We start from the raw sequence: 57191 nt of genomic DNA on the forward strand, positions 1-57191 counted from the left end.
GCGACGGTTCAGCGGCATGGTCGCGGTGGTGGGGCATTGATGCGACGGCGTGGTGAAAATCACATCCGCGTCGCTCGGGATCGCATCGGGCGGCAGCCCATCGGCGTCAACATCCACTGGGGCCAGACGGCAACGCGACTGGGTCAGGATATCGCGCAGCGCGTGGTAACAGGGGTTTTCAATCGCCGCGACCCGGCGTTGTGTCAGCAGCACCTGCGCGGTCAGCCACAGCGCATTCTGCGCCCCCAGCGTCACCAGAATTTCCGAGGGCCGCGCGATGATCCCGCGCCGGGGCAGGGTGTGGCGCGCGATGAACTCGATCAGCTGCGGGTCGTCCTGATCATAGTAATCCGTGGTCAGCGCGGTGAAATCCTTCTGCCCCAGGGCCTGAAGTGCGCAAAGCCGCCAGTTGGCGTGATCAAACAGCGTCGGATCAGCCTGACCATAGATGAAAGGATAGCGGAACCGCGCCCAGTCCTGTGGCTTTTCCGGGGTGACGCCGCCGGTAAACCGCTGCCCGATGGCGCGCGACCAATCCACACCGTCATTGCGCGGCACCGGCGGGCGCTCGGGCGGCGGTTCGGGGGCGTTGTCGGACACATAATACCCCGACCGCCCGCGCGCGCTCAGATAATCATTCGCCAGCAGCTCGGTATAGGCCAGCGTCACGGTGATCCGGCTGACCCCCAGATGCACCGCCAACTTGCGCGAGGAGGGCAGCTTTTCACCCCGCCGAAACCGGCCCGACAGAATCCCATGCGCGATCATCTGCTGGATCTGCGCCTGCAACGTGCCCTGAGCTTCAGGATTGAGAAAGAAGGTTTCCACCGAAATCGCCATGGTGGGCAGGCTAGCGTGGTCTTATGGGCGGCGCAAACTGGTATTATCAAGCCGGGCGCGTGGGGGCAGGCGCCCCGCCCCCACCTGTTTCGCTTAGGCCAGGGTCAGCGCCAGCCCGGCAATCGCGGTGCCGCCGCCCAGAATGCGCAGCGTCAGCCCGGCGTTCCGCACCAACAGCCCGATCCCGATGCCCAAGCCATGCAGCCCCGCCGTCGCCAGCGCAAAGCCGGTGCCAAAGGCGGCAGCATCCGCACCGCCCAATTCAGCCCCGTGCGCATAGCCGTGGAATAGCGCAAAAAGCGCCACCACCCCGGTGGCCAGCCACGCATCGGGCCGTACGGCCATCGCCACCAGCAAACCAAGCGCCACCGAAGAGGCCAGGATCATCGGCTCGACCATCGGCAACACCACCCCAGTCAGCGACAGCGCAAACCCCGCCAGCATCGTACCGACAAAGCCCGCAGGCACCGACCAGACCGCGCGCCCGCCGATCTGTGCCGCCCAAAGCCCGACAACCAGCATGGCCAGAATATGATCCGCCCCGAACAGCGGATGCGACAACCCCGCCGCCACCGAGCCATGCGCGCCCGGATCAAGATGGGCCAGCGCGGGGCTGGCGGCGAAAATTGCAAAGATGGTGAATATAGGTTTCATGTGGTCCCTCTTTTGGTCAACCTCAGCGCCCCGAACTGGGTCACGCCGCATCGCAGAGAACCACGCGCCGCCCCCTCGCGCAACGCAAAAGGCGCACCACGGGGGCGCGCCTTTTTCTTCGTGGAAACTTGTGGCCCTAGCCGAACACTTTGGTCAGTGCGTTATCGACCGAGGTGAGGATCTGGTCGATATCATCCTTGGTCGCAATCAACGCCGGCGAGAAGCACAGCGTGTTGTTATAGCCGGGAACCGAGCGGTTGGTGGCGCCAATGATCACGCCCTGCGCGTTGCAATCGCCAACCACAGCCTGCACCAGCTTTTCCGCCGCCGGGGTTTTGCTGACACGATCCGACACCAGCTCGGCCCCAAGGAACAATCCCTTGCCGCGCACATCGCCGATCACCGCATGTTTGTCCTGCAACCCGGCCAGCTGATCAAGCATATACTCGCCCATCGCCGTGGTGTTTTCCAACAGCGCCTCATCCTCGATGATGCGCATGTTTTCCAACGCCGCTGCCGGGCCTGCGGTACAGCCGCCAAAGGTGGAAATATCGCGGAAATAGTTCAGCGGATCCTCGGCGTTGTCCTTGAACATGTTGAACACCTCTTCGGTGGTCACGCACACCGCGATGGCGGCATAGCCCGAGGCCACGCCCTTGGCCATCGTCACGAAATCCGGCTGGATGCCGTAGTGCTGATAGCCGAACCAAGTGCCGGTACGGCCCACGCCACACACAACCTCGTCGATATGCAGCAGGATATCATATTTCTTGCAGATCTCCTGCACCCGCTGCCAGTATCCCAAGGGCGGCGTGATCACGCCACCGCCCGCGGTGACCGGCTCAAGGCACAGACCGCCCACGGTATCGGGACCTTCGCGCAGGATCACCTCTTCGATGGCGTCGGCGGCGCGCTGGCCATACGCCTCGCCGGACAGATCGCCCCAGCCCTGATCGGCGGCGCGGTATTCAAGGCAATGCGGCACGCGGATGAAATCCGGCGCCAGCGGGCCGTATTGCATGTTCCGTTCGTCCTGACCGCCCGCCGACAAACAGCCGATCGTGGTGCCGTGGTAATCACGGTCGCGGTACAGGATCTTGGTTTTCTTGCCGCCATAGCGTTTGTGCGCGATCTGGCGCACCATCTTGAACGCCTTCTCGTTCGCCTCGGACCCCGAGTTGCAATAATAGGCGCGGCTGAGGCCCGGCATCTTCGACAGCAGCTTTTCCGAAAACAGCGCGCCGGGGATCGATCCGGCGGACCCTGCGAAATAGTTCAGCTTGATCAGCTGGTCGCGCACCGCATTGGCAATGCTTTCGCGGCCATAGCCGACGTTGACGGTCCAGACCCCGCCGGACACCGCATCAAGATGCTCTTTGCCATGCTGATCCCAGACCCGCATGCCCTTGCCCTCGACGATGATCCGCGGATCCGTCGTCTCATAGGGTTTGTGCTGGCTCAGGTGGTGCCAGACATGGGCGCGGTCCGCGTCCACGACTGCTTGAATATCATTGTCGAATTTGCCGTCCATCATGATGACGCTCCGTCTTGCGGTTTCCGCTGTGGAATATTGGGGTTTTGAAACGCGAAAAGCACGTGCCGGGGGCACGGGCCTGATACAGTATATCACACTTGAAATGCGCAGAAGAAATAGGGCCAGAATTGCTGTTACAATAGGGCCAGTTTTCTGGTGCCCGTTCGCGTAATATTTATGCGATCGGGATAGTGCGCTGAATTCCAATGAAAATTCACCGCCGCACCCCGCGCAAGGAGCGGCCTGACGATGGATGCGCGGCGGGCAAGCCTAGAAAATCATTGAAGGGAATCAGCTTTTCCGCTCGGATTGTGGGCACGAGGCGATGCTGCTGATGTGGCATCCCCGACAAAACAAAAGAATCGCGAGGATAAATCGCGTCAAAATCGCGCCAAAGATGCGTGACACCGAATTTACCCGTCCAACAGCGGGTCACACCTACGGGAGCTATGAATGACACTTAAATTCAAGATGATGTCCGCCGCCGCAACCCTTGCCTTGCTGGCCGGTGCGGGCGCGGCCCGCGCCGCAGACGAGATCACCGTCGGCTATTTTCTGGAATGGCCGATGCCGTTTCAATACGCCAAGGTGATGGAAACCTATGACAGCGAAATGGGCGTCAAGGTCAACTGGCGCGCGTTCGACACCGGCACCGCCATGAGCGCGGCCATGGCAAGCGGCGACGTGCAGCTGTCGGTCAGCCAGGGCGTGCCGCCCTTCGTGGTCGCCACCAGCGCCGGGCAGGACCTGCAGATCGTCGATGTGGCCGTGTCCTATTCCGACAATGACAACTGCGTCGTCGCCAGCGCGCTGGAGATCGACAAGAACAGCGCGAAAGAGCTGGAAGGCAAGAAGGTGGCGGTGCCACTGGGCACCTCGGCGCACTATGGCTTTCTCAAGCAGATGAGCCACTTTGGCGTTGATATCGGCAAGATGGAGGTCGTGAACATGGCCCCGCCCGAAGGCGCCGCTGCAATTGCGCAGGGCGCTGTCGACATGTTCTGCGGCTGGGGCGGATCGCTGCGCCGCGCCAAAGAGCACGGCAATGTGCTGCTGACCGGCACCGAGAAGGAAGAGCTGGGCATTCTGGTGTTCGACGCCACCTCCGCCCCGGCGTCGTACGTGGCCGAGCACCCCGATCTGGTGGCGAGCTTCCTTAAAGTGACGGCGGATGCCAACGCGATGTGGGCCGCAGGCGACATGAAGGATGAAATGCTGGCGGTGATCGCCAAGGACAGCGGTATGGATCTGGATGCGACCGCGGCCACGATCTCGACCTTCGTGTTCCCGACTGTGGAAGAGCAGCTGGGCCCGAAATGGCTGGGCGGTGGGGCGCAGCACTTCATGAAGGGCGTCGCCAACGTGTTTGTCGAGGCGGGCAGCATCGACGCGGCGCTGGACAGCTATGACAGCACCGTCAACACCGGGCCTTTGACGGCAGCCAGCGGCATGTAAGCGGAAGGGCGGGGCGCTGGCCCCGCCGATCCTGACCGGCACGGTGGGATCTGCCTTGTGCGGCTGTGGTGGCAGCGGCGCGGGCGGATGCCTCCGGCGGGGATATTTTGAAAATGTGAATGCGGGGCGCGGCTCTGCCGAGTGAGGGCGTGTATGTCGGAACTCTCGATACAGAATTTGTCGATGCGGTTTGATTTGCCGAACGGCAGTTCGGTTCAGGCGCTGAAGGATGTCAGTCTGGATCTGAAAAGCGGCGAGCTGATGAGCGTGCTGGGGCCATCGGGCTGTGGCAAGACCACGCTTCTGAATATCGTGGCCGGGTTTCTGGCGCCCACGGAAGGCCGGATCGTGCTGAACGGGCATGAGGTCAAGGGCCCGGCGGCGGAGCGCGGCATGGTGTTTCAGCAAGGCGCGTTGTTCGAGTGGATGAGCGTGCGCGACAATGTCGGGTTTGGCCCGACGATGAAGGGCATGGCCCGCGCCGAGAAGCGGCAGGTCGTTGATCACCTTCTGGATGTGACCGGGTTGGGCGCGTTCAAGGAAAAGGCGGTGTACGAGCTGTCGGGCGGGATGCAGCAGCGCGTGGCGCTGGCGCGCTGTCTGGCCAATGACCCGGATGTGATCTTGATGGACGAGCCGCTGGGCGCGCTGGATGCGCTGACCCGCGAGAAGATGCAGGGGCTGGTTCTGAAGCTGTGGAAAGAGACCGGAAAGACGATCATTCTGATCACCCATTCGGTTGAAGAGGCGTTGTTGCTGGGCGAGCGGTTGGTGGTGATGGCACCGCGTCCGGGGCGGGTTCACCGCGAATATAGACTGCCGTTTGCCGATATCGGCGTCGATCAGGATCTGCGCGAGGTGAAGAAGCTGGCGGAATTTGGCGACAGGCGTGAGGAAATCCTGAGCATGATCTGGGACATGGAAGAAGAGATCATGGGCCGCACCGAAGGAGCAGGCGCATGATTCCGTTTCTGATCTATGTGGCGATCTTTCTGTTGTCCTTCGCCGTGGTGCGCGGCGGGCTGAGGCGGTATTTCACGCGGCGGGATTTCACCTCGCTCAAGACCGTGACCTTTGGCGACGAAAGCGCCGTGCGCCCCGACCGGGCGGCCAGCGTGATTTCGGTTCTGACGATTTTCCTGCTGTGGGGTGCGTTCACCGGCAGCAAGTGGGTGCCGGTGCATGCGCCGGGGCCGTTCTTGGGCGACACCTCGTTCACCTATACGGCCGAGGCGGCGGACGGTAGCCGCGACGATGCGGTGGTGCATGCGCGGGTGTTCCGGCTGGGCGAGACGGTCGAGGCACCTGTGGTGGCGCCGGGCGCGGGGTTTGCCAAGGATGATGTGGTCACGGTGGCGGCCTGGCGGTCGGCGCTGATCCGGGCCGATGCCAACGATACACTGACACGCAAGGACGGGGCCAGGGTCGTGGCCATCGACGGTCAGCCGATTGCCCCCGGTGGCGCGGTGATCACCGATGCGGGCCGGGTGGCGATGACGCCCAAGGGCACGCTGAATTATGCCCCTCCCAAAGGTATGCAGATGGAGCCGATCTGGCTGCCCCCGCCCGAGGCCGTGGTATCCCGCGTCGGCGAGATCGCGCGCGAGGGCTATCAGAACTTCACCCTGTGGCAGCATCTGGGCTGGTCGCTTTACCGGGTGGTCGCGGGATTTCTGCTGGGCGCGCTGGTCGGTATTCCGCTGGGCTATGCCATGGGGCTCAGCGATTGGTTCCGCGGCTGGTTTGACCCGATCGTCGAATTCATGCGCCCGGTGCCACCGCTGGCGCTGATCCCGCTGGTGATCATCTGGGCCGGGATCGGTGAAAGCGGCAAGATCATCCTGCTGTTTCTGGCGGCGCTTTGGATCATGACAATCGCGGCGCGGGCCGGGGTGTCGGGCGTGCGAATTTCCAAGGTGCACGCGGCCTATTCGCTGGGGGCCAGCAAGTGGCAGGTGCTGCGGTATGTGATCGTGCCCAACAGCCTGCCCGAGATTTTCACCGGGGCGCGGGTGGCGATGGGCGTCTGCTGGGGCACCGTTGTGGCGGCTGAACTGGTCGCCGCCGAGAAAGGCGCAGGCATGATGATCATGGTCGCCAGCCGGTTCCAGCTGACCGATATCGTAATCATGGGGATCATCCTGATCGGGATCATCGGCTATGGCATCGATATCCTGATGCGGATGGGGGAAAAATGGCTGGTGCCGTGGAAGGGCAAGGGCTAGGCCCACATGCGCTGACCGATCGGCAAAGGAAAACGCCCCAATGGGGCGTTTTCGCATTTCGGGGGCAGGGCGCGGCGCAAGGGCGCGCGCTGATCACTCCCGTGTCAGGGTCGCATCGCCCGCGCGCATCGGGCCGGTGGCGCGGTCAAACCGCAGATAGGCAATGGCGCGCCCGCCCGCTTGGGTGAATAGCGTGCCCGCCTCTTTCTCGCCTGCCATGATCGGCGTGCCGACCGGCGCGCTGCCGGTGATCGCTACCGTGGTCAGCCCCTTGCGCAGCTCGGTCTTGTGCTTCATCCGCGCGGTGACTTCCTGCCCGACATAGCAGCCCTTGCGGAAATCAACGCCGTGCAGCCGCTCGAACCCGGCCTCAAGGATGAAACTGTCTGGCGTCAGCTCGATACCGGTTTCGGGGATGCACTGCGCCACGCGGATCGCATCCCAATCGCTGCCGTCATCGCCGCCCTCGGCGCCATACAGCCGCCAGCCAAGCGATGGATGGCGCGGATCGGCAAACGCCCCCTCAGGCGCCGGGCCAGTGCCACGCCTGACCGCAAGCGGCACCGGCTCGATCTGCACATCGGCGCGCAGCTTGTACATGGCCAACCGCTGCGCCAGCATCGGCGCAAGGCTGCTGTCCACATCCAGCAAGATCGCGTCCCCTTGCGGCACCAGAAAGAAATCGGCCATGTATTTGCCCTGCGGCGTCAGCAGTGCGGTATAAACCACGCCATGATCCAGCCCATCCACATTGTTGCTGACCAGACCCTGAAGGAAGTGCCGGGCATCCGCCCCGGTAATACGAAATATACTGCGGCTCATTTCTGTCTCCCGTCCTGCGCGTGACTGTAATATAGCGCGGGGCAGGCAGAGCAACAGGGGACAGACATGCGCGCGGCTTTATCGGTGATCATTCCCACCCTCAATGCGGCCCCCGGCCTGCCTTCCTGCCTTGCCGCCCTGATGGAGGGGCTCGAGGCTGGCCTGATCCGCGAGCTGATCATCTCCGACGGCGGCTCGACCGACGCAACCCTTCAGATCGCCGAGGAGGTGGGCGCGCAGATCATCACCGGCCCGCCGTCGCGTGGCGGCCAGATCAAGCGCGGCATCGCTGCGGCGCAGGGCGACTGGCTGCTGGTGCTGCATGCCGATACCCTGCTGTCGCCGGGCTGGTCGAAACTGGCGCTGGCGCATCTGAACAGCCCACAAGCGGCCTGTTTCCGGCTCGGCTTCGATGCCGCCGGGCTTGCCCCCCGCATGGTCGCCGGATGGGCCAACCTGCGCACCCGCGCCTTCGGGCTGCCCTATGGCGATCAGGGCCTGCTGATCCCGCGCGCCCTGCACGACCGCATCGGCGGCTACCGCGATATCGCGCTGATGGAGGATGTGGCGATCGCCCGCGCCCTGCGCGGACAGATCACCGTGCTGCCGGTCACTGCCCGAACAAGCGCCGCGCGATACGCCCAAGCAGGTTGGGTGCGGCGGGGCTGTCGGAACCTGTGGACCCTGACCCGCTTCCTGTGCGGGGCCGACCCAGACGCGCTTGCGCAAGCTTATCGGCGCTAGGGCCATCGCTGCGGAACTGCAACTGATGCAGCTCGGCGTAAATTCCGCCGCGCGCCAGCAATTCGTCATGCGTGCCCTCATCGACCACGCGGCCCCGATCCATCACCACGATCTTGTCGGCATTGCGCACGGTCGACAACCGATGCGCGATCACCAACGTGGTGCGGCCCTTGGACAGCTTGTCCAGCGCGTCCTGAACCACTTGCTCTGATTGCGCGTCCAGCGCGCTGGTCGCCTCGTCCAGCAACAGAATCGGCGTGTTGCGCAGCAAGGCGCGCGCAATCGCCACGCGCTGCCGCTGCCCGCCCGACAGGGATGAGCCACGCGGGCCCACCGGCGTCTCAAGCCCGCGTGACAGCTTGGGCAGGAAATCAGCGACATGCGCCGCCTCCAGCACCGACTTCAGCTGCGCTTCGCTGACATCTGTCCGCCCCAGCAGGATATTCTCGCGCAGGCTTTCGTCGAACAGGGCCGCATCCTGCGACACGACCGAAAACAGCCCGCGCAGATCGACCAGCGACATCTCACGCGCCTCGATCCCGCCAATCAGAACCTTGCCGGACTGTGGATCAACAAGGCGCGTCAACAGGTTGAAAATCGTGGACTTTCCTGCGCCCGAGGCCCCGACCAAGGCCGTGGTTTTCCCCGCAGGCGCGGTCAGCGTCGCACCGCTCAACACGGTCGTGTCGCCATAGGACAGCTGCACATCGCTCAGCCGCACTTCGGGCGTGCCCAGCGGCGCAGGCTTGGGCCGCGCGGGCGAGGTCAGCAACGGCTGGGTATCCAGCAATTCCTTGATCCGCTCGATCGCGGCGGCGGCGTTTTGCCAGACACCCGTGACCGAGCCAAGCCGCCGCAGCGGCTCGAACGCAAAGCCGATGGCGGTGAAAAAGGTCATGAACTGGCCGATGGTTTTTTCGCCCGCGATGATCTCGGCGCCGCCAAACACCAGCACCCCCAGAAACCCCACCCCGGCCATGATGTCGATCAGTCCCGGAATCGCGGCGGCGCCCAGCTTGGCACGCACCTCGGCGCGGACCAGATCATTGGTCAGCGCGCGATAGCGGTCAGATTGATATTGTTCCAGCCGGTTCAGCTTGACCGGCACGATGCCGTGAAACACCTCGTCCAGCCGCGTCGCCAGACGTGCGCCCAGATCACGGGCCTCACGCGCGCGGCGGCGCACGAATTTCTGCACCACAGCCGAGGGCAGAACCATGATCGGTGTGCCGATACAGGCCACCAGCGTCCATTGCCAGTCAACGCTGATCGCCACCCCCATCAGGATCAGCAGCGAAATCGCGTCGCGCCCGGCACCGGTGATCACCGCGTTCCAGACCTGCCCGACCGATTCCACATCGGCCTGCACCCTCTGGATCAGAAACCCCGGCGGGTGGGTCTGGTGAAAACTGCCGTCCAGCCGCATCAGATGGTCCAGCATCCCGGTGCGCATATCCGCAGCCGAGCGTTGCGAGATCAGCGACAGCAGCGCCTTTTGCCCAACGCTGGCCACAGCGCGAATGACAAAGATTGCCATAATCGCACCACCAACCCACCAGATCGCGGTTTTTTGGCCCTCAATAAACACCTGATCGAACATCGGCCGCATGATCCAGCTGAGCGCGCCCAGCATCGACCCTTCCAGCGCCATGAAGAACAGCGCCGCCAGCAGCAGCCACAGATGCTTGCTCAGGTAATTCGACCACAGCCAGCCCATCAGCCGGGTGCTGGGGACCTCGCGCGTGCTCATGCGGGGATCTTCCGGCCGTTGTCGAACCCGGCCTGCAAGGCTTCTGGGTCGTATTCGGTGGTCACCCATTGCTCGAACCCGACCGGGTCGCGGGCGTTGCGCGCGGCATAGACATCCAGCATGTAATCCAGCACGCCGGTCTTCGACCATTTCAGATGCAGGTATTTCACCGACAGCATCTTGCGCGCCTCTTCGACCGGCTGGCCTTCGATGACCATCAGGTACATCGCGCTGGCCAACCCGGCACGGTCGGCCCCGGATTTGCAATGCATCATGAAGGGGCGATCGATGGTGCGGAACGCCTCGATCACCTGCAACAGGTTCTCGCGCGGGGCCGCTTTGCGCGCGTGCAGCGGGATATTGACCATCGTCATCCCCAGCGCATCACAGCTTTCCTTCTCGAACAGATACCGCGCGTGGCGCGCCGTGCCGCGCAGGTTCAAAACCGATTTGATTCCCATCGCGGCATAGTCTTCCAGCCGCTCATGCGTCGGATGGTTTGACCGGTACACCCCCGGCGCGATCTGGAAAAAGTTCGTCCAGTGGATCCGCAAAATCGCGTGATCCAGCCAGTTGTAATGTCGCATCGCGCGCTTGCGGTCCTCGGGCTTGGAAATATCGTAATCCGAGGCAAGGCGCAGGTCGCGTTCCCACTGTTTCAGCTTTTCAAGAGGGTTCATCAGCGTCCTATGCCTGTTGTTCGCGCGTCTTGTAGTGTTTTGCCCAAGCTGAGGCAAGTTTCTGCACATTTCACGCAGGGTCACAACAACCAGCATTTGAAGCGACAGCCATTCAACCCTATGTGGTGTTGATCGGACGGAAATTCCACAGGGCATGCAGGCAAGTTGAGTATGAGTGATATCGCAATCGAAACGCTGGGAAAAACCCGGCTGCGCCTGTTTCATGCCCGCGTTGACGGCAGGGCCTGTAAAATCGCCATGGGCGCCTGGGCGGTCTATCTGCCGGGGCTTCAGATGAAACTGATGCATTCGGTGCATGGCGACGTGCATTGCATTTATCACAAAGCCCCCAAGCGCGAACACGTTCTGGCCGGGAAGCCGGTCAAGAACAAAGTCCCGGCCGAGGAATGGAAAGCCGCCTTTACCAAACCCGTCACCCGCCGCGTCGCAGAAAACTACATCTGCCTGCAACGCCTCTATGCTGCCGGGATCGGACCCGAACCGCAGGGTCTGGTGATTGTGCCGCAATACCGCTCGTGGTTTTCACGCGGGCCGGGCTATACCGCCGGCTACCGCGTCGCCAACCTTTATTCCTACCCGCCCAAAGCCCCCACGACCGAGGATCAGCTGCGCGCCGCAGGCATCGTTCCGGACCGCTCGCTGGCCACGATCCGTGAACAGATCAACGGCTATGTCAGCGACTTGAACTCGGTCAACGGCGCCATGCCCGAAAACGCCGAAGCCGAAGTCGCAGCCCTGACCGCGCACCTTGATCGGGCGATGGCCCATGCTCGTGCGGCATAGCAGCCAATTCGCCGCCCCCGGCGATTGACCTTGCCCGCCCGATGGATAGTGTCACCAGAAGATCACTCCTGGAGAACCTGCATGAACCTGTCCAACGGTCGCCCCTATCTGGCCATTCCCGGCCCCTCCGTCATGCCCGACGACGTGCTGCGCGCCATGCACCGCGCCGCGCCCAATATTTACGAGGGCGCGCTGGTCGAGATGACCCAGAGCATCATCCCCGATCTGCGGCGGGTGGCGCGCACGGCGCATCATGTGGCGATCTATATCTGCAACGGCCACGGCACGTGGGAGGCCGCCCTGTCAAACGTGATCGCCCCCGGCGACCGGGTGCTGGTGCCCTCGACCGGGCGGTTCGGCCACGGCTGGGCCGATATGGCCACGGGGTTGGGGGCCGATGTGCAACTGCTCGATTTCGGTCGCAGCGCCCCGTTTGACCTGACCCGGATCGAACAGGCGCTGCGCGCCGACCCCGAACACCGGATCAAGGCGGTTCTGGCCAGCCATGTCGATACCTCCAGCGGTGTTCTGAATGATATCAAGGGCCTGCGTGCCGCTCTTGACGCCGCCGGGCATCCGGCGCTGTTGATGGCGGATTGTATCGCCTCGATGGGCTGCGACCGGTTCGAGATGGACGCATGGGGCGTCGATATCGCCATCACCGCCAGCCAGAAGGGCCTGATGACGCCGCCGGGGCTGGGCTTTGTGTTCTTTAATGATCGCGCCGCCGCCGTGCGTGCCACCATGGCGCGCGTCAGCCGCTATTGGGATTGGGTGCCACGCGCCGCGCCCGAACAGCCCTATCAGTATTTCGGCGGGACCGCGCCGACGCATCACCTTTATGGCCTGCGCGCCGCACTTGATATGATCCACGCCGAAGGCATCGAAAATATCTGGGCCCGGCATGACGTGCTGGCCCGCGCGATCTGGGCCGCGTGCGAGGTCTGGGGGCAGGGCGGTCCGCTCACCCTCAACGTTGCCGACCCCGCGCACCGCAGCCGCGCCGTGACCGCGCTGCGGCTGGGCCTGCCTTACGGCGCCCAGCTGCGCAAGTGGGTCGAGGTGAACGCCGGCGTGACGCTTGGCATCGGGTTGGGCATGTCCGAACCCGGCGATCCCGACGGCAAAGGGTTTTTCCGCATCGCCCATATGGGGCATCTGAATGTGCATATGGTCATGGGCATGCTGGGGGCGATTCAGGCCGCCTTTGTGGCGCAATCCATTCCACATGGCGCTGGGGCGATGGATGCGGCGGCGGCGGTGATCGCGGCAGGCTCACACGCCTGATTTCTGCACCTGCGATATGCATGCTTTGTGCATGTCGTGTGCATCGGATGTGCAGCGCGGTTTGTGTCGATTTCGCTGCGCTGCCGCGCATTCGGTTGGCGGGCGGCCAGCGGGCGCGCAGGGACTAGCCCTTGCGCGCGTCCGCCAGCGCCAGCGGCAGCAGTTCGGCCAGTAATTTTTGCTCCTGCGCCCGGCCACAGCTGATGCGGATGCAGCGGTTTTGCGGGGCCACAAAAGGCATCCGCACAAACAGCCCCCGCGCCACAAGTCCATCCAGAACCGCCTTGGCAAACACCCCGTCACGGCCACAATCCACCGCCACGAAATTGGTCGATGACGGCACCACGCTCAGCCCGTTGTCCGCCGCGATCCGACCGATCTCGTCGCGGGCTTCGGCAACCTTTGTGCGGGTCTGTGCCAGCCAGTCCTGATCCTTCAGCGCTGCCAAAGCGCCGATCTGTGCGGCGCGGTTCATGCCGAAATGGTTGCGGATCTTGTTGAAGCTGGTGATCAGCTCCTCGGCCCCCAACGCATATCCCACACGCGCCCCGGCCAGACCGTAAGCTTTTGAAAAGGTGCGCATTCTGATCACGCGCGGGTCTTCGATCTCGACCGGCGCAGCAGTGCTTTCTGGCGCCAGTTCGACATAGGCCTCGTCCAGCACCAGCAGCGTGCCCTCGGGCAGGTGCTCAAGCGCTGCCATGATCGCGGCACCGCTGTGGCATGTGCCCATCGGGTTGTCGGGGTTGGCCAGATACACCAGCTTGGCATCGACCTCGGCGGCCTTGGCAAACAGCGCCTTGGGGTCCTCGTGGTCGCCCGCGTAAGGCACCTTGTGCAGCACGCCGCCAAAGCCCGCGACGTGGTAGTTGAAGGTCGGATATGCCCCGTCCGAGGTCACAACCGCATCGCCCCGGTCCACCAGCATTCGCACCAGATAGCACAGCAACCCGTCGATGCCTTCGCCGACCACGATATTGCCCATCCCGACGCCATGAAACGCCGCCAAAGCCTCCCGCAGGTCGTAACTTTCGGGGTCGCCATACATCCACAAATCAGCGCTCGCCGCCTGAATTGCTGCAATCGCAAAAGGCGATGCCCCAAAAATATTCTCATTCGCCCCCACCCGCCCCAAGAAGGGCGCGCCGCGGCTGCGTTCCTGCGCTTCGGGGCCGACAAACGGCACGGTTGCGGGCAGGGTTTGGGTCAGGTCTGTGTATCTGGGTCCAGTCATTCCGCCACATAATCGCAACTGCGGCAGGCGGGCAAGCGGTTGAAATGCCTGACAGTGTGCTTATATGCGAATAACTCGCAATAATGAGGGCCGTGCAATGCCCAACCTGTCTCGCCGCAGCTTTCTGGCCGCCAGCCTTGCTGCCACAACGGTACGCAGCCTGCCTGCTCTGGCCACACGCACCGGCGGCGGGCGGCGTATTCTAACGCTGGTCTATGATAAATCTCTGGGAATGATGCGTGCCGTGGACCGGCTGGTGCCCTAGGGGCGTTTGTGCCCTCACGTCGCGCTGGCTTTTACGCGGTTTTTGCGGTGAACTCTGCCCAACCAGAGGAGGACCCCCATGAGCCGCGTATCCGTTGAGATCGAGAACCATATCGCCCGCGTCACCTTGACCCGCGCTGATAAGATGAATGCCGTTGATCAGGAAATGGCCGAGGCGATCGTCGCCGCTGGAGAAGGTCTGATTGGCAATGCCGATGTCCGCGCGGTTGTGCTGTCGGCAGAAGGCAACGGGTTTTGTGCCGGGCTGGACCTGTCGAATTTCGCCAAATTTGCGGCCGGTAATCCCGAAGATCTGGTGATGCCGCGCAGCCATGGCTCCTCGAACCTGTTTCAGCAGGTGGCGATGGTCTGGCGCAAGGTGCCGGTGCCGGTGATTGCGGCGCTGCACGGCGTGGCCTTCGGGGCTGGGTTTCAACTGGCTCTGGGGGCGGATATCCGCATCGCGCACCCCGAAACCAAGCTGGCGGTGATGGAGATGAAATGGGGTCTTGTGCCCGATATGGGTGGGATGGCCCTGCTGCCTGCTCTGACGCGCTCGGATGTGATCCGGCGGATGACCTATACCGCCGATCCGGTGCTGGCGCCGCAGGCGCTGGAGTGGGGGCTGATCACCGAGCTGTCCGACGATCCGCTGGACGCGGCGCTTACGTTGGCCGCTCGGATCGCGGGCAAAAGCCCTTCGGCAATGCGGGCGGCCAAGCGGTTGATCGAGGTGGCCGAAAGCGGCGCGGACGAGGCTGTTGTTCTGCTTGAAGAAAGCCGCGAGCAAGCGGCGCTGATCGGCAAGGCTGATCAGATGGAAGTGATTGCTGCGAACATGCAAAAACGCGCCCCGGTCTTCAAAGGCTAACCTGTTCGCCCTCGGTTTGCCCCGGGGGCATCACTTAAGAAACGTGCGCCTTGCGTCGCGGGCGATTGCGTACGTCAGGTCCGGATCGGCGATATGGCCATCAATTCCCTTCCCTTTTCAGGGTCGGAATTGTCGCGATAAGCCGCGCGCGGCCTCAAGTGCAGCTTTCGAGATGAACTTTTGAGCGGTGAGGTTTTCTGCACACTGCGCGAAGCTCAGGTTCTGATCGAAAGACGGAGGTGGTACTATAACACGGTTGGGCCGCGTAGCGCTCCGGGCTTATCGTCCGCCAGCGCCAGAAAGTATCGTCCCGACTGGGGCCGTCTTTGTTCAAGGTCGCCCGAGGCGCAATTGCTGTGCTACCCAAAGTGCCCCCGCTCGGGGCTAGATTTTCCGCGTATTGAAGCTGTGGACTGTGAGGTGCGGATCGTGACACATTCCTGCAACATCGCATGCGCCGAACGTGCAGCATGTCCTCTTGCCCCCAAGCGCCACAGCGCCCGTCCGACCGCGCCTGCCGGGTGTGTGTCTTTTAGATTGTATTCATCGTCTAAGGCGCTGACTATTAATTATAAAAGCCATTCATCTGGCAAGTTCTCTGCTGAAGATCAACGCTAAACTCGGATTTCGAATTAGCAGATGGTGAACCGCCTGAAGAGTGTAAGCCACAGTCGGGCATCGCCCCTTTCACCGCCCTACAAAGCCAGAACCGTCAGGTTCTGGCCCCCCCGCCCGCCGCAGGCGAGGGGGATCTTTGATCACCCCAGTTCGGCCAGCCGTGCGAGTGCGGCGTTGAGGGTGGTTTCCTCTTCTTCGCGCGCGGTCAGGTTTTCGCGGGCTTCGGCGACGACCTCTTCGGGGGCGCTGGCGACGAATTTTGGGTTGTTGACGCGACCTTTTAGGCCTTGGATTTCCTTTGCCAGCTTCATCAGCGTCTTTTCCAGACGGGCTTTTTCCTCGGCCACGTCGATGATGTCGGCCAGCGGCAGGCCAAAGCTGCCACCCTCGACCGGGATGGTCACGGTGCCCTTGGGGAACGTGGCCACTTCGGTCAGGCTGTCGATGCGCGCGAGGCGTTTGATCATCACCTCGTTGCGATCCCAAGCCGCACGGCCAGCCGCGTCCAGATCGGACAGCAGCATCGGGATATGCAGGCCCGCGGGCACGTGCATCTGGGCACGGGCCGAGCGGACGCTTTCGATCAGAGCCACAACCCAGTTCATTTCCTTGTCGGCATTTTCGTCAACAAGATCAGCGGCTTGATAGGTCGGCCAGTCGGCGTGGATCAGCATCTTCGACCGCTCACCAGTGTTGGCCCACAGCTCTTCTGTGATGAAGGGCATGATCGGGTGCAGCAGGATCAGACACTGGTCCAGAACCCACCCCATCACCACGCGGGTTTCGTGTTTGGTGGCCTCGTCGCCGTCCATCAACAGGGGCTTGGACAGCTCGACATACCAGTCGCAGACCTTGCCCCAGACAAAGCCATAAAGCGCGCTGGCGGCATCGTTGAAGCGGAAGGCATCAAGGGCGGCGTCGACCTCTTCACGTACTTTGGCGACCTCTCCGATGATCCATTTATTGACCGTCTGAGTGGCGTCGGTAGGACGTCGGTTTTGCGTCGGTATTACGTCGGTATCATATACGCCGTTCATTTCGGCAAACCGGCAGGCGTTCCAGATCTTGGTGCTGAAGTTGCGATAGCCCGCGATACGCTGGGTATCGAGCTTGAGCGCGCCACCGAGCGAGGCCATGGCGGCATTGGTAAAGCGCAGCGCGTCGGCGCCGTATTCGTCGATGATGTCGAGCGGGTCCACCACGTTGCCGGTGGATTTCGACATCTTCTTGCCCTTGGCGTCGCGCACCAGCCCATGCAGATAGACGGTATGGAACGGGATCTGATCGACCACGGACAGCTGCATCATCATCATCCGGGCGACCCAGAAGAACAGGATATCCGTGCCGGTGATCAGCACATCGGTGGGGAAGTATTTTTCCAGCTCTGGCGTCTGATCCGGCCAGCCCAGGGTGCCAATCGGCCAAAGGCCGGAGGAGAACCAGGTATCAAGCACATCAGGGTCGCGCCAGACCGGATAGACCAGCTTGGTCGGGTCGGTATCAATGGCATATTGCGCCAGACAGGCGGCCAGCGTTTCCATGGCGGCCTGTTTGTCGGCCACCTCGACGATGGTGGCGTGGCTGATCGGGGTCGGGGTATCTGCCAGCTCGTCACGGAAGGCATCCTGCACGCCATCGAAGTTGGCGGCACAGTGGTGCACGTCGCCCCAGTGCAGCATTCCGCCTGCGTTCAGAAGGCGGCCCAGTTCGACCACGTCCAGATCACCATCGCCTTCGTCATCGACGAAGTCGGGGGCGGACAGGTCAAGCCCGTACCAGACCGGAATCTGGTGGCCCCACCAAAGCTGACGCGAGATGCACCAGGGTTCGATGTTTTCCAGCCAGTGGAAATACACTTTCTCGTCCCGCTCGGGCAAGATTTTGGTGTCGCCGTTGCGTACGGCCTCGAGCGCGGGATCGACGATCTTGGTGGTATCGACGAACCACTGATCGGTTAGCATCGGTTCGATCACGACCTTGGAGCGGTCGCCGAAGGGCTGCATGATCGGTTTGTTTTCGACGAAGGGGATTTCGATCGTGGTCTCTTCGCCGGTTTCGGCGTCGGTGGTGGTCTGGGGGATCATCACGGCCAGACCTTCGGCGGTGATGTCGGCGATGACCTTTTTGCGCGCCTCGAACCGGTCGAGGCCGCGATACTCTTCGGGGACCAGATTGATCGGCGTGGCATCGGCGGGGGCAGGGGCACCCTTGGCGATGGCCTGTGCCTGTTCGGCGGCCTCGGCGTAGGGCAGGCCGTCGCTGCGCATCTGGCCCTTGGTGTCCATCAGCGCATAAAGCGGGATGCCGTTGCGGGTGGCGACGCCGTAGTCGTTGAAGTCATGCGCGCCGGTGATTTTCACCGCGCCCGAGCCGAAATTCTTATCGGGGTATTCGTCGGTGATGATCGGGATCAGGCGGCGGTGTTCCTTGGGACCCACCGGGATTTCACACAGCTTGCCGACGATCGGCGCATAGCGTTCATCCGAGGTGTGCACCGCAACCGCGCCGTCGCCCAGCATGGTTTCGGGCCGGGTGGTGGCGATCGAGATATAGTCGCGCTCTTCGCTGAGCGTGACGTTGCCGTCTTCGTCTTTCTCGACATAGGTATAGGTCTCGCCGCCCGCGAGCGGGTATTTGAAGTGCCACATATGGCCGGCGGTCTCGATATTTTCGACCTCGAGGTCCGAGATGGCGGTTTCAAAATGCGGGTCCCAGTTGACCAGGCGCTTGCCGCGATAGATCAGGCCCCTGTTGTACATATCCACGAAGACGCGTGTTACGGCCTGCTGGAAATGCTCGTCCATGGTGAAGGCGTTGCGCGACCAGTCGCACGACGCGCCGAGGCGCTTGAGCTGATTGACGATGGTGCCGCCGGATTCCTCTTTCCATTCCCAGACCTTGTCGAGGAACGCCTCGCGGCCCAGTTCGCGGCGCGAAGGCTGTTGGGTTTCGGCCAATTTGCGTTCCACGACCATCTGTGTGGCGATGCCTGCGTGGTCCTGACCGGGCTGCCAGAGCGTGTCAAAGCCGCGCATCCGGTGCCAGCGCACCAGAATATCCTGCAAGGTGTTGTTGAAGGCGTGGCCCATGTGCAGGCTGCCGGTGACGTTCGGCGGCGGGATCATGATGCAGAAGGTCTCAGGACGGCTGGCATTGGCGCCTGCGGTGAAACAGCCGGCCTTTTCCCAGGCCTGATAGAGGCGGCTTTCAGCCTCGGCCGCGTTGAAGGTCTTTTCCATCGCCATGGCGTGTCTTCTCCGGTGCGCTTTGAGTTGGCAAAGCTCTAGCGAATGGGGCGCCTGAGGGAAAGGTGGCAGGCGACAAAAATGCGGCGTTGACGGTGGGAAGCGGTGGAACAGGGCGCGGTTCTGGGGCAATCTGGCGGTAACAGGCCAAAAGGGCGGAAACGATGCAGGACGTGCAGGCTTACGGATTTGACGGCAAAGGTGGGGCCGTGGCGCTGCCGTGTGATGGCGTGCCCCTCGAGCAGATGGTGGCGCAATTGGTGGCGCCGCAGGGCGGTTTCGTCTGGGTCAACCTGAACCGCAACACCGATGCGGGCCGGGCGTGGCTGGAACAATCCGGCCTGAACGCCCTGGCGATGGAGGCGCTGACGGCGGACGAAACCCGGCCGCGCTGCACCGTACATGGCGAAACCGTGCTGATGATCCTGCGCGGCGTGAACCTCAATCCCGGCGCCGAGCCCGAGGATATGGTGTCAGTCCGACTGTTCATGCAGGCGCAGGCGGTGGTCTCGGTGCAGCTGCGCCCCCTGACCGCGCTGGACGACGTGATCGAGCCGATCGCGCGCGGGCAAGGCCCGGCGACACCGGGCGAATTGCTGACGCGGCTGGCCCTGCGGCTGGCGGACCGGGCAGAACCGGTGGTCGCCGCCTTGAACGAACGGATCGACGATCTGGAAGATCGCGAGCCGGGGCAGTCAGGCGCCGGAATGCGCGGCGAGCTGGCCGATATCCGCCGCATCTCGATCCTGTTGCGGCGCTACATGTTCCCGCAGCGCGACGCCCTCAGTACGCTCGAGATCGAGGAACAGGACTGGCTGACCCAACACGACCGCGCCCGGTTGCGCGAAGCCACCGAACGGGTGACCCGTCTGGCCGAAGAACTCGACGCGATTCGCGACCGGGCACAGGTGGTGCACGATCAGGTCATGGACCTGCGCGCCGAAGTGATGAACAAACAGATGCTGGTGCTGTCTGTCGTGGCGGCGATTTTCCTGCCGCTCGGGCTTCTGACCGGGCTGCTGGGCATCAACGTGGGCGGCATACCGGGGACCAATACACCCTGGGCTTTCTGGGCGGTCTGTGCCCTGCTTCTGGTGATCTGCACCTTTCAGATGTGGCTGTTCCGCCGCATGGGGCTCTTGGGCCGCTCAGGCTGACCTGCTTCTCGCGCCTCCGGCTTCTTTCCGATAAAAATACTCCGGGGTTTGGGGCAGCGCCCCAATCTGCCCGCAGGGCTGAACCTGTGCGCCGCAGGCGCTCTTTTGGATCAGGCCACCGTTCTGTGTAACGCCCAATTTATCCGCGCCAACGCCCCGGCGGTCAGGCCAGCACTGGACAGTCGCGCGCGGTAAGCTAGTCTTGCTTTAACGGGACGCGAGAGAGGCCAGAAATGGAAAAATTCGGGAAAAGCCAGTCGGTCAGCCGGGTGGAGGACGTGCGGTTTCTGACCGGGCATGGGCGATATGTCGATGATGTGACCCCAAAGGGCGCGCTGTTTGCGTTTGTGTTCCGGTCGCCGGTGGCGCACGCGGTTATCACCACGCTGGATGTCGAGGACGCGCGCGCGTCTGACGGCGTTCATCTGGTGCTGACGGATGCCGATCTGGTGCAGGCGGGAATTACCGCGGGCATGGCGGGGGTTGTGGTCAAAAATCGCGACGGGTCTGATGCTGCCGCCCCGCATCGCCCGGTTCTGGCGCAAGGCAAATTGCGCCATGTTGGCGAACCTGTGGCGCTGATCGTGGCGGAAACACTGGATCAGGCGCGTGATGCGGCTGAACTGATCGAGCTGGATTATGACGATCTGCCTGCCAAGTTGGATCTTTTTACTGGCGGCGAGGCCGTGCATGCCGAGGCGACGGACAATCGCGCCTTTGACTGGGCCTTGGGTGACGAGGCTGCCTGTCAGGCGGCGTTTGACGCCGCCGCACATGTGGTGCGGCTGGAGGTCGACGACAACCGCATCATCGTCAACGCGATGGAGCCGCGCGGCTGTTTCGCCGAGGTCGAGGACGGGCGGCTGCATCTGTCGTTTGGCGGGCAGGGGGTTTGGACCCCCAAGGCGCAGCTGGCGCGCGTGCTTAATCTGGACCCTTCGCAGGTGCGGGTGACCAACCCCGACGTCGGCGGTGGCTTTGGCATGAAGGCGCCGCCCTATCCGGAATATTTCACCGTCGCCCATGCGGCGATGGTTCTGGGCCGTCCGGTGCGCTGGATGAGCGAGCGGACCGAGGCGATGCTGAGCGATCATCATGGTCGCGATCTGGTCAGCGAAGCGGCGTTGGCGTTCGATGCCGATCACAAAATCATCGGTTACCGGGTGGATACGCGCTGTAATCTGGGCGCATACAACAGCCAGTTTGGTCAGATCATTCAGACCAATCTGTTCGCGCGGGTCTTGATGGGCACTTACGATGTTCAGGCGACCTATCTGCATGTCGAAGGGTTTTACACCAACACCACGCAGGTTGACGCCTATCGCGGTGCCGGCCGACCCGAGGCGATTTATCTGCTAGAGAGGATGATGGATACGGCGGCGCGGCAGTTGGGGGTGGACCCTTGGGCGCTGCGGCGGCGCAATTTCATTGCGGTGGATCAGTTCCCATACAGCGCCGCAACCGGCGAAACCTATGACGTGGGCGATTTCAGCCGGGTGCTGGATCATGCCGAGCAGGCGGCGGACCGGGCGGGGTTTGCCGCGCGCAAGGCCGAGAGCGCGGCGCGCGGAAAATTGCGCGGGATGGGGTTGAGTTACTATATCGAAAGCATTCTGGGCGACCCTTCGGAAGGTGCGAAGGTGGAGTTCAACGCGGATGGCACGGTGGTGATCTATGTCGGCACCCAATCGAACGGGCAGGGCCACGAGACGGTCTATGCCAAGTTTCTGTCGGATCAGACCGGGATACCGGCGGCGATGATTTCTGTGGTGCAGGGTGACAGCGACCTGATTGCACAGGGCGGTGGCACTGGCGGATCACGCTCGGTCACGACGCAAAGCCATGCGACGCTGGCGACGGTCGCGCGGATGATTGCCGCCTTCACGCCCTATCTGGCGGAAAAGATGGGCGTGGCCGAGGATCAGGTCAGTTTCGATGACGAGACGTTCCGCGCGCCGGGGTCGAACCTGACGCCGACGCTGCTGGAGGCGGCGGCGATGGCGCGGGCCGACGGGCGCACCGATCTTTTGGTACACGAGGCGCGGGCGACGCTGCCTGCGCGCTCGTTCCCCAATGGCGCGCATGTCTGCGAGGTCGAAGTGGACCCCGAGACCGGTCTGACCGAGGTTGCGCGTTATACCGTGGTGGATGATTTTGGAAATCTGATCAACCCGTTGCTGGCTGAAGGTCAGGTGCATGGCGGAGTGGCTCAGGGGCTTGGGCAGGTCTTGTACGAGCATGTTGGTTACGACGAGGATGGGCAGCTTCTGACCGCAAGCTTCATGGATTATGCCATGCCGCGGGCGGCGGACATGCCGATGATCAAGTTCGAAACCGAGGTTGTGCCGTCAACCGCCAACCCGATGGGGATGAAGGGCTGCGGCGAAGCGGGCACGGTCGGCGCGATGGCGGCGGGCGCCAATGCGGTGCTGGATGCGCTGTGGGATCGGGGGGTCCGGCGGGCCGATATGCCGCTGACCCCGCTGAAGGTATGGGAATTGTTGAACGATGGGGCTGCGGCGGCTTAGCAGACGGCTTTTCGATTGGCTGCGTCCCGGCCTGCGGTCTGGGCGCAGCCCGGTCACGCGCCAGCGTGGGCCGCTGACCCATGTGATCATTCTGGATGGCACCATGTCGACGTTGACACCGGGGGAGGAGACCAACGCCGGTCTGTCCTATCGGTTGCTGTCGGAATTGGGGGCGCAGGTATCACTGTATTACGAGGCCGGGGTGCAGTGGCAGGACTGGCGCAGCACGCCGGATGTGATGATGGGGCGCGGGATCAACCGTCAGATCCGGCGGGCATACGGGTATCTGGCAAGTCGGTACCGGCCCGGCGACCGGGTGTTTTTGCTGGGCTATTCGCGCGGGGCCTATGCGGTGCGGTCGCTGGCGGGGGTGGTCGATCAGGTCGGGCTGCTGCGCGCGGAGCATGCGACAGAGCGCAACATCCAACTGGCCTATCGCCATTATCAAAGCCCGGCGGGCAGTGCGGTGGCCGAGGTCTTTCGCACAATCCATTGCCATGCGCGGTTCGAGATCGAGATGGTCGGGGCGTGGGATACGGTCAAGGCGCTGGGGGTGCGGTTGCCGTTCCTGTGGAAGTGGTCCGAGGTCCATCACGCTTTTCATTCGCATCAGCTTGGCCCCTCGGTGAAGCACGGGTTTCACGCGCTGGCGCGGGATGAAACCCGGCAGGTGTTTGAACCGGTGCTATGGGAATGTCCCAATGGCGACAACGACCCGCAGGACGATCAGACTGCGGTGGCCAGACGGGTGGAACAGGTGTGGTTCCGCGGCACCCATGGGGATATCGGCGGGCAGTTGGGCGGGTTTGATGCCGCGCGGCCACTGGCGAATATCTCGTTGGTGTGGATGCTGGAGCGGATCGAAAGCTGTGGTTTGCAGTTGCCGGAGGGCTGGCGCATGCGGTTTCCCACGGATCCCGGTGCGCCATCGGTCGGCACGTGGAGCAGTTGGGGCAAGCTGTTTTTGCTGCGCAAGCGCCGGGTGATCGGGCGCGACCCGTCAGAGCGGTTGCATGAAACAGCGGTGGAGCCGACGGTGGCGTCGGTGCCGGGGTGGGCCGCTCATCTGCGGGGATGAACGGGCCCTGATCAGGCCACTTTCATCACGATGCAAGTGGTGGAGCCGGTGGCATAAAGGCGTCCATCCTCGACTCCACGGATTTCACCCACGGCCACGCCGGTTGAACGACCGACATGCTGCGCGATGCCGATGGCTTCGACTTGCATCCCCACGGGGATCGAACGCAGGATGTTGATCTTGTATTCCAGCGTCGTATAGGCGGAGCCGACGGGCAGTTTGCTCATCACGGCGCAGGCCATGCAGCTGTCGAGCAGCGTGCCGTACCAACCGCCGTGCACCGTGCCCATCGGGTTGCAGTATTCAAATAGCGGCGCGCCGGAAAAGACGACGCGGCCGTCTTCGACCTCGGTGAGGGTGTAATTCATATGGTCCGATATCGGCGGACCGGCTGCGTCGCCGTTCAGCATCCGCTTCATCGCTTCCAGCCCGCTACGGCTGGTCATTTCTTCCTTGCTTGGCAGATCCGCGAAGGATTTTGCCACTTTGCGTTCGGTCATGCGCGTGTTCTCCTGTCCTGAGACCAGAGTGGCGCGCGCTTGACAGGGGCACAAGGCCGAATTGAATTACGCGACGTTTTCCAGTTGCGCGCGCGGGGTGACGCCCAGAGCGTGGCACACATCGCGGGTCAGTTCGGGGCGGTTGAGCGTGTAGAAATGCAAAGAGTCCACGCCACCATCAAGAAGTTCGCTGCACAGTTCGGTGCACAGCGCGGTGGCCAGCAGATCTTCGCGCCCGTCGCGGGCGGCTTTTTCAAATGCGTCATCGACCCATGCGGGCACAGAGGTGCCGCAGCGTTTGGCGAAATTGCGCGCACCTTTCCAGTTTTCGATTGGCAGGATGCCGGGAATGATCGGCGCGGTGATCCCGGCCTTGGCGCAGGCATCGCGGAAGCGGAAGAAGGTTTCGGCCTCGAAGAAGAACTGCGTCAGGGCCTCGGTGGCGCCGGCGTCGATCTTGCGCTTGAGGTATTCGACATCGGCGGTGGCGGTGGGCGCTTCGGGGTGGGCCTCGGGGTAAGCACCGACGCGGATTTTGAATTTGCCGGTGTCGGCCAGCGCTTCGATCAGCTCGACCGAGTGGGCGAAGCCGTCGGGGTGGGGCGTGAAGCCTGCGGTGCCTTTGGGCGGGTCGCCGCGCAGGGCGACGATTTCGGTGACGCCCGCAGCGGCAAAGCTGTCAGCGATGGCCAGGGTTTCGGCACGGGTGGCATCGACGCAGGTCAGGTGCGCGGCGACATTCAGGCCGGAATTTTTATGCAGCGTCGCCACCGCGTCGCGGGTCAGGTCGCGGGTGGTGCCACCTGCGCCGTAGGTCACGGAGACAAAGCGCGGGCTGAGCGGGGCAAGCACCTGCACCGTGTCCCAAAGGCGAAACGAGGCTTCAAGGTTTTGCGGCGGGAAGAATTCGAAAGATATGGCGGGCGTGGTCATCGGAGGTATCCTGTCACTGGTTGCCCCCTTGTCGCTAAAAACGCTTTGTGAGACAACTTCATAATTCTCAAGGTCAACATGAGGTTTGCTAACATATGCATATCGAGATCCGGCATTTGCGCACGATCAAGGCGATTCACGAGGCAGGCGGGTTGGCGCGCGCCGCGGATCAGCTGAACATCACACAATCAGCGCTGAGCCATCAGGTCAAGCATTTGGAAGAGCAGACCGGGGTCGAGCTGTTTGTACGGCGGTCGAAGCCGTTGAAGCTGTCGGCGGCGGGAATGCGGCTGTTGCGGGCGGCCGAGCGGATTTTGCCGGAGATGGCCGCGCTGGAGGAGCAATTCCACGGGCTGGTGTCGGGCAAGACCGGGCGGTTGCATATCGCGATCGAGTGTCACGCCTGTTTTGAGTGGCTTTTCCCAGTGCTTGAGCAGTTTCGCAAAGCCTGGCCGGATGTGGATGTGGATATCCGCCCCGGTCTGGCGTTTGATGCGCTGCCTGCGCTGATGAAGGAAGAGGTCGATCTGGTGGTATCGTCCGACCCGGAGGAGCTGCCGGGGGTGGAATTTGTACCGCTGTTTGATTACTCGCCGGTGTTTGTCGCCTCCAGCCAGCATCCGTTGGCGCAGAAAGAGTATATCGAGGCCGAAGATTTTCGCGGCGAGACGTTGATCACCTATCCGGTGGATCGGGCGCGGCTGGATGTGTTCAGCCAGTTGCTGACGCCTGCGAAGGTCGAACCGGGCGCGGTGCGGCAGGTCGAGCTGACGGCGGTGATTTTGCTGCTGGTGGCCTCGAACCGGGGGGTGGCGGTGCTGCCTGATTGGGTGGTGCGCGAGGTCAAGTATTCCTCGGATTACGTGACGCGGCCGATTACGCAGCAAGGCCTGACCCGGCGGCTGTATGCGGCGGTGCGGGCAGATGATGTGACGCGGCCCTATTTTGCCAATTTCATCCGCTTGGCGCGCACTGAGCCTGTCAAGCTTCAGCGGGGGTGAAGCATCGCGCTTTTTTCACCTTAATTTTGAGCGGAAATCAGATAAAACTTTATGTGAAGGCGTAATGCCACCTTAAAATAGGATGGGCAATTATGCCGACATATTCGTTGTGGATGCTGGACAAGGCCGATGTGACCGTCAGTGGCGGTGGCAGTCTTGATGGCGTGACGCAGGGCACCGGGGCGCAACTGGACGGGCTGACGATCACGCTGAACGCGCCAAATTGGCACGAAACCCGAGTTTACGACGATGATCGCTTTTTCGACGACAATGACGGCAATCAACGGCTGAGCGGAACGCAGACGATCAACGGTGTGAGCTACTCTGGTGGCACCAGCGTCGAGGCGGAATATACGGTCGTGTTGCGCGATCCTGCGACGGGCCAGACCTATACCGCGATTGCGTATAACGTCGTGAACTCGTCGCCGGGGTTTGGCACGATCGAGGGGCTGTCCTTTGTGGGCGGGCCACTGGATTGGCCGCCGGTCGGGGTCGCGCTTGATGTCATATCAACCTCGGAAGGGCCGGGAAATCGGGACACCGCTTATTCTGACTATGTGATTCCCTGCTTTGCCCCGTGCGTGCGGATTTTGACGGATCGTGGCGAGGTGCGGGTCGAGGACCTGCGCACAGGCGACGGGATCGTGACGATGGATGCCGGGGTGCAGCCGCTGAGCCTGTTGGCGCAGACCCGCCTGACCGCAGAGGAATTGCACGCCGCACCGCATCTGGCACCGATTCGTATCCGCAAGGGCGCGTTCGGGGAAAGCCTGCCGAACCGCGATACAAAGATCTCGCCGCAGCACCGATTTTTGATGCGCAGCGCCAAGGCTGCACTTCTGTTCGGCGACGAAGAGGTGCTGGTGCCTGCGAACGCCTTTCTTGGGCGGCGGGGAATCGAAACGCCGAAAATCCGGGACGTTACTTACTTTCATCTGCTGCTGGCGGATCACCACGTGATCTATGCCAACGGTGCGGCAACGGAAAGCCTGCTGGTTGGCGAGGCGCTGTTGCAGCGTGGCCCCGAGGGGTTGCAGCGCGAGCTGTGCGCGTTGTTCCCGGAGCTTGCAAACCCGGCCACTGTGCAGCGCAGCCCCGAGGGGATCGCCGGGATGATGGCGGCACGCAGCTGTTTGCGGCGCTGGGAAGCGCAGCTTCTGGTGGCCTGACCAAAGGTAGATCTACAACCGGGCAGAGGGGGCCTTCACAACCCCGGTCGCGCAGGCTAAAGAAGGCGCTTCGGATCGTCAGGGAGCCTCCAGATGCAAGGCAGCGCAAATCTAAATATCATGATCAAGGCGGCCCGCAAGGCTGGCCGGTCGCTGGTCAAGGACTTCCGTGAGGTCGAGAACCTTCAGGTGTCGATGAAAGGTGCCGGCGATTTCGTGTCGAAGGCCGATATCGCCGCCGAGAAGATCCTCAAGGATGAATTGCTGGGCGCACGCCCGACCTATGGCTGGCTGGCCGAGGAAGAGGGCGAGATTGCCGGGCAGGACCCGACACGGCGCTGGATCGTGGACCCGCTGGACGGCACCACCAACTTTCTGCACGGCTTGCCGCACTGGGCGATTTCCATCGCGTTGGAGCACAAGGGCCAGATCGTGGCGGGGGTCGTGTTCGACGCCGCCAAGGACGAGATGTTCTATGCCGAGAAGGGCTCTGGGGCTTGGTTGAATGACAGCACGCGTTTGCGGGTGTCGGGGCGCCACAAGATGATCGAATCGATTTTCGCCACTGGTATTCCGTTTGCTGCCAAGCGGACGTTGCCGGCGACGCTTCAGGATCTGGCACGGATCATGCCGGAATGTGCCGGGGTGCGGCGCTGGGGATCGGCGGCGCTGGATCTGGCCTATGTTGCGGCTGGTCGATATGACGGGTTTTGGGAACGCGAGCTGAATATCTGGGATATCGCTGCCGGGTCGCTGATTGTGACCGAAGCGGGCGGCATGCTTGGCCCGATCCGTGATGGCCACGATCCGTTGGCAGATGGCGACATCGTGGCCGCGAATGGGTCGATCTTCGACCAGTTCGCCAAGGTGATCCGCCAGCGCTAAGCGTTCACACAGTTCAGAAAAAGGCCCGCGCCAGTGTATGCTGTCGCGGGCCTTTTTGGTTTTATGGTTCTGAAATCATGCGGTATGGCGTGATTGAGTGCGCAGGCCACGGAGGGGTGGCTGTTGGCCGCGCCCTAGCTGCGATCCGAGGGGTGGTTGACGCCGTCCGCCCATGGCACATCGCCCAGATCGCGCGGGTTGACCCCTTCAAGTGCGGCAGCGTTGACGCCGTATTCATTCGGGTTCGAGCGGCGTTGATGGTGGGTATAGATCCCGCAGGTGGCGCAGAAATAGTGTTTGGCCGTGCCCGTGCCCCATTGATAAAGCGTCAGGTTATCGCCGCCTTTGACGATGCGGATGCCGTCCAGCGGGGCCGATACGGCGATGGCGCCACGGCGGCGGCAAAAGCTGCAATCGCAGCGCCGCACGGTCTTCAGCCCGTCGGACAGGTGGACTTCAAGCTCGACCGCGCCGCAGTGGCAGGTGAGTTTGTTCGGTGCTGGGGTCATCGGCGTCTCCGGACTCGGGGAATACGGGTGGGGGTCAACTCGTACCGCGCCTCGGGGTGGGGCGGTTGTCCGTGGGTGCGGCTCCAGTATGTTGTGCCGCCGTGCTTCAGCCATACCGGCAGCGTCAGGATGAACCCGACGACAAAGCCGCCCGCGTGCGCCCAATAGGCAACCCCACCGGTGGCAGGGTCAGCGCCGACGCCCGAGATCAATTGCAGCACGAACCACACGCCCAGCATCATCCAGGCAGGGACGCTGAAAATGCGGAAAAAGATGATGAATATGAACAGGATATCGACCTTGGCCTTGGGGAAAAGCAGCAGATATCCGCCCATCACCCCGGCAATCGCGCCCGAGGCCCCGACCGTGGGCACCGCAGACCAGGGCGCGGCAATGACGTGGGTCAGCGCAGCCCCAAGCCCGGCGGCGAGGTAGAACAGCAAAAAGCCAACATGGCCCATTTCATCCTCGAGGTTGTCGCCGAAGATCCACAGGAACAGCATATTGCCCGCCAGATGCAGCAGCCCGCCGTGCATGAACATCGTGGTCAGCAACGTGATATAGCCGTCCCCCTGGCTGATCCGCGCGGGCAGCAGCGCCCAGTCAAGGAAGAAGGCGTTCAGCGCCCGCTCGTCTGAGAAAAGCGACCAATAGCTGAGAAAGACGAGCACGTTCACCACGATCAGGCCATAGGTGACATAGGGCGTCTGTTGGGACGGGTTATGATCGCGGATTGGAAACATGGGCGGAGGATTGTGGCTTTTGCGGCTGGCGTCAAGCGGGCTCGGTACGTGATCTTGTGTGGCGGTGATTTGACCGCGGAAGGCGGCGTGGCGCGATGTCTGCGGGGGCGCGCTGTTGGCGCAATAAATGCATCGGGCGCGCACATTGATTTCCGAGGCTTTGCGCGTTGCAGCGGCTCTTGGCCCGGAATTGGATAGGGTCGGGGTGGACAGGGGCGCATTTGGCCGTTGGAAATCCGGGTCTTGCTTCGGGACGTGTATTGTTTACAGCGCGTCAAGGCGCTAGTGAGGTTTCCGGGCCAAGTTCGCCCCAACGCTCTGTGCGGGCGTGATGGAATGGTAGACATACCAGACTTAAAATCTGTTGGGCCTTGTGCCCGTGTGGGTTCGAGTCCCACCGCCCGCACCAAAAGCCGCGTAAACACAACGGGTTGAAGGGGAGCGAGGCCGGGTTGATTTTGGCGCGCGTTGATTGCGAAGGCAATAGAGCCCTGCACCCTTGGCGGAAAGTCACGCGGGACGCGCCTCCGCCCGATGGGACAAGCCCGCCTGAAGGATTGGCGGCGCGCGGCCATACCGGGGCGCTGCTTCAAGGTGTTTCTGTCAGCCGATACGATTGCGGGCAATGGCCTGCCCGGCGGCAAAGCCAGAGGACCAGGCCCATTGAAAGTTGAACCCGCCAAGCCAGCCGGTGACATCAACGCATTCACCGATGAAATAGAGGCCCGGCACGCTGTTCGACATCATGGTTTTTGACGACAACCCGCCGGTGTCGACGCCGCCCAGCGTCACCTCGGCGGTGCGATAGCCTTCGCTGCCGGTGGGCAGCAAGGTCCAGCCGGTCAGCTGATCGCAGAGCGCGCGAAGGGCGGTATCGCTTTGATCGGCCAGATTGCCGCTTAGCTTGAGCGTCTCTGACAAATGATCTGCCAGCCGACCGGGCAGCATCTGCGCCAGTATCGTCGACAGGTTCTTGCGCCCGGCGCTTTGGCGCTGCTGACGCAGGTCCTGGAACGGATCGCGGTCGGGGAAGAGGTTGACCGTGATGGTTTTGCCCTCGCGCCAGTAGGACGAGATTTGCAGGATCGCGGGGCCAGAAAGGCCCCGGTGGGTGAACAGCATCGCCTCGTCAAACCCCGTGCCTTCGCAGGTCACGCGCACGGGCAGGGCGACGCCTGCCAGCCCGGTGAAGCGTCCATCTGGGAAGGTCAGCGGCACGAGGCCGGGGCGGGTTTCAGTGATCGCATGGTTGAACTGCCGCGCGATGTCATAGGCAAGGCCGGTCGCGCCCATCTTGGGAATGGATTTGCCACCCGTGGCCACCACGACGTTGCGCGCGCGCAGGGTTTGGCGGGTGCCTTCCCGCTCGACCATCAGGCGAAAGCCGCTGTCGTCGCGGGCAATCTCGATCAGCGCAGTGTGCAGCCAGAGCTGGGCACCGGCGCGGGTCAGTTCGGCCAGCAGCATCGCGACGATCTGTTTGGCGCTGTCGTCGCAAAACAGCTGCCCCAGCGTTTTCTCGTGCCAGGGGATGTTGTGCCGGGCGATCAGGTCAAGGAAATCCCACTGGGTATATTGCGCGAGCGCGGATTTGTGGAAATGCGGATTGGCGCCGATAAAATTGCCCGGACCTGCGTGCAGGTTGGTGAAGTTGCAGCGCCCCCCGCCGGAGATGCGGATTTTCTCGCCCGGTGCGCGGGCGTGATCCAGCACCAGAACCCGGCCACCCGCGTGGGCGGCGCACATCAGGCCGGCGGCGCCAGCGCCCAGAATGATCGTGTCAAACTCCATGTCCGGCGGGGTGCCGTATCGCGCCGGAAATGGCAAGGGCCTTGCCGTGTAGGGCCGGTGTGCTTTCTGACTGGAAACAAAACCGGAAATTGGCTAGGGTGATCTTAGACCCCGCAAAGGGGCGATGATTGAGGCAGTTACGGCGGTATCCCATGACGGAAATGGTGCATGGTTCGATCCCAATGCGGGATGTCGAGCCCGTTCTTCCCAAATGGTGGAGAACAATAGATAAATGGACGATGTCCTGCATTTTGATCCTGTTCGGGGTCGGGATTTTGCTGGGGCTTGCGGCCTCTCCTCCCTTGGCGGAAAAGAACGGATTCGAACCGTTCCACTATGTTCAGCGTCAGGCGTTTTTTGGCGGGCTGGCCTTGGTGGCGATGCTGGCGACGTCGATGATGAACCCGGTTTTGGTGCGTCGGTTGGCGGTTCTGGGCTTTGTGGGCGCGTTTCTTGCGCTGCTGGCGCTGCCGTTTCTGGGCACTGATTTCGGCAAGGGCGCGGTGCGGTGGTATTCGCTGGGGTTTGCCAGCATCCAACCGTCCGAGTTTCTGAAGCCCGGTTTCGTGGTTGTGGCGGCCTGGATGTTGGCCGCCGGGCAAGAGATCAACGGCCCGCCGGGGCGCAGTTGGTCGCTGATCCTGACCGTGACGATTGTGACGTTGCTGGCGATGCAGCCGGATTTCGGCCAGGCCTGTCTGATCCTGTTCGGCTGGGGTGTGATGTATTTCGTGGCCGGGGCGCCGATGCTGTTGCTGGTTGGCATGGCCGGGGGCGTCGTGCTGGCGGGGTCGTTTGCCTATAACAACTCTGAACATTTCGCGCGCCGGATTGACGGGTTTCTGTCGCCGGATGTCGACCCGACCACGCAGCTTGGCTATGCCACCAATGCGATCCGCGAGGGCGGGTTCTTTGGTGTCGGTGTGGGCGAGGGCGAGGTGAAATGGTCGCTGCCCGATGCGCATACGGATTTCATTATTGCTGTCGCGGCCGAGGAATACGGGCTGGTGTTGGTTCTGATTATCATCGCGCTTTACGCCAGCATCGTGGTGCGGTCGTTCCTGCGACTGATGAAAGAGCGTGATCCGTTCATTCGGCTGGCGGGCACAGGTCTGGCGGCGATGTTCGGCGTGCAGGCGATGATCAACATGGGCGTTGCGGTGCGGTTGTTGCCGGCCAAGGGCATGACGCTGCCGTTTGTCAGCTATGGCGGGTCATCTTTGATTGCGGGCGGGATCGCTGTGGGAATGCTTCTGGCGTTTACCCGAACCCGGCCTCAGGGTGAAATCGGTGATATCTTGCGGGGACGGCCACGATGAACCAGAACGCTCCGCTTCTGGTGATCGCAGCAGGTGGCACGGGCGGGCATATGTTCCCCGCGCAGGCGCTGGCCGAGGTCATGCTGCGCCGTGGCTGGCGGGTGAAGCTGTCGACCGATGCGCGCGGCGCGCGGTATACTGGCGGTTTCCCGCATTCGGTCGAGATCGAGCAGATTTCCAGCGCGACCTTTGCGCGGGGCGGTCTTCTGGCCAAGGCGTTGGTGCCGTTTCGGGTGCTGGGCGGCATTCTTGGCATGACATCGCGGATGGTACGTGACCGGCCGCGCGTGGTCGTGGGCTTTGGCGGATATCCGGCAATCCCGGCGATGGGGGCGGCCTATCTGCTGCGGTTGCCTCGGATGATCCACGAGCAGAACGGTATTCTGGGACGGGTGAACCGGTTGTTCGCGTCGCGCGTTGATGCGGTGGCATGTGGTACATGGCCGACGGACCTGCCCGAGGGAATTGAAGGCCATCACGTGGGCAACCCGGTGCGCGGTGCGGTTCTGGACCGGGCGGGGGCAGCGTATATCGCGCCCGGCGATTACCCGATGTCGGTGCTGGTGATGGGCGGCAGTCAGGGGGCACGGATCCTGTCGGATATGGTGCCCGGTGCGATTGCGTCACTGCCTGCAGAAGTGCTGAGCAATATTCGCGTCAGCCATCAGGCGCGCGACGAGGATGGCGCGCGGGTGACCGCGTTTTACGCCGAACACGGCATTGACGCCGATGTGCAGCCGTTTTTCCACGATGTGCCGCGCCGGATGAGCGAGGCGCAGCTGGTGATCTCGCGCTCGGGGGCGTCGAGTGTGGCGGACATCAGCGTGATCGGGCGGCCATCGATTCTGATCCCGTTTGCTGCGGCGACCGGCGATCACCAAAACGCCAATGCACGCGCGCTGGTCGAGGCCGGGGCGGCGATCCTGATCCCGGAAAACCGGCTGGATGTGCCGACACTGGCCGAACAGATTGCAATGGTTCTGACCAATCCGCAGGGGGCCGAAATGATGGCCCGTGCGGCGCTGACCTGCGGCAAGCCCGATGCGGCGCAGGCGCTGAGCGACATGGTCGAGGCGCTGGCAGAGAAGGACAAGACATGAGTGCGGCAACCAAACTTCCCCTTGATGTGGGGCCGATCCATTTTGTGGGTATCGGCGGCATTGGCATGTCTGGCATTGCCGAAGTGTTGCTGAACCACGGCTATACGGTGCAGGGCAGTGACCTGAAAACCTCGAAAATCACCGACCGGTTGGCGGCGATGGGCGCGGTGATCTTTGAAGGCCAGCGGGCCGAGAACCTTGCAGGTGCGCAGGTGATCGTGATTTCCTCGGCGATCAAGCCGGGCAATCCTGAGCTGGACGAGGCGCGCAGGCTGGGTTTGCCCGTGGTGCGCCGGGCCGAGATGCTGGCCGAGCTGATGCGCCTGAAGTCCAACGTGGCCGTGGCGGGCACGCATGGCAAGACCACGACCACCACCATGGTGGCGACGCTGCTGGATGCGGGCGGGTTGGACCCGACGGTCATCAACGGCGGGATCATTCACGCCTATGGATCGAATGCGCGGATGGGCGCGGGCGAGTGGATGGTGGTCGAGGCCGACGAGAGCGACGGCACCTTCAACCGGTTACCCGCGACGATTGCCATCGTGACCAATATCGACCCCGAGCATATGGAACACTGGGGCACGATCGAGAACCTGCGCAAGGGGTTCCTGGATTTCGTGTCGAACATTCCCTTCTATGGCTTGGCGGTGTGTTGCACCGATCACCCCGAGGTGCAGGCGCTTGTGGGCAAGATCACTGACCGGCGCGTGACGACCTTTGGCTTCAACGCGCAGTCCGATGTTCGAGCGGTGAACCTGACCTATAAGGCGGGCGTGGCGCATTTTGACATTTTGCTGCAAGCCGAGGATGCCCGGATTGACGGCTGCACTCTGCCGATGCCCGGCGATCACAACGTATCCAACGCCTTGTCGGCGGTGGCCGTGGCGCGGCATCTGGGGATGAGCGGTGATCAGATCCGCGCGGCGCTGGCGGCGTTTGCCGGGGTCAACCGGCGTTTTACCAAGGTGGGCGAAGTGAACGGCGTGACGATCATTGATGATTACGGCCATCACCCGGTTGAAATTGCCGCCGTGCTGAAAGCGGCGCGGCAGGCCACCGAGGGGCGGGTGATTGCTGTGCATCAGCCGCATCGCTACAGCCGCCTGCATTCACTGTTCGAGGATTTCTGCACCTGCTTCAATGACGCGGATGTGGTAGGGATCGCCGAGGTCTATGCTGCGGGCGAAGCACCGATCGAGGGCGCCTCGCGCGATGACCTGGTGGCCGGGTTGATCCGGCACGGCCATCGCCATGCACGCGCAATCCTGACCGAGGACGATCTGGAGCGTCTGGTGCGCGAGCAGGCCCGGCCGGGTGATATGGTGGTCTGTCTGGGCGCGGGGACGATCAGCGCCTGGGCCAATGGGTTGCCCGCACGGTTGAGCGGCAAAGTCGGCTGACCGACGCGCGGCGGGCGCGTACATTGAGTTGATAAGCAAGACGAAAGGGCAGGCGTGGCGGAGCAGTTGAAGCGACGGATCGGGCTGGGTCTTTTGACGGCGTATGGTGTCGGCATCATGGTCGGTGCCGGGATTTACGTTCTGACCGGCGCTGCGGCTGGGGCGGCTGGCATGTGGGCGCCGGTGGCGTTCTTGCTGGCGGGACTGGTGGCTGTGCCTTCGGCGCTGGCCTTTGCCGAGCTGTCGGCGCGTATCCCCGAGGCGGCTGGCGATTCCTCTTATGTCGAGGTGGGGCTGAACCTGCATTGGCTGGCGGTTCTGGTCGGGATTATCAATGTTGTGGCAGGCACGATTGCCGCCGCTGCGGTGTTGCGCGGCGGGGTGGGGTATTTGCTGGCGCTGGTCGATATTCCATTTGTTTGGGGCGTGGTTGGTTTGGGCTTGGCCCTTACCGGGATCGCGTTGATCGGCGTTCTGGAAAGCCTGACATTTGCCGCCATTCTGACGGTGATCGAGGTTGTGGGGCTGGCCATGGTGATCTGGGCCGGGTTCAGCGCCGAACCGGTTGCCGACTGGCGCCTGCCTTTGCCCACGCCGGAATGGGGTGGTTTGGCGCTGGCGACGATTTTCGCCTTTTTCGCCTTTATCGGCTTTGACGACATGGTCAACATGGCCGAGGAGGCCAAAGAGCCTGCGCGCACGATGCCGCGTTCGATCCTGCTGGCGCTGGCGATTACGGCGCTGCTTTATGCTCTGGTCTCATTGGCTGCGGTGCGCGCGGTGCCGCGCGAATTGCTGGGGGCCTCAGATCGCCCGCTGGCGCTGGTGTGGGAGGCGGGCACCGGGCGGTCGGCGTTTTTCCTGTCGGCAATTGCCGTGGCGGCGGCGCTGAACGGCGTGTTGGCGCAGATCGTGATGGCCAGCCGGGTATTGTTCGGGCTGGGCAAGCGATCGGCGTGGTTGTCGGTGTTCCGCAAGGCTGACGCCCGAACGGGCACGCCGGTTCTGGGTACGGTGGTGATTGGCGCCTTGGTGATCGTATCGTCGCTGGTATTGCCGGTGGCGGTTCTGGCCGAGGGCACGACGCTGGCATTGCTCGTGGTGTTCACCATCGTCAATGCGGCGCTGATCGGGGTGAAGCGCAAGCAGCCCGAAAGCCCGTTCCGTGTGCCGAACTATGTGCCCTGGCTGGGGATTGCGGCCTGCGTGATCACGTTCATCGCGTCGGTTGCGGGGCGCCTGATATGAGCCTGTCACTGATCCTTGTGTGCCTTTGGGCGGTTGTGGCCAATGTCGGCGCGATGGTGCCGAGCAAGCGGTATCACTGGCCGTTCGCATGGGTCCTGATTGGTGTGGGTATTCCCATTCTGGGGCTGGTGGTCTATCAGCACGGCCCGTGGCTGGGCCTGATAGTGCTGGCGGCGGCAATGTCGATCCTGCGCTGGCCGGTGATTTACCTGCTGCGGCGGATAAGGAAACTTGTGAGGGTGCATGATGCAGATGCCTGAGGTCCGGGGCCGTCTGACGGCGGGCAAGCCGCTGTCCGAGCTGACATGGCTACGGGTGGGCGGACCGGCGGATTGGCTGTTCCAGCCTGCCGATCTGGAGGATCTGCAAGGGTTTCTGACGGCGTTGGAGCCGAGCGTGCCGGTCTTTCCGATGGGGGTGGGCAGCAACCTGATTGTGCGCGACGGTGGCCTGCATGCGGCAGTGATCCGGTTGGGGCGCGGGTTCAACAGTATCTCGGTTGAGGGCAACCGCGTGACGGCGGGCGTGGCGGCGCTGGATGCGCATGTGGCGCGCCGGGCTGCCGAGGCGGGGGTGGATCTGACGTTTCTGCGCACGATCCCCGGCAGCATCGGTGGCGCCGTACGGATGAACGCGGGATGTTACGGATCATATGTGGCGGATGTGCTGGTCGAGGCGCGGGCGGTCACGCGCGCGGGCGAACTGGTGGTGCTGAGCGCCGATGACTTGCAGTTCGCCTATCGCCAAAGCCGGTTACCTGAGGGCTGGGTTTTGGTCGAGGCGGTGTTCGAGGCGCCTTTGGGCGATGCGGCGGAGCTGGCGGCGCGGATGGACGCGCAGTTGAAAAAGCGCGACGAAACCCAGCCAACCAAAGACCGCAGCGCGGGCAGCACCTTCCGCAATCCGGCGGGATTTTCCAGTACGGGCCGGGCGGACGATGTGCATGATCTGAAGGCCTGGAAGGTGATCGACGACGCAGGAATGCGCGGCGCGCGCCGGGGTGGGGCGCAGATGAGCGAGATGCATTCCAATTTTCTGATTAATACCGGGGCAGCAACCGCCGCAGATCTTGAGGGATTGGGCGAAGAGGTGCGAAAAAAGGTTTACGATGCGAGCGGGATCACGCTAGAATGGGAAATTATGCGCATTGGTGAACCAGCTTCCGAATAAGGCTGGTATCGATCCGCAAAAAAGGCTGCATCAGACAGCCTGTTACAAAGTAATCAGGGCCGCGCGAGACGGCTGGGACATTGAGGCACATAGTGGGTATGTCGAGCAGGACACCCCTGAAAGTGGCGGTATTGATGGGCGGACCCTCGGCTGAGCGCGAGGTGTCATTGTCAACCGGGCGTGAATGCGCCATCGCCCTGAGGGAAGAAGGTTTCGAGGTGATTGAGGTCGACGCAGGCCACGATCTGCCTGCGCGGCTGGCTGAAATCCAACCCGATGTCGTGTTCAACGCCCTGCATGGCCGCTGGGGCGAAGATGGTTGCGTGCAGGGTCTGCTGGAATGGTTGCAGATCCCTTATACGCATTCAGGGGTTCTGGCGTCTGCTCTGGCGATGGACAAGGAGCGCACCAAACAGGTGTATCGCGCCGTTGGTCTGCCGGTGACAGAGAGCCTGTTGGCCAGCAAGGCCGAGATCGAGGCGGGCCATGTCATGGCGCCGCCCTATGTGGTCAAACCCTATAACGAAGGGTCGTCCGTCGGCGTTTATCTTGTGCAGGAGGCGGCCAATGGCCCGCCCGTTCTGAGCGAAGACATGCCCGATATCCTGATGGTTGAGCAATACGTGCCGGGGCGCGAACTGACTACAACGGTGATGGGCGACCAAGCGATGACGGTGACGGATATCCTGACCGACGGCTGGTATGATTACGACGCCAAGTACAAGGTCGGCGGATCGCGCCACGTGATCCCCGCCGAGGTGCCGCAGGAGATTTTCGACGCTTGTATGGGCTATGCGGTGCAGGCGCATGAGGCGCTGGGGTGCCGCGGTGTCAGCCGGACCGATTTCCGCTGGGACGAGGCGCGGGGTCTGGATGGGCTGATCTTGCTGGAAACGAACACCCAGCCGGGGATGACCCCAACCTCGCTAAGCCCCGAACAGGCGGGCAAGATCGGAATGAGCTTTGGTGCGCTTTGCCGCTGGATGGTGGAGGACGCCTCGTGCAACAGGTAGGTATGCGCCCCGATCCGGCGCCGTCGCGTTGGGCCTATAGGATGCAGCGGCTGATGTTGACGCCGCTGTACCGCATTGGGCTGCGGGTGGGGCTTCCGTTTGTGGTGGCGCTGGCGGCTGGCACGATCTGGCTGTCTGATCAGGACCGGTTCGATGCGCTGCGTCTGTCGCTGGTGGACCTGCGCAATCAGGTCGAGCAGCGCCCGGAATTCATGGTCAAGTTGATGGCGATTGACGGGGCAGGCCCCCAGATCGCCGAGGATATCCGTGAGATCGTGCCGATTGATTTTCCTGTCAGCTCGTTCGATCTGGAGCTGGATCACATTCGCACCACGATCGCTGAACTGCCTGCCGTGGCCGATGTCAGCGTGCGGGTGCGTCCCGGCGGCGTGTTGCAGGTGGATGTCAAAGAACGCAAGCCGATCGTGCTGTGGCGCGGGCATGACGGGTTGTCCTTGCTGGATGAAAACGGCTTTTTTGTCGGGCAAATTGCCCACCGCGAGGACCACCGGGATCTGCCTTTGATTGCAGGCGATGGCGCCGATCAGGCCGTGCCGCAGGCGATGGCGCTGATCCGGGCCGCTGGGCCGTTGACGCCGCGACTTCGTGGTGTGGTGCGGATGGGTAACCGGCGCTGGGATATGGTTCTGGATCGCGGGCAACGGATCTTGTTGCCCGAGGCGAATCCGGTTCAGGCATTGGAGCGCGTGATCGCGCTGCATCAGGCGCAGGATATGATGACGCGGGATCTGGCGCAGGTCGATATGCGCCTGCCGTCACGCCCGACCATCAGAATGAGCGCCTCTGCCGTGGATCAATGGTGGCGTATTAATGATATCGGTATTGGGGACTGACGCAGAATGATCGAGCTTTATCAATCCCAACGCGCGATGCGCAACATGCGCAAGGCCGCAATGCAGCGCGGCGTGGTCGCCATTCTGGACGTCGGCAGTTCCAAAATCGCCTGCCTGGTGCTGCGCTTCGACGGCACCGAACGTGTGGGCGAGGCCGACGGCGTTGGCCCGATGGCGGGGCAGGCCGGGTTCCGGGTGATCGGGGCGGCGACGACCCGCTCGCGCGGGGTGAAATTCGGCGAGATCAGCGCCATGCAGGAAACCGAGCGCGCGATCCGCACCGCGTTGCAAGCCGCGCAGAAGATGGCCAATATCCGGGTCGATCATGTCATCGCGTGTTTCGCCGGGGCTGATCCGCGCAGCTATGGCTTGGCCGGGTCGATCGACCTTCAGGGGCATGTGGTGACCGAACAGGATGTCAGCCGGGTGTTGTCGGCCTGCGATGTGCCGGATTTCGGCGAAGGGCGCGAGGTGCTGCACGCGCAGCCGGTAAATTTCGCGTTGGATCATCGCACCGGTCTTGGCGATCCGCGCGGCCAGATGGGGCAGCGACTGGCAACCGACATGCACATGCTGACGGTCGATGCGGCGGCAATTCAGAACCTGGCGCATTGCGTCAAACGCTGTGATCTGGAACTGGCTGGCGTCGCCAGCTCGGCCTATGTCGCGGGGGTCTCTTCGTTGGTCGAGGACGAGCAGGAGCTGGGCGCGGCCTGTATCGACATGGGCGGCGGCGCGACCAGCGTGTCGATCTTCATGAAGAAACACATGATTTATGCCGATACCGTTCGGATGGGCGGTGATCATGTGACCGGCGATATCTCGATGGGGCTGTCAGTGCCCGCCAGTACCGCCGAGCGGATCAAGACGTTTTACGGTGGTGTGGTCGCCACCGGTATGGACGACCGCGAGATGATCGACATCGGCGGTGACACCGGCGACTGGGAACATGACCGCCGTGCCGTCAGCCGCGCCGAACTGATCGGGATCATGCGGCCACGGGTCGAGGAAATTCTGGAAGAGGTGCGGGCGCGGTTGGATGCAGCCGGGTTCGAGCATCTGCCCAGTCAGCAGATCGTTCTGACCGGCGGCGGCAGCCAGATCCCCGGGCTTGACGGGCTTGCCAGCCGCATTCTTGGGCAGCAGGTGCGTCTGGGCCGACCTTTGCGCGTGCACGGCTTGCCGCAGGCCGCAACCGGCCCCGGTTTCGCAGGTGCGGTGGGGCTGTGCCTGTTCGCGGCCAACCCGCAGGACGAGTGGTGGGACTTTGATTTGCCGGTCGATCGCTATCCCGCGCGATCGCTGAAGCGCGCTGTGAAATGGTTTCGAGACAACTGGTAACCCCCACATCTGGCCCGATCGGCGAAATCCCGCGTAACTGTGTTCACAAAAAGCCATATTTTGTGGTCAATTTGCGTTTTTTTGGTGACGTTGGGCTTGGTTCTGCGTACCATAGATGCCAATAGGCAGAAAAATACCTGCGAATGTGGGTGCAACAACATCAGGCGGACAGATCAATGACATTGAACCTTTCGGTGCCCGGGCATGACGAGCTGAAACCCCGTATCACTGTTTTTGGCGTGGGCGGTGCCGGTGGCAACGCGGTCAATAACATGATCGAAAAAGAGCTGACTGGCGTTGACTTCGTCGTCGCCAACACGGACGCGCAGGCCTTGCAGCAATCGCAGGCCCCCAACCGCATTCAGTTGGGTGTAAAAGTGACCGAAGGTCTGGGCGCGGGCGCGCGGGCTTCGGTTGGGGCCGCAGCCGCAGAAGAAAGCATTGAACAGATCGTCGATCATCTGGCGGGCGCACATATGTGCTTTATTACCGCTGGCATGGGCGGCGGCACCGGCACCGGAGCCGCGCCGATCATCGCGCAGGCCGCGCGTGAATTGGGCGTGCTGACCGTGGGTGTTGTGACCAAGCCGTTCCAGTTTGAGGGCGCCAAGCGGATGCGTCAGGCCGAGGAAGGCGTGGAAACGCTGCAAAAGATGGTCGATACGCTGATCATCATTCCGAACCAGAACCTGTTCCGTCTGGCCAACGAAAAAACCACCTTCACCGAAGCGTTCAGCATGGCCGACGATGTGCTGTACCAGGGCGTCAAAGGCGTGACCGACCTGATGGTGCGTCCCGGCCTGATCAACCTCGACTTTGCCGACGTTCGCGCGGTGATGGACGAGATGGGCAAAGCCATGATGGGCACCGGCGAGGCGACCGGCGAAGATCGCGCCATTCAGGCCGCCGAGAAGGCGATTGCCAACCCGCTGCTGGATGAAATCAGCCTGCGCGGCGCGCGCGGTGTGCTGATCAACATCACTGGCGGTCATGATCTGACCCTGTTCGAACTGGACGAAGCCGCAAACCGCATCCGCGAAGAAGTGGATCAGGACGCAAACATCATCGTCGGTTCGACGCTGGATGTGGACATGGGCGGCGCGATGCGCGTCAGCGTTGTCGCCACCGGCATCGACGCGGTCGATGTGAACCTTGAAATGCCGGTGCCGCGCCGGTCGATGGCCGCACCTCTGAAGCAGTCGGTCAGCACCGAGGCCGAAAAGCCCGCAGCGCCCATTCAGGTTGCTGCTTCGGTTGCGGACGTCGCGCAAGAGCCGAACTTCCTGGAGGATCTGGATGCACAGCAGGCAGCTGCTGAGGATCAGATGGAAGACATCTTCGAGGAAGAGTACGAAAGCGTTGCCCCGGCTGCGGTCGATGATCTTCCGCCGCCAGCTTATCGCCCGCAGGTTGCCGCGTTCCAGCCCGGCGCTGATATCGAGGCCGAGCCCGAGAGCTTTGTTGCTCCGAAAGCCCGCCCCGCAGGCACACCTTCGGCCGAAGCTCTTGCACGGTTGCAGTCCGCAGTTCAGAACGCTCCGACCGCCCAAAACCGCGCTGCAGCCGCGCCTCAGCAGCCCGCCGCAGAGCAGCCGCATCACGAAGGCGAGCGCCCGCGTTTTGGCATCAACTCTCTGATCAACCGGATGACTGGTCACAATCAAGAAGCACCGGCACAACCGGTTGCCCGGCAACAGCCGCAAGTGCGGGCGCAGCAGCCGATGGCGCAGCCCAGAATGCAGCCGCAGGCCGAGCCGGACGCAGATCAGGAGCGGATCGAAATTCCGGCATTCCTGCGTCGTCAAGCCAACTGATACTTGATCAACCTGCTAAACGTAGAAGCCGCCGCAAGGCGGCTTTTATGCATTTATTCAATAGGTTACGCGTGTCTTTCTGACGAATCGGCGACTTTTGGCCGCAGGACGTTTCGGATGTTTCAGAGCGTTACAAAGATTGAATTGTCCCTTTCCGGCTCAGCAGTTACCTATCTGCCACGGTACCACTCAATGTGCCGGTAAGATTTTGGGGATTATCTTGCAGACCACTCTGAAAAACCCGGTGACCTTTACAGGGGTCGGATTGCACTCTGGAAAACCTGCGCGCATGACCTTGCGTCCAGCCATGCCAGAGCATGGGATCTGGTTCCGCAGAACGGATGTTCTGTATAAGGACGCTTTGGTCCCTGCGCGTTGGGATGCAGTAAACCAGTCGCCGCTGTGCACACGGCTTGAAAACGCCGCGGGCGTTACCGTGTCGACGGTCGAGCATATCATGGCCGCGCTTGTGGGCTGCGGTATCCACAACGCGCTGATCGACATTGATGGGCCGGAAGTGCCGATTCTCGATGGCAGCTCGGCGTCGTTCGTGCGGGGGCTGCTGATGCGCGGATTGCGCGAGCAGGATGTGCCGGTCCGGGTGATCGAAATCCTTGAACCGATCGAAGTGCGCCGCGGAAATGCGATGGCACGGCTTGAGCCGAATAACGGCCTGAGGATCGATTTTCACATTGATTTCGCTGATGCCGCCATCGGGGTGCAGAAAAAATCCCTGAACATGGCGAATGGCAGCTTTGTGCGTGAGCTGTGCGACAGTCGCACGTTTTGCCGTCAGGCCGATGTCGATACGATGCAGGCCAATGGGCTGGCTTTGGGCGGCACGTTGGAAAACGCCGTTGTGGTCGATGGCGACAAGGTGCTGAGCCCCGGCGGCCTGCGCCACAGCGACGAGGCCGTGCGCCACAAGATGCTCGACGCGCTTGGCGATCTGGCCTTGGCGGGGGCCCCGATTCTGGGCCGCTATATCGGCCAGCGGGCAGGGCATGCGCTGACGAATGACTTGTTGCGTGCGCTTTTTGCCAACCCCGATGCGTTCCGCATGGTGGTATGTGACCGCGACCTGATGGCGCGTTTGCCCGGTGTGGGCGTACATCTGGGTGAAATCCCGGCCGTTGCATAAGGCGGTCGTGTCGCGCAGATTGCGCGCACGTGGGCCGCATAGAGCGATTTCGTGCCAAAGGCGTTTTGCACCGGAATTTTCTGTGCTAGGACCTGACAGAGCAGTGGGGTAAAAACCCCCAGAATGGTCCAGACGAGGGTGAAACAGAGCATGACAGGCAGCGTGTCCCGGACAAGGGTGATCGGTGTTCTTCTTCTGACCGCGTTTCTGGCGGGATGTGGAAACGGCGCAGATATTCGCCGCGGGGATGTACCGCTTGAAAGCTATACGGCCGAGCAGATTTTCGGGCGTGGTGAGTTCGAGCTGGAGAAAAAGCGCCCCGAAAAGGCGGCGTTCTATTTCTCGGAAATCGAGCGGTTGTATCCATATTCAGAATGGGCCAAGCGCGCATTGATCATGCAGGCGTTTTCCTATCATCAGGATAAGGACTATCCCAACAGCCGCGCAGCCGCGCAGCGGTACATTGATTTCTATCCGACCTCGGATGATGCGGCATATGCGCAGTATTTACTGGCGCTGTCCTACTATGATCAGATTGACGAGGTCGGCCGCGATCAGGGGCTGACCTTCCAGGCGCTGCAAGCGCTTCGCACGGTGATCGAGCGGTATCCCGACAGTGAATATGCCCGGTCGGCGATCCTGAAATTCGATCTGGCGTTCGACCACCTGGCCGCCAAAGAGATGGAGATCGGGCGCTACTATTTGCGCCGTGATCACTATACCTCTGCGATCAACCGGTTCCGGGTGGTGGTCGAGGATTTCCAGACCACCAGCCACACCGCCGAGGCGCTGCACCGGTTGGTCGAGGCCTATCTTTCCCTGGGTCTGACCGATGAGGCGCAGACGGCGGGGGCGATTTTGGGCCATAACTTCCGCTCGACCGCTTGGTACGAGGATAGCTACAAGCTGTTGGCCGGTCGCGGGTTGGAGATGAAGCCCAAGGGCGACAACTGGTTGAACCAGGTGTATCGTCAGATGATCAAAGGGGAATGGCTCTAGGGAGCGGTGGGCAGAGTGCCCACCCGATGGGGTTGACCGAATGCTGCGCGCACTAGAAATCCGCGATATGTTGATTATCGACCGGCTGGATTTAATCTTCCAGCCCGGCCTGAATGTGCTGACCGGCGAGACCGGGGCGGGCAAGTCGATCTTGTTGGATTCGCTGGGTTTTGTTCTGGGCTGGCGCGGGCGCGCCGAATTGGTGCGCGCCGGGGCCGAGCAGGGCGAGGTGCTGGCCAGTTTCGATCTGCCTGACGGGCACGCCGCCCATGCGGTTCTGGCCGAGGCCGGCCTGCCGGGCGGCGATGAGCTGATCCTGCGGCGGGTCAATGGACGCGACGGGCGCAAGACTGCCTGGGTCAATGATCGGCGCTGTTCGGGCGAGGTGTTGCGGGCGCTGTCTGAAACGCTGGTCGAACTGCACGGGCAACACGATGATCGCGGTCTGCTGGATCCCAAGGGGCACCGGGCATTGTTGGATGCGTTCGGGGCCTATCCGGCGCTTCAAGACGCTGTGCGGTTGGCGTGGCGCGGGCTGTCGCAGGCGCGCAAGGCACAGGCCGCAGCAGAATCCGCGCTGGCCGAGATCCGCGCCGAAGAGGAATATCTACGCCACGCGGTGGCCGAGCTTGACAAGCTGGACCCGGTCCCCGGCGAAGAGGCGGATCTGGATGCGCGGCGCCGGTCGATGCAAAGCGCCGAGCGCATCCGCGAGGATGTGGCACGGGCTTTGGCGGCGCTGGGGCAGGACGGGGCCGAGGGCGCGATGGGCGATGCAACGCGCTGGCTTGAGGGCGTGGCCGACCGGGCAGAGGGCGCGCTGGAAGCGCCAATCGCTGCACTGGGGCGGGCCTTCGCCGAGCTGGGCGACGCCGCACAGGGGGTTGAGCAGGCGCTGGATGGGCTAAGCTTCAACGCCTATGAGCTTGAGATGATTGAAGAACGGTTGTTCGCCATTCGCGGGCTTGCGCGCAAGCATGGCGTGGCCCCGGATGATCTGGGCGGGTTCGCACAGGATTTGCGGGCGCGGCTGGCGGCGCTGGATCAGGGCGATGCCGATCTGGCGGCCCTGCGCAAGGCGCAGGCGGCGGCCGAGGCTGATTACGCCAAAGCCAGTGGCGCATTGAGCGCGGCGCGGGCCGAGGCGGCGGCGCGGCTGGACATCGCCGTCGCGGCCGAACTGGCACCGCTGAAGATGGAGCGCGCGCTGTTTCATACCGAGATCACGGCAGTGGAGCCGGGCCCAGAGGGCGCCGATCTGGTGGCCTTTACCGTGGCGACCAACCCCGGTGCGCCGTCGGGACCGTTGGCCAAGATCGCCTCGGGGGGCGAGTTGAGCCGGTTCCTGCTGGCGCTGAAAGTGTGCCTGAGCCAGCAACAGAGCGGCGTGACGATGATATTCGACGAGATTGATCGCGGCGTTGGCGGGGCGACGGCAGATGCCGTAGGCCGCAGGCTGGCGGCACTGGCGACCGGCGGTCAGGTGTTGGTGGTGACCCATTCACCGCAGGTGGCCGCTCTTGGCGCGCATCACTGGCGGGTGGAAAAGCGGGTCGAGGGCGAGGTCACGACCTCGACCGTGGTGCCGTTGTCAGCCGAGGACCGCGTGGATGAAATCGCGCGGATGGTGGCGGGGGATACCGTCACCGATCAGGCGCGCGGCGCGGCCAAGGCGCTGCTGGCAGCGGGCTGAAACCACCTAAGGCGCCCGCGCTGCGAGCGCGATTCTTTCGCCGAGAGGGCTTGTTTCAATTAAAGGCGCAAGGATCGCTCCGGCTGGCCGGAGCCTTTGGTCGCGGGTGTGACGCAGGGAGCTCCCGTCTGACGGGCGGCCCCTGCGTGGATCAGCTATTCTGGACCATTTTGCCTGGGTTCATGATGTTTTGCGGGTCCAGCGCCTGCTTGATGGACCCCATCACGCCCCAGGCCTGACCATGTTCGGCTTCCATGTATTTCAACTTTCCAACGCCGATGCCATGTTCGCCGGTGGCGGTTCCGCCCATTGCGAGTGCGCGTTCGACCATGCGATGTGACAGATCCTCGGCGGCTTTGACCTGCGCCGGATCGGTGTCGTCAAACAACAGGATCGCGTGAAAGTTGCCATCACCGACATGGCCCAGAATTGGGCCGGTGATCGGCGAGGCCGCGATATCGGCGCGGGTCGCGTTCACCGCTTCGGCCAGTCGCGAGATTGGCACGCAGATGTCGGTGACAATGGACCTGCAGCCCGGCTTCGACGCCATGATCGCCCAATGGGCATGGTGGCGCATGGTCCAAAGCGCGGTGCGATCTTCCGGGGTGGTGGCCCATTCAAAACCCTGACCGCCGTGATCGGCAACAATGGCACCGAAACTTTCGGCCTGCTCGGCCACGCCCTGTTCCGAGCCGTGAAATTCGACCATCAGATGCGGAATTTCACGCATATCCGAGCCGGAATAGGCGTTGAACGCGGCTGCGGCGTCGGCATCGACAAACTCGATCCGCGCCATTGGCAGGCCCATCTGAATCGTGTCGATCACGCAATTCACTGCATCCTCGATCCGCTCAAAGGCGCAGACAGCGGCGGTGATCGCCTCGGGTTGGCCTTGCAGGCGCAGGGTCAACTCGGTGATCAGGCCAAGCGTGCCTTCGGCGCCGACGAACAGCCCGGTCAGGTCATAGCCCGCGCTGGATTTGCGCGCCCGCGTGCCGGTGCGGATGATGCGGCCATCAGCCAGCACGACCTCAAGCCCCAGAACGCTGTCGCGCATGGTGCCATAGCGCACAGCGGTGGTGCCGCTGGCGCGGGTCGAGGCCATGCCGCCAAGCGAAGCGTTGGCGCCCGGATCCACCGGAAAGAACAGCCCGGTGGCGCGCAGTTCGGTGTTAAGCTCTTCTCGGGTCAGGCCGGGCTGAATGGCCACATCCATATCCTCGGGGTTGATGCGCAAAATCTTGTTCATCAGCCGGAAATCAACGCAAAGCCCACCCTGAAAGGCCTGCGCCTGTCCCTCAAGCGAGGTGCCCGTGCCCCAACCGATCACCGGGCAGGCATGGGCCGCGCAGATTTTCACGATTTGTGAGACTTCGTCCGTGGTTTCCGGATATGCGACAGCATCGGGCGGTGTCAGCGGAAAATGCGTTTCAGAACGGCCATGTAGGTCGAGATCGGACTTGGACCGCGTCAGGCGTTGGCCTAGTAAGGATGAAAGCTCGGCGAGCGCGGTCTGGATTGTCATGGATCGGCCTCTGGCTAGTGCTTTGGTACCCTAGGCCATGCGGGCGGGCCATAAAAGGGGGAACAGCGGCTGCTCGCGCAAGGGAATGAAAATGGCCGACGGGTTCAGAACCTATCTGGGACAGGCCACGGCGCAGGGGCTGCGCGCGGTTGGACAGGCGTGGCGGGTATTGCTGCGGGAAGGTCCAAGCCAGTTTCAGTTCTGGCTGATCGCGTTGGCGATCGGCACCGGGGCAGGGTTCGGCGCGCTGTTTTTCCGCAAGGCGATCGAGTCGATACAGGCGTTCATCTATGGCAGCCGCGACGCGGCGCATCTGCATTCCTTTGCCCAGACCCTGCCGTGGTACTGGATCATGGCGGTGCCGGTTCTGGGCGGATTGGTCACCGGGATCGTGTTGCATCTGTTTACGCCGGACGGGCGCGTGCGCTCGGTCTCGGACGTGATCGAGGGCGCGGCGATGAACAAGGGCCGGGTCGAGGGCAAGGCGGGCATCGCCTCGGCCTTCGCGTCGCTGATTACGCTGAGCATGGGCGGCTCCACGGGCCGCGAGGGGCCTGTGGTGCATATGGCGGCGGTGATGTCATCTTGGGTGAGCAACAAGATCAGGGCCGATGGGATCACCGGGCGCGACTTGCTGGGCTGTGCGGTGGCCGCGGCGGTTTCGGCCAGTTTCAACGCCCCGATCGCCGGGGCGCTGTTCGCGCTCGAGGTCGTGCTGCGGCATTTCGCGGTGCATGCCTTTGCGCCGATTGTGATCGCCAGCGTTGCAGGCACGATCATCAACCGGATGGAATTTGGCGGCGTGACCGAGTTTCACCTGCCCGAGGCGAATACGCTGGAATTCTACGTCGAACTGCCCGCCTTTTTGCTGCTGGGGCTGACCTGCGGCTTGGTGGCGGTCGTGCTGATGCGGGCGGTGTTCGTGGCCGAGGATCTGGCAAATGTGGCGCACGCGCGCACCGGTCTGCCGCGTTGGTTGCGCCCGGCGGTGGCAGGGGCCTTTCTGGGTCTGCTGGCCATCTGGTTCCCGCATATCATCGGCGTCGGATACGAGACGACCTCGGCCAGCCTGACCGGGAAACTGCTGTGGCACGAGGCGATGATTTTCGCCGTGCTCAAGGTGGTCGCGGTGGCGATCACCATGGCGGGGCGGATGGGCGGCGGCATGTTTTCGCCCTCGCTCATGGTCGGGGCGCTGACCGGTCTGACCTTCGGCCTGATTGCTACCGGCGTCTTCCCCGAGGTGTCGGGGTCGCACACGCTTTATGCGCTGGCAGGGATGGGCGCGGTCGCCGCCGCTGTACTGGGCGCACCGATCTCTACAACGCTGATCGTGTTCGAATTAACCGGCGACTGGCAGACCGGTCTGGCGGTGATGGTGGCGGTGTCATTGTCAACGGCGCTGGCGTCCCGGCTGGTGGATCGCTCGTTTTTCCTGACCCAGCTCGAGCGCCGCAACATCCATCTGGCGGCTGGGCCGCAGGCCTATCTGTTGGCGATGTTCAGCGCCGCCAACCTGATGCGCAAACCCGGCGATCCCGGCGCGGCCGACGACACCCGCTGTCTTGAGATGATCGAGGACGGGATTTCCATCGCAGGAAGCGCCACGCTTGAGCAGGCGATGCCGTTGTTTGAACGCGCGGGCGTGCCGTTTTTGCCGGTCACCGGCCCTGTCGGGCCGGATGGCGTGGCCCCGCTGCTGGGCGCGCTGTTTCATGTTGATGCGTTGAAGGCCTATAACAGGGCGCTGGCGGCCACCGCAGCCGAAGAACACAGCTGACGGGGGCTTGCGCTGGCGCCGCGCCGAGGATCAGATCTGCTCGACCGCCAACTTGTCAGAGGTATAGAACGCCAAATGATTGGCGATCCGGGCCGCTTCGGGCTTGGGGGTTTCATAGCTCCAGACCGCGTTGGTCAGCGTCGCGCTTTTGGTCACAATCGAGAAGTAACTGGCATCGCCCTTGAACGGGCAGTGCGTGGTCTGGTCCGACGGGTCCAGAAATGCCATGGCAATATCTTCGCGCGGGAAATAGATGACCGGCGCGTAATCGCCCTCGGTCAGTTCCAGCGCGTTGTCGCTTTCGCCCAAAATGGCCCCGCCAGCGCGCACCACCCAAGTGCCTTCCGCCTTACGAATCGTGATATGGTTGGACATGGAGACCCTCCCCCAGAGTTACATTAGCTGTGCAGTGTGATTGTGACAGAGTGATGTCAGAGCGGTTCGGTCGCCGCAAGCAACCATAGCCGAGCTGGGTCCGAGAGCCGAGCACTGATTTTGTCACGGCACGCGGCATGATAGGCATCAATCCACGCGCGCTCATCCGGGCTGAGCATCTCGGCCATGATCAGCCGACGATCAATCGGCACCCATGTCAGCGTATCAAAGGCAAACATGTCGCGGTCATCGGCGCCGGGCAGGGCGGGCGCATCCTGCACCACGATCAGGTTTTCAATGCGAATGCCAAAGGCGCCTTCGCGGTAATATCCCGGCTCGTTCGACAGGATCATACCGGGCTTGAGCGCGATCTCTGACACCCGGCTCAGCCGCTGCGGGCCCTCATGGACGCACAGATAAACCCCCACGCCGTGGCCGGTGCCGTGATTGAAATCCAACCCCGCCACCCAAAGCGGAAAGCGGGCGATGGCATCAAGGTCGCGCCCGGCAAGTCCGCTAGGAAAGCGCAGGCGCGAAACCGCGATCATGCCCTGCAACACACGGGTAAAGCAGGATTTTTCCTCTGTCCCGACGTGGCCCACCGGAAGGGTGCGGGTGATGTCGGTGGTGCCGTTGATATATTGCCCGCCGCTGTCCACCACGATCAACTGACCGTTTTTCAGCGGGGCGTTGCTGGCCTCGGTCACGCGGTAATGCATGATCGCGCCATTGGGGCCGGTGCCCGCGATGGTTTCGAAACTGATATCGCGCAGGGCATTTGTCGCGCGGCGGAACCCCTCAAGCGCGGATACCACGTCGATCTCGGTCTGGGTGCCCGGGGCCTGCGCGTCGAACCAGGTCAGGAATTCGCACATTGCAGCCGCGTCGGTCAGATGGGCCTCGGTTGTGCCGACAATCTCGGCCGGGTTTTTGCAGGCTTTGGGCAGGATGCAGGGGTCTTGCCCCCAGACATGCGGCACGCCCGCCTCGGTCAGCTCCAGCGTGATCTGTAGCGGGGCGGTGGCGCGATCCACCCGCACCGGACCGGTGAGCGCGCCCAAAGCGGCGCTGAAATCGCCGGGCGCACTCAGGGTGACGTCGGTGCCAAGGTGCGTGCGCAAGGTGTCATCACATTTGCCGGGCGCGGTGAACAGGCTCAGCTTGCCGGTATCGTGCAGGATGGCAAACCCATGCGGCACCGGGTTGCGGGGGATGTCGCTGCCACGGATATTCAGCAGCCAAGCGATGGAATCGGGCAGGGTGATCACGGCGGCGCTTTGCCCGGCTTCGCGCAATGTGGCGGCAAGGCGCGCGCGTTTGGCCGCGTGGGGTTCGCCTGCAAGATCCTCGGGGTAGGGAAATATTGCACCCATCGGGGGCGCGGGCTGATCCTGCCATATCCGGTCAACAAGGTTATCGGTCGGGCGCAGGCTGATGCCGCTGTCCACAAGGGCGGTTTCCAGCGTTTCGATCTGTTCAGCCGTGTGCAGCCACGGATCAAACCCAATGACGCCGCCCTGCGGCAGCTGTTGGCGCAGCCAGTCCTGCAATTGGGTTTCAGGCCAAGGAACCGGAGTGAAATGCGCCAGATCGACCTGTGATTTCACCTGTGTGCGATACCGGCCATCAATGAACACGCCCGCCACATCGACAAGCGCTGCGCAGAACCCCGCCGAGCCGGTGAACCCACTGAAAAAGGCCAGCCGGTCATCATGCGGGGCGACATATTCGCCCTGATGCACATCGGCGCGCGGGATCAGAAACCCTGACAGCGCCAGTTTTGACAGCTCGGCGCGCAGTGCGGCCAGACGTGGCGGGCCTTGGTCGGGGCGGGCGGTTTCCTGAAAGGATTGGTACATGGGGCACTCCGTTTGGCGTGGCGTCAGTTGTGCAAATCCCGCAGGCGGTGACAAGAGGCCGACGGTGCGGAAAAGGGGGGCGCTGCCCCCGCCGCCTATGGCGGCCCCCCCGGAGTATTTGCATCAGAAAGAAACGGGAGGCGGAGCCCGAAGGCTTAGCCGGTCACTTTTTTGATGCCCATCAGCCGGGCGCGGGCGCGCGGATCCTGATCAAACAGGCCCGCTAGCTGCTCGGTCATCGCCCCGGCCAGCTGATCGACATCGGTAATGGTTACCGCATGCTGATAGTAGCGGGTCACGTCGTGGCCGATGCCGATGGCGATCAGCTCGACCTGCTTGCGTTTTTCGACCATGGCGATCACGTCGCGCAGGTGCTTTTCCAGATAGTTGGCCGGGTTCACCGACAGTGTGGAATCATCCACCGGCGCGCCATCAGAGATTACCATCAGAACCTTGCGGGCCTCGTGGCGCGAGATCAGGCGGCGATGCGCCCATTCCAGCGCCTCGCCATCGATGTTTTCCTTCAGCAGGCCCTCTTTCATCATCAGACCCAGATTGGTGCGGGTCCGGCGCATGGGCGCGTCGGCGTGCTTATAGATGATATGGCGCAGGTCATTCAGGCGACCGGGCTGTTGCGGGCGACCATCGGCCAGCCATTTTTCGCGGCTCTGGCCACCTTTCCACGCTCGGGTGGTGAAGCCGAGGATTTCGACCTTAACCGAGCAGCGCTCCAGCGTGCGCGCCAGAACATCGGCGCAGATCGCAGCGATGCTGATCGGCCTGCCGCGCATCGATCCGGAGTTGTCCAGCAGCAAGGTCACGACGGTATCGCGGAACTCGGTATCTTTTTCGACTTTGAAGGACAGCGGCGTGGTCGGGTTGGCCACGACGCGGGCCAGACGGCCGGCATCCAGAATGCCCTCTTCCATGTCGAACAGCCACGAGCGGTTCTGCTGCGCCTGAAGGCGGCGTTGAAGCTTGTTGGCCAGTCGGCTGACTGCGCCTTTGAGCGGTTCCAACTGCTGATCCAGATAGGCGCGCAGGCGTTCCAGCTCTGCCGGTTCCGCCAGTTCTTCGGCGGGGATTTCCTCGTCGAATTGCGCGTCATAAACGGCATAATTCGGATCCGCCTCGGAAAAGGGCGCAGGGGGCGGCGGTTCCAGTGGGGCATCGCCCTCGGGCAGTTCGGCCTCTTCGCCCAGCTCTTCGTCGGCCAGGTCATCCATGCTGACCTGCGCCTCGGAGGAATCTTGCGTATCGTCTTGCGATTGCTCGGGGTCGGCCTCGGCCTGTTCGTCGTCCTGATCATCCTGACCGGTGCTGTCGGGATCGGGCTGTTCCTCGGCGCCGTCGTCGGCGTCGTCCTGCTGGTCTTCATCGTTTTGATCGGGGTCATCGCCCAACTGATCACCGTAGCCAAGATCATCAATGACTTGGCGGGCGAATTTGGCAAACTCCGCCTGATCCGACAGCTTTTCCTGCAGATCTTCCAATGTGCCGCCTGCCTGATCCTCGATAAAGCCGCGCCACAGTTCCATCACGTTTTGCGCGGCGGGCGGCAGGTCGCGCCCGGTGGCAAGGTGGCGGATCATATAGCCCGCAGCCGCAGACAGCGGCGCATCAGCGGCCTGCGTGATCTGCTCATAGCCCAATCGTGCGGCCTCGTGCCCGATCTTGGCGTCGATATTGCCTGCGGTGCCGGGCATGTCGCGTGCGCCCATCGCTTCGCAGCGGGCCGTTTCCATGGCTTCGTACAGGCTTCGGGCCATATCGCCCGGCGGAGCATAGCGCGCATGCAGCACTTCGTTGTGGTACCGGCGCTGCATCGCCAGCGCATCGGCGGTGCCGCGCGTGAGCAGCACCTCGTCGCGGGTCAGGCGGCGGCTGACCTGTGGCAGCCGCATCGAATCGCCCGACAGGCCGGAGGGATCGACCGAATAGCTGACATTCAGCTCGGGGTCGTTGGCCATGACCTTGGTGGCGTCGGCCAGGGCCTTTTTGAACGGATCGGCGGGGTTGTCACTTTGTTTGCTCATGGCTGACCGTCCAGATCGGAAAGGGTGCGGGTTCCGGTGGCAAGACCGGCCAGGGTCGCAACATGAATATCAAGCGCGTCGATCACCGGATATCCGGGGTCGCGCCCATCAAATGCCAGATTAAGGTCGGTACCTGCAAGCACGACCGCATCGGCGCCCTGATCCTCGACCATCTGGCGCCCGGCAGCGAAAAATGCCGCGCGCTGCGCCTCGGTGGAGATGCCGCTGGTGGCGACATCCTGATAGAGTTTACCCAGTGCGACAAGGTCGCTCGTGGGCGCAACGGCCTGCGTGCGGGCCAATCGGCCATAGAGCCGGGTGCGCATCACCACCTCTGTGCCCAAAAGTCCAACGCAGCCAATGCCTTGGGCGGCAAAATACGCATCCAGAGGTGCAACCGCGCTAATCAGTGGCAGACTAGAGCGCGCCAGAGTCTCGGCAAAACAGAAATGCCCACCCAGAGAGGTAATGGCGGCGCACTCGGCCCCTGCGGCCTTGAGACGATCAATCAGCCGGGCATAGATTTCGGCCTGAGTCTCGCGCTTGTCGGCAAGGTTGTTTTCGATCAGATCGTAAACATCGGCCTGAACGATGGTCAGATCAAGCTTGTGCCCCGCCTGCTTCACCTGCGCCACCAGACGCTGATAATAGACGATGGTTGCCGCTGGTCCTATCCCGCCGATCAGTCCGATGTGCATTACGTTTTCCTTGCCGGTTTGCCCGGTCACTTCATCGCCATGCTGGCCGCAGATTCCGGCAGCTCTTCATCAAAGCAACGCTGGAAGAATTCCGCCACTGTGCGGCGCTCCAGCTCGTCACATTTGTTGAGGAACGACAGCCGGAAGGAATAGCCGACATTGCGGAAAATTTCAGCGTTCTGAGCCCAGGTGATCACGGTCCGCGGTGACATGACGGTGCTGAGATCGCCGTTCATGAAGGCGGTCCGGGTCAGGTCGGCCAGCGTCACCATCTGGCTGATGGTCTTGCGGCCCTTGTCGGTGTTGTAATGCGGGTTCTTGGCCAGCACGATCGCAACCTCGGCATCGTGGCTGAGATAGTTCAGCGTTGCCACCAGCGACCAACGGTCCATCTGGGCTTGGTTGATCTGCTGCGTGCCGTGATACAGCCCCGTCGTGTCGCCCAGACCAACGGTGTTGGCGGTGGCGAACAGGCGGAAATACGGGTTCGGGGTGATGATCTCGTTCTGGTCCAGCAGGGTCAGCTTGCCGTCATGTTCCAGAACACGCTGGATCACGAACATCACGTCGGCGCGGCCGGCATCATATTCATCGAACACGATCGCGGTCGGGTTGCGCAAAGCCCACGGCAGGATGCCTTCGTGGAATTCCGTCACCTGCTTGCCGTCTTTCAGCTTGATCGCATCCTTGCCGATCAGGTCGATCCGGCTGATGTGGCTGTCAAGGTTCACACGCACGGTGGGCCAGTTCAGGCGGGCGCCAACCTGCTCGATATGGGTCGATTTGCCTGTACCGTGATAGCCCTGAACCATCACGCGGCGGTTGCGGCTGAAACCCGCAAGGATGGCCAGCGTGGTGTCGGGATCGAATTTATAGGTCGGATCAATATCCGGCACCCGGTCAGACCGGTCGGCAAAGCCTTTCACGATCATATCGGTGTCGATGCCGAATACTTCGCGAACGGAAATATCTTCGGTGGGTTTTGCGTTGATGTCCATCGTGCCGTCCGCCTTGTTCTTGGTCGATTGCTTCGGGCCGAATTGCCCCGTTGATTGTGGTGCAACATATATGACCTGAGGGCAAGGGGGAGTGGGGTATTCCGCCGCGTATGACAATTGCGCGCAACGGGTGGTCACGGTTGCGTGATGCAACGTGATCACGCCGCTGAAACTTGTTGTCGCCCGGCGCCGTGTCTTCTGTGACCCGCCTGATGGCAGGAGGGCATTCAACCGGAGTACTTCCCATGAAATCGACCATCCTTATCGCCGCCGTATCTGTTCTGAGCCTCAGCGTCGGTTCCGCCTTCGCCGCCAGCCACTCCACCGCGAACCCGATGGTGGGCGGCGCAGAAATGTTTGCTGACAAGACCATCGTCGAAAATGCGGTGAACTCGGCCGATCACACCACGCTGGTGGCCGCTGTCACCGCCGCCGGTCTGGTCGAAACATTGTCGGGCGAAGGCCCGTTTACAGTGTTTGCCCCCACCAATGCGGCCTTCGACAAATTGCCCGCAGGCACGGTGGAAACCCTGCTGAAGCCCGAAAACAAGGATCAGTTGGTGAAGATCCTGACCTGCCACGTCGTGGCGGCTGATGCCATGTCCGAGGCGATCATGGGTATGATCGACGCCGATGGCGGCACCCACCCGGTGCCAACCGTTGGTGGCTGTACGCTGCAGGCGACCTATATGGGCGACAAGATCATGATCACCGATGAAATGGGCAACGTGGCTCACGTTACCATCGCTGATGTGGATCAGTCCAACGGCGTCATTCACGTCATTGATACCGTGCTGCTGCCCAAGATGTGATAGGCTGACCTCAGCTTGATCAGGGCCCCGGCGCAAACCGTGCCGGGGCCCGGTTTATGATAAAAACGGAGGGTAAGATGAACCGCAGAACAGCACTTTTTGGTGGCGCTTTTGCCAGCCTCGCCCTTGGGCGGATCGCACAGCCCGCCCACGCCGCCGATGGCAACTTCCAAATCACCCGCACCGATGCCGAATGGCGCGCCATGCTGACGCCGCTGCAATACAAGGTGATGCGCCACGAAGGCACGGAACGCGCAGGCAGTTCGCCGCTGGACAAAACCTATGCCGAGGGCGTGTATCAATGCCGCGGTTGCGACCTGCCGCTCTATGCCTCAAAGCATAAATATGACAGCGGCACAGGCTGGCCCAGCTTCTGGAAAGCACTGCCCGACGCGATCGAAACCAAACAAGACCGCAAGCTGTTCGCCGTGCGCACCGAATGCCATTGCCGCCGCTGCGGCAGCCACCTTGGGCATATTTTCAATGATGGCCCGAAACCCACCGGCAAGCGCCATTGCCTGAACGGTGTCAGTCTGGTGTTTGTTCCGGCCTGAAATCGGGCGTATCTTGGCCGCACACGGCAAGCCGCAGCTTCATTTGAAGTTGCGGCTGTCCTTTATCTGATCCCAGGCCCAAACCACCAGCTGAAGCTGTTCTTCCTGGCTGCGGTCGCCGCCGTTCATATCCGGGTG

General features: G+C 62.7%; 49 protein-coding genes, 1 tRNA gene and 2 pseudogenes (2 of these 52 cut by a window edge). 32 read left to right on the forward strand and 20 right to left on the reverse strand.

Going from position 1 to position 57191, the window contains the following annotated elements; genetic code table 11:
- The 3 genes from pdxR to BSF79_RS10010 form a co-directional block, all read right to left on the reverse strand.
- Positions 1 to 840: the 5' portion of a MocR-like pyridoxine biosynthesis transcription factor PdxR gene (gene pdxR, locus BSF79_RS10000; protein ID WP_090269762.1), read on the reverse strand. 615 nt of this gene lie to the left of the window's left edge; 840 of the gene's 1455 nt are visible here — the first part of the coding sequence; its start codon is at positions 838 to 840; its stop codon lies beyond the left edge, outside the window.
- A gap of 93 nt (positions 841 to 933) precedes the next feature.
- Complete coding sequence (locus tag BSF79_RS10005) at positions 934 to 1494, reverse strand: HupE/UreJ family protein (RefSeq protein ID WP_090269763.1); 561 nt, start codon at positions 1492 to 1494, stop codon at positions 934 to 936.
- Between the two features lie 136 nt (positions 1495 to 1630).
- Positions 1631 to 3025, reverse strand: coding sequence for an aminotransferase family protein (locus BSF79_RS10010; RefSeq protein WP_090269914.1), 1395 nt, complete (start codon positions 3023 to 3025; stop codon positions 1631 to 1633).
- Positions 3026 to 3481: 456 nt separating this feature from the next.
- On the opposite strand from BSF79_RS10010, the gene BSF79_RS10015 reads away from it, so the two are divergent.
- The 3 genes from BSF79_RS10015 to BSF79_RS10025 all read left to right on the forward strand — a co-directional run bounded on the left by BSF79_RS10015 (position 3482) and on the right by BSF79_RS10025 (position 6708).
- The gene (locus tag BSF79_RS10015; protein ID WP_090269764.1) at positions 3482 to 4483 is read left to right on the forward strand and encodes a taurine ABC transporter substrate-binding protein; all 1002 of its coding nucleotides are present in this window, start codon (positions 3482 to 3484) and stop codon (positions 4481 to 4483) included.
- A gap of 153 nt (positions 4484 to 4636) precedes the next feature.
- On the forward strand, positions 4637 to 5446 hold the full coding sequence (locus tag BSF79_RS10020; RefSeq protein WP_090269765.1) for an ATP-binding cassette domain-containing protein: 810 nt from the start codon (positions 4637 to 4639) through the stop codon (positions 5444 to 5446).
- Positions 5443 to 6708 (forward strand): ABC transporter permease, encoded by a 1266-nt coding sequence (locus BSF79_RS10025; RefSeq protein ID WP_090269766.1) that lies wholly within the window; start codon positions 5443 to 5445, stop codon positions 6706 to 6708. The genes BSF79_RS10020 and BSF79_RS10025 overlap by 4 nt, the downstream gene beginning before the upstream one ends.
- A 93-nt stretch (positions 6709 to 6801) precedes the next feature.
- Here BSF79_RS10025 and ygfZ read toward each other — a convergent pair whose 3' ends face one another.
- Positions 6802 to 7530, reverse strand: coding sequence for a CAF17-like 4Fe-4S cluster assembly/insertion protein YgfZ (gene ygfZ, locus BSF79_RS10030; protein ID WP_090269767.1), 729 nt, complete (start codon positions 7528 to 7530; stop codon positions 6802 to 6804).
- 66 nt (positions 7531 to 7596) lie between these two features.
- Between ygfZ and BSF79_RS10035 the strand changes: the two genes are divergently transcribed.
- Complete coding sequence (locus BSF79_RS10035; protein WP_090269768.1) at positions 7597 to 8274, forward strand: TIGR04283 family arsenosugar biosynthesis glycosyltransferase; 678 nt, start codon at positions 7597 to 7599, stop codon at positions 8272 to 8274.
- A 238-nt stretch (positions 8275 to 8512) separates the two neighbouring features.
- On the opposite strand, the pseudogene BSF79_RS10040 reads toward BSF79_RS10035, so the two are convergent.
- Positions 8513 to 10093 (reverse strand): annotated as a pseudogene (locus tag BSF79_RS10040) (ABC transporter ATP-binding protein); the annotation flags it as partial.
- The gene (locus BSF79_RS10045; protein WP_090269915.1) at positions 10021 to 10704 is read right to left on the reverse strand and encodes a fused DSP-PTPase phosphatase/NAD kinase-like protein; all 684 of its coding nucleotides are present in this window, start codon (positions 10702 to 10704) and stop codon (positions 10021 to 10023) included. The gene BSF79_RS10045 and the pseudogene BSF79_RS10040, both read right to left, overlap by 73 nt.
- 171 nt (positions 10705 to 10875) lie before the next feature.
- Between BSF79_RS10045 and BSF79_RS10050 the strand changes: the two genes are divergently transcribed.
- Both BSF79_RS10050 and BSF79_RS10055 read left to right on the forward strand, forming a co-directional pair.
- Complete coding sequence (locus tag BSF79_RS10050; protein WP_090269769.1) at positions 10876 to 11508, forward strand: hypothetical protein; 633 nt, start codon at positions 10876 to 10878, stop codon at positions 11506 to 11508.
- Between the two features lie 81 nt (positions 11509 to 11589).
- The gene (locus tag BSF79_RS10055; protein ID WP_090269770.1) at positions 11590 to 12795 is read left to right on the forward strand and encodes a pyridoxal-phosphate-dependent aminotransferase family protein; all 1206 of its coding nucleotides are present in this window, start codon (positions 11590 to 11592) and stop codon (positions 12793 to 12795) included.
- Between the two features lie 124 nt (positions 12796 to 12919).
- Here the strand turns inward: BSF79_RS10055 and BSF79_RS10060 are convergent, their stop codons facing one another.
- Positions 12920 to 14029, reverse strand: coding sequence for a pyridoxal phosphate-dependent aminotransferase (locus BSF79_RS10060; protein ID WP_090269771.1), 1110 nt, complete (start codon positions 14027 to 14029; stop codon positions 12920 to 12922).
- 97 nt (positions 14030 to 14126) lie between these two features.
- Between BSF79_RS10060 and BSF79_RS10065 the strand changes: the two genes are divergently transcribed.
- The 3 genes and pseudogenes from BSF79_RS10065 to BSF79_RS19480 form a co-directional block, all read left to right on the forward strand.
- Positions 14127 to 14294, forward strand: a complete 168-nt coding sequence (locus tag BSF79_RS10065; RefSeq protein ID WP_090269772.1) for a Tat pathway signal protein — start codon at positions 14127 to 14129, stop codon at positions 14292 to 14294.
- Positions 14295 to 14372: 78 nt separating this feature from the next.
- Positions 14373 to 15164: a crotonase/enoyl-CoA hydratase family protein gene (locus BSF79_RS10070; RefSeq protein WP_090269773.1), complete on the forward strand. Its 792-nt coding sequence runs from the start codon at positions 14373 to 14375 to the stop codon at positions 15162 to 15164.
- 165 nt (positions 15165 to 15329) lie between these two features.
- A pseudogene (locus BSF79_RS19480) lies at positions 15330 to 15552 on the forward strand (integrase core domain-containing protein); the annotation flags it as partial.
- 370 nt (positions 15553 to 15922) lie between these two features.
- On the opposite strand, the gene BSF79_RS10075 reads toward BSF79_RS19480, so the two are convergent.
- Positions 15923 to 19027: a valine--tRNA ligase gene (locus BSF79_RS10075; RefSeq protein WP_090269774.1), complete on the reverse strand. Its 3105-nt coding sequence runs from the start codon at positions 19025 to 19027 to the stop codon at positions 15923 to 15925.
- 164 nt (positions 19028 to 19191) lie between these two features.
- Between BSF79_RS10075 and BSF79_RS10080 the strand changes: the two genes are divergently transcribed.
- From BSF79_RS10080 to BSF79_RS10090, 3 genes are all read left to right on the forward strand, one after another.
- Positions 19192 to 20184, forward strand: a complete 993-nt coding sequence (locus BSF79_RS10080) for a zinc transporter ZntB (RefSeq protein ID WP_245776373.1) — start codon at positions 19192 to 19194, stop codon at positions 20182 to 20184.
- Between the two features lie 233 nt (positions 20185 to 20417).
- Positions 20418 to 22712 carry a xanthine dehydrogenase family protein molybdopterin-binding subunit gene (locus tag BSF79_RS10085; RefSeq protein WP_090269775.1) on the forward strand — a complete coding sequence of 765 codons (2295 nt, stop codon included), beginning with the start codon at positions 20418 to 20420 and terminating at the stop codon, positions 22710 to 22712.
- Entirely contained in the window at positions 22693 to 23790 is a 1098-nt protein-coding gene (locus BSF79_RS10090) for a DUF2235 domain-containing protein (protein WP_090269776.1), read from the forward strand. The genes BSF79_RS10085 and BSF79_RS10090 overlap by 20 nt, the downstream gene beginning before the upstream one ends.
- 11 nt (positions 23791 to 23801) lie before the next feature.
- Here BSF79_RS10090 and BSF79_RS10095 read toward each other — a convergent pair whose 3' ends face one another.
- Both BSF79_RS10095 and metF read right to left on the reverse strand, forming a co-directional pair.
- Positions 23802 to 24290 carry a PaaI family thioesterase gene (locus BSF79_RS10095; RefSeq protein ID WP_090269777.1) on the reverse strand — a complete coding sequence of 163 codons (489 nt, stop codon included), beginning with the start codon at positions 24288 to 24290 and terminating at the stop codon, positions 23802 to 23804.
- A gap of 66 nt (positions 24291 to 24356) precedes the next feature.
- Entirely contained in the window at positions 24357 to 25223 is an 867-nt protein-coding gene (gene metF / locus BSF79_RS10100; RefSeq protein WP_090269778.1) for a methylenetetrahydrofolate reductase [NAD(P)H], read from the reverse strand.
- Positions 25224 to 25318: 95 nt separating this feature from the next.
- Here metF and BSF79_RS10105 point away from each other — a divergent pair, with 95 nt between their 5' ends.
- From BSF79_RS10105 to BSF79_RS10115, 3 genes are all read left to right on the forward strand, one after another.
- Positions 25319 to 26224 (forward strand): LysR family transcriptional regulator, encoded by a 906-nt coding sequence (locus tag BSF79_RS10105; RefSeq protein WP_090269779.1) that lies wholly within the window; start codon positions 25319 to 25321, stop codon positions 26222 to 26224.
- A 92-nt stretch (positions 26225 to 26316) separates the two neighbouring features.
- Positions 26317 to 27393, forward strand: a complete 1077-nt coding sequence (locus tag BSF79_RS10110; protein WP_090269780.1) for a Hint domain-containing protein — start codon at positions 26317 to 26319, stop codon at positions 27391 to 27393.
- 93 nt (positions 27394 to 27486) lie between these two features.
- Positions 27487 to 28278, forward strand: coding sequence for an inositol monophosphatase family protein (locus tag BSF79_RS10115; protein WP_090269781.1), 792 nt, complete (start codon positions 27487 to 27489; stop codon positions 28276 to 28278).
- A 134-nt stretch (positions 28279 to 28412) separates the two neighbouring features.
- Here BSF79_RS10115 and BSF79_RS10120 read toward each other — a convergent pair whose 3' ends face one another.
- Both BSF79_RS10120 and BSF79_RS10125 read right to left on the reverse strand, forming a co-directional pair.
- Complete coding sequence (locus BSF79_RS10120; protein WP_090269782.1) at positions 28413 to 28787, reverse strand: GFA family protein; 375 nt, start codon at positions 28785 to 28787, stop codon at positions 28413 to 28415.
- Positions 28784 to 29530, reverse strand: a complete 747-nt coding sequence (locus BSF79_RS10125) for a rhomboid family intramembrane serine protease (RefSeq protein WP_090269783.1) — start codon at positions 29528 to 29530, stop codon at positions 28784 to 28786. The genes BSF79_RS10120 and BSF79_RS10125 overlap by 4 nt, the downstream gene beginning before the upstream one ends.
- 322 nt (positions 29531 to 29852) lie before the next feature.
- Between BSF79_RS10125 and BSF79_RS10130 the strand changes: the two genes are divergently transcribed.
- Positions 29853 to 29939, forward strand: a tRNA-Leu gene (locus tag BSF79_RS10130).
- A 194-nt stretch (positions 29940 to 30133) separates the two neighbouring features.
- Here the strand turns inward: BSF79_RS10130 and BSF79_RS10135 are convergent.
- Entirely contained in the window at positions 30134 to 31321 is a 1188-nt protein-coding gene (locus BSF79_RS10135; RefSeq protein WP_090269784.1) for a BaiN/RdsA family NAD(P)/FAD-dependent oxidoreductase, read from the reverse strand.
- 152 nt (positions 31322 to 31473) lie between these two features.
- Between BSF79_RS10135 and ftsW the strand changes: the two genes are divergently transcribed.
- The 13 genes from ftsW (at position 31474) to recN (ending at position 46416) form a co-directional block, all read left to right on the forward strand.
- Complete coding sequence (gene ftsW, locus BSF79_RS10140; protein WP_090269785.1) at positions 31474 to 32640, forward strand: putative lipid II flippase FtsW; 1167 nt, start codon at positions 31474 to 31476, stop codon at positions 32638 to 32640.
- Entirely contained in the window at positions 32637 to 33740 is a 1104-nt protein-coding gene (locus tag BSF79_RS10145; RefSeq protein WP_090269786.1) for a UDP-N-acetylglucosamine--N-acetylmuramyl-(pentapeptide) pyrophosphoryl-undecaprenol N-acetylglucosamine transferase, read from the forward strand. Before ftsW ends, BSF79_RS10145 begins: the two co-directional genes overlap by 4 nt.
- On the forward strand, positions 33737 to 35143 hold the full coding sequence (murC, locus tag BSF79_RS10150; protein WP_090269787.1) for a UDP-N-acetylmuramate--L-alanine ligase: 1407 nt from the start codon (positions 33737 to 33739) through the stop codon (positions 35141 to 35143). The genes BSF79_RS10145 and murC overlap by 4 nt, the downstream gene beginning before the upstream one ends.
- A 54-nt stretch (positions 35144 to 35197) precedes the next feature.
- A complete protein-coding gene (locus tag BSF79_RS10155) occupies positions 35198 to 36391 on the forward strand; it encodes an APC family permease (RefSeq protein ID WP_090269788.1) in 1194 nt (397 codons plus the stop codon).
- Positions 36388 to 36651, forward strand: a complete 264-nt coding sequence (locus BSF79_RS10160; RefSeq protein WP_090269789.1) for a DUF2484 family protein — start codon at positions 36388 to 36390, stop codon at positions 36649 to 36651. Before BSF79_RS10155 ends, BSF79_RS10160 begins: the two co-directional genes overlap by 4 nt.
- Positions 36635 to 37561, forward strand: a complete 927-nt coding sequence (murB, locus tag BSF79_RS10165; protein ID WP_090269790.1) for a UDP-N-acetylmuramate dehydrogenase — start codon at positions 36635 to 36637, stop codon at positions 37559 to 37561. Before BSF79_RS10160 ends, murB begins: the two co-directional genes overlap by 17 nt.
- Positions 37562 to 37695: 134 nt before the next feature.
- Positions 37696 to 38574 carry a D-alanine--D-alanine ligase gene (locus tag BSF79_RS10170; RefSeq protein ID WP_245776374.1) on the forward strand — a complete coding sequence of 293 codons (879 nt, stop codon included), beginning with the start codon at positions 37696 to 37698 and terminating at the stop codon, positions 38572 to 38574.
- Positions 38562 to 39428 (forward strand): cell division protein FtsQ/DivIB, encoded by an 867-nt coding sequence (locus BSF79_RS10175; protein WP_342741863.1) that lies wholly within the window; start codon positions 38562 to 38564, stop codon positions 39426 to 39428. The genes BSF79_RS10170 and BSF79_RS10175 overlap by 13 nt, the downstream gene beginning before the upstream one ends.
- Before the next feature lie 6 nt (positions 39429 to 39434).
- Positions 39435 to 40769, forward strand: coding sequence for a cell division protein FtsA (ftsA, locus tag BSF79_RS10180; RefSeq protein WP_090269793.1), 1335 nt, complete (start codon positions 39435 to 39437; stop codon positions 40767 to 40769).
- Positions 40770 to 40945: 176 nt separating this feature from the next.
- A complete protein-coding gene (gene ftsZ, locus BSF79_RS10185; protein WP_090269794.1) occupies positions 40946 to 42583 on the forward strand; it encodes a cell division protein FtsZ in 1638 nt (545 codons plus the stop codon).
- A 220-nt stretch (positions 42584 to 42803) separates the two neighbouring features.
- Positions 42804 to 43724: a UDP-3-O-acyl-N-acetylglucosamine deacetylase gene (lpxC, locus tag BSF79_RS10190; RefSeq protein ID WP_090269917.1), complete on the forward strand. Its 921-nt coding sequence runs from the start codon at positions 42804 to 42806 to the stop codon at positions 43722 to 43724.
- 150 nt (positions 43725 to 43874) lie between these two features.
- Positions 43875 to 44723, forward strand: coding sequence for an outer membrane protein assembly factor BamD (locus BSF79_RS10195; RefSeq protein ID WP_090269795.1), 849 nt, complete (start codon positions 43875 to 43877; stop codon positions 44721 to 44723).
- A gap of 40 nt (positions 44724 to 44763) precedes the next feature.
- Positions 44764 to 46416, forward strand: coding sequence for a DNA repair protein RecN (gene recN / locus BSF79_RS10200; RefSeq protein WP_090269796.1), 1653 nt, complete (start codon positions 44764 to 44766; stop codon positions 46414 to 46416).
- 151 nt (positions 46417 to 46567) lie between these two features.
- Here the strand turns inward: recN and BSF79_RS10205 are convergent, their stop codons facing one another.
- Positions 46568 to 47941: an FAD-binding oxidoreductase gene (locus tag BSF79_RS10205; RefSeq protein ID WP_090269797.1), complete on the reverse strand. Its 1374-nt coding sequence runs from the start codon at positions 47939 to 47941 to the stop codon at positions 46568 to 46570.
- Between the two features lie 91 nt (positions 47942 to 48032).
- Here BSF79_RS10205 and BSF79_RS10210 point away from each other — a divergent pair, with 91 nt between their 5' ends.
- Positions 48033 to 49721, forward strand: coding sequence for a chloride channel protein (locus BSF79_RS10210; protein ID WP_090269918.1), 1689 nt, complete (start codon positions 48033 to 48035; stop codon positions 49719 to 49721).
- Positions 49722 to 49751: 30 nt separating this feature from the next.
- Here BSF79_RS10210 and BSF79_RS10215 read toward each other — a convergent pair whose 3' ends face one another.
- The 5 genes from BSF79_RS10215 to cobS form a co-directional block, all read right to left on the reverse strand.
- Complete coding sequence (locus BSF79_RS10215) at positions 49752 to 50096, reverse strand: DUF427 domain-containing protein (RefSeq protein WP_090269798.1); 345 nt, start codon at positions 50094 to 50096, stop codon at positions 49752 to 49754.
- Between the two features lie 56 nt (positions 50097 to 50152).
- On the reverse strand, positions 50153 to 51955 hold the full coding sequence (locus tag BSF79_RS10220; protein ID WP_090269799.1) for an aminopeptidase P family protein: 1803 nt from the start codon (positions 51953 to 51955) through the stop codon (positions 50153 to 50155).
- Positions 51956 to 52110: 155 nt separating this feature from the next.
- On the reverse strand, positions 52111 to 53991 hold the full coding sequence (gene cobT / locus BSF79_RS10225; protein WP_090269800.1) for a cobaltochelatase subunit CobT: 1881 nt from the start codon (positions 53989 to 53991) through the stop codon (positions 52111 to 52113).
- A complete protein-coding gene (locus BSF79_RS10230) occupies positions 53988 to 54689 on the reverse strand; it encodes an aspartate/glutamate racemase family protein (protein WP_090269919.1) in 702 nt (233 codons plus the stop codon). The genes cobT and BSF79_RS10230 overlap by 4 nt, the downstream gene beginning before the upstream one ends.
- 26 nt (positions 54690 to 54715) lie before the next feature.
- Entirely contained in the window at positions 54716 to 55687 is a 972-nt protein-coding gene (gene cobS / locus BSF79_RS10235; protein WP_090269801.1) for a cobaltochelatase subunit CobS, read from the reverse strand.
- A gap of 245 nt (positions 55688 to 55932) precedes the next feature.
- Here cobS and BSF79_RS10240 point away from each other — a divergent pair, with 245 nt between their 5' ends.
- On the forward strand, positions 55933 to 56499 hold the full coding sequence (locus tag BSF79_RS10240; RefSeq protein ID WP_090269802.1) for a fasciclin domain-containing protein: 567 nt from the start codon (positions 55933 to 55935) through the stop codon (positions 56497 to 56499).
- A 77-nt stretch (positions 56500 to 56576) separates the two neighbouring features.
- Entirely contained in the window at positions 56577 to 57053 is a 477-nt protein-coding gene (msrB, locus tag BSF79_RS10245; RefSeq protein ID WP_090269803.1) for a peptide-methionine (R)-S-oxide reductase MsrB, read from the forward strand.
- 39 nt (positions 57054 to 57092) lie between these two features.
- Here msrB and BSF79_RS10250 read toward each other — a convergent pair whose 3' ends face one another.
- Positions 57093 to 57191, reverse strand: partial view of a J domain-containing protein gene (locus tag BSF79_RS10250; protein WP_090269804.1) — the 3' portion only. It continues 528 nt past the right edge of the window; only the last 99 of its 627 coding nucleotides appear in the window; its start codon lies off the right edge, out of view; its stop codon occupies positions 57093 to 57095.

This window comes from Thalassovita taeanensis (assembly GCF_900110775.1).
Taxonomy (GTDB): Bacteria; Pseudomonadota; Alphaproteobacteria; order Rhodobacterales; family Rhodobacteraceae; genus Litorimicrobium; species Litorimicrobium taeanense.

Excerpts from the sequence above, each read along its gene's own strand:
- BSF79_RS10135 (WP_090269784.1), bottom strand. The coding sequence starts at position 31,321 with ATGGAGTTTGACACGATCATTCTGGGCGCTGGCGCCGCCGGCCTGATG.
- BSF79_RS10085 (WP_090269775.1), top strand. The coding sequence starts at position 20,418 with ATGGAAAAATTCGGGAAAAGCCAGTCGGTCAGCCGGGTGGAGGACGTG.
- BSF79_RS10010 (WP_090269914.1), bottom strand. The coding sequence starts at position 3,025 with ATGGACGGCAAATTCGACAATGATATTCAAGCAGTCGTGGACGCGGAC.
- BSF79_RS10230 (WP_090269919.1), bottom strand. The coding sequence starts at position 54,689 with ATGCACATCGGACTGATCGGCGGGATAGGACCAGCGGCAACCATCGTC.
- BSF79_RS10050 (WP_090269769.1), top strand. The coding sequence starts at position 10,876 with ATGAGTGATATCGCAATCGAAACGCTGGGAAAAACCCGGCTGCGCCTG.
- BSF79_RS10065 (WP_090269772.1), top strand. The coding sequence starts at position 14,127 with ATGCCCAACCTGTCTCGCCGCAGCTTTCTGGCCGCCAGCCTTGCTGCC.
- murC (WP_090269787.1), top strand. The coding sequence starts at position 33,737 with ATGAGTGCGGCAACCAAACTTCCCCTTGATGTGGGGCCGATCCATTTT.
- BSF79_RS10020 (WP_090269765.1), top strand. The coding sequence starts at position 4,637 with ATGTCGGAACTCTCGATACAGAATTTGTCGATGCGGTTTGATTTGCCG.
- BSF79_RS10115 (WP_090269781.1), top strand. The coding sequence starts at position 27,487 with ATGCAAGGCAGCGCAAATCTAAATATCATGATCAAGGCGGCCCGCAAG.
- BSF79_RS10090 (WP_090269776.1), top strand. The coding sequence starts at position 22,693 with ATGGGGCTGCGGCGGCTTAGCAGACGGCTTTTCGATTGGCTGCGTCCC.
- BSF79_RS10210 (WP_090269918.1), top strand. The coding sequence starts at position 48,033 with ATGGCCGACGGGTTCAGAACCTATCTGGGACAGGCCACGGCGCAGGGG.
- murB (WP_090269790.1), top strand. The coding sequence starts at position 36,635 with ATGATGCAGATGCCTGAGGTCCGGGGCCGTCTGACGGCGGGCAAGCCG.
- msrB (WP_090269803.1), top strand. The coding sequence starts at position 56,577 with ATGAACCGCAGAACAGCACTTTTTGGTGGCGCTTTTGCCAGCCTCGCC.
- metF (WP_090269778.1), bottom strand. The coding sequence starts at position 25,223 with ATGACCACGCCCGCCATATCTTTCGAATTCTTCCCGCCGCAAAACCTT.
- ftsZ (WP_090269794.1), top strand. The coding sequence starts at position 40,946 with ATGACATTGAACCTTTCGGTGCCCGGGCATGACGAGCTGAAACCCCGT.
- BSF79_RS10205 (WP_090269797.1), bottom strand. The coding sequence starts at position 47,941 with ATGACAATCCAGACCGCGCTCGCCGAGCTTTCATCCTTACTAGGCCAA.
- BSF79_RS10025 (WP_090269766.1), top strand. The coding sequence starts at position 5,443 with ATGATTCCGTTTCTGATCTATGTGGCGATCTTTCTGTTGTCCTTCGCC.
- BSF79_RS10170 (WP_245776374.1), top strand. The coding sequence starts at position 37,696 with ATGGGCGGACCCTCGGCTGAGCGCGAGGTGTCATTGTCAACCGGGCGT.
- BSF79_RS10120 (WP_090269782.1), bottom strand. The coding sequence starts at position 28,787 with ATGACCCCAGCACCGAACAAACTCACCTGCCACTGCGGCGCGGTCGAG.
- ftsA (WP_090269793.1), top strand. The coding sequence starts at position 39,435 with ATGATCGAGCTTTATCAATCCCAACGCGCGATGCGCAACATGCGCAAG.
- BSF79_RS10110 (WP_090269780.1), top strand. The coding sequence starts at position 26,317 with ATGCCGACATATTCGTTGTGGATGCTGGACAAGGCCGATGTGACCGTC.
- BSF79_RS10160 (WP_090269789.1), top strand. The coding sequence starts at position 36,388 with ATGAGCCTGTCACTGATCCTTGTGTGCCTTTGGGCGGTTGTGGCCAAT.
- BSF79_RS10005 (WP_090269763.1), bottom strand. The coding sequence starts at position 1,494 with ATGAAACCTATATTCACCATCTTTGCAATTTTCGCCGCCAGCCCCGCG.
- recN (WP_090269796.1), top strand. The coding sequence starts at position 44,764 with ATGCTGCGCGCACTAGAAATCCGCGATATGTTGATTATCGACCGGCTG.
- BSF79_RS10240 (WP_090269802.1), top strand. The coding sequence starts at position 55,933 with ATGAAATCGACCATCCTTATCGCCGCCGTATCTGTTCTGAGCCTCAGC.
- BSF79_RS10220 (WP_090269799.1), bottom strand. The coding sequence starts at position 51,955 with ATGTACCAATCCTTTCAGGAAACCGCCCGCCCCGACCAAGGCCCGCCA.
- BSF79_RS10045 (WP_090269915.1), bottom strand. The coding sequence starts at position 10,704 with ATGAACCCTCTTGAAAAGCTGAAACAGTGGGAACGCGACCTGCGCCTT.
- BSF79_RS10215 (WP_090269798.1), bottom strand. The coding sequence starts at position 50,096 with ATGTCCAACCATATCACGATTCGTAAGGCGGAAGGCACTTGGGTGGTG.
- BSF79_RS10095 (WP_090269777.1), bottom strand. The coding sequence starts at position 24,290 with ATGACCGAACGCAAAGTGGCAAAATCCTTCGCGGATCTGCCAAGCAAG.
- ftsW (WP_090269785.1), top strand. The coding sequence starts at position 31,474 with ATGACGGAAATGGTGCATGGTTCGATCCCAATGCGGGATGTCGAGCCC.
- cobT (WP_090269800.1), bottom strand. The coding sequence starts at position 53,991 with ATGAGCAAACAAAGTGACAACCCCGCCGATCCGTTCAAAAAGGCCCTG.
- BSF79_RS10035 (WP_090269768.1), top strand. The coding sequence starts at position 7,597 with ATGCGCGCGGCTTTATCGGTGATCATTCCCACCCTCAATGCGGCCCCC.
- BSF79_RS10060 (WP_090269771.1), bottom strand. The coding sequence starts at position 14,029 with ATGACTGGACCCAGATACACAGACCTGACCCAAACCCTGCCCGCAACC.
- ygfZ (WP_090269767.1), bottom strand. The coding sequence starts at position 7,530 with ATGAGCCGCAGTATATTTCGTATTACCGGGGCGGATGCCCGGCACTTC.
- BSF79_RS10070 (WP_090269773.1), top strand. The coding sequence starts at position 14,373 with ATGAGCCGCGTATCCGTTGAGATCGAGAACCATATCGCCCGCGTCACC.
- BSF79_RS10125 (WP_090269783.1), bottom strand. The coding sequence starts at position 29,530 with ATGTTTCCAATCCGCGATCATAACCCGTCCCAACAGACGCCCTATGTC.
- BSF79_RS10195 (WP_090269795.1), top strand. The coding sequence starts at position 43,875 with ATGACAGGCAGCGTGTCCCGGACAAGGGTGATCGGTGTTCTTCTTCTG.
- BSF79_RS10145 (WP_090269786.1), top strand. The coding sequence starts at position 32,637 with ATGAACCAGAACGCTCCGCTTCTGGTGATCGCAGCAGGTGGCACGGGC.
- BSF79_RS10015 (WP_090269764.1), top strand. The coding sequence starts at position 3,482 with ATGACACTTAAATTCAAGATGATGTCCGCCGCCGCAACCCTTGCCTTG.
- BSF79_RS10105 (WP_090269779.1), top strand. The coding sequence starts at position 25,319 with ATGCATATCGAGATCCGGCATTTGCGCACGATCAAGGCGATTCACGAG.
- cobS (WP_090269801.1), bottom strand. The coding sequence starts at position 55,687 with ATGGACATCAACGCAAAACCCACCGAAGATATTTCCGTTCGCGAAGTA.
- BSF79_RS10075 (WP_090269774.1), bottom strand. The coding sequence starts at position 19,027 with ATGGCGATGGAAAAGACCTTCAACGCGGCCGAGGCTGAAAGCCGCCTC.
- BSF79_RS10055 (WP_090269770.1), top strand. The coding sequence starts at position 11,590 with ATGAACCTGTCCAACGGTCGCCCCTATCTGGCCATTCCCGGCCCCTCC.
- BSF79_RS10080 (WP_245776373.1), top strand. The coding sequence starts at position 19,192 with ATGCAGGACGTGCAGGCTTACGGATTTGACGGCAAAGGTGGGGCCGTG.